This window comes from Streptomyces sp. NPDC036764, assembly GCF_055609385.1.
In genome coordinates this window covers 125,842-168,343 of record NZ_JBVJPT010000018.1, presented here as the reverse complement: position 1 = coordinate 168,343, position 42,502 = coordinate 125,842, and the positions used below count along the sequence as shown (strand labels likewise).

Sequence of the window (42,502 nt, the reverse complement as noted above, 5' to 3'; positions counted from 1 at the left end):
GCGGGGAACTGCGCGACCGGCCACGACGGGCCAGCAGCCGGTGTACGCGGTCGACGCACCCGCGTATGGCGCTCCCGGGCGCCTCGTGGCGCAGGCTGCCTGTAACCCCCTAGGGGCGCGGGGAACTGCGCGACCGGCCACGACGGGCCAGCAGCCGGTGTACGCGGTCGACGCACCCGCGTATGGCGCTCCCGGGCGCCTCGTGGCGCAGGTCGCCTGTAACCCTCTTGGGGCGCGGGGAACTGCGCGACCGGCCACGACGGGCCCGCAGCCGCCGTACGCGGGTGTGCACCCCCGTGGTGCGGCTCCGTGTCGGTCTTGCCCGGGGCGGGGCGGGGTCAGCCGTCTGTGACTTCGGTTGAGGGGGGCTCGTTGCTGCCGGGTCTGGTGCGGACCTCGTCCGTGCACTCGTAGCGGCGTGGGGGCTCGGGCGTGGGGCCGCCCAGGATTACCGAGCCGTCGCCCTCGGCGGCCGAGGAGTCCGAGAAGGTGCAGACGATCTGGGCCAGGGCGTACGACGTGAGGTCGTTGGGGGGTGCGCTCAGGCGCAGGGTCTCGTCGGGGTCGTTGGGGCGTGGGCCGGTGACTCCCATGGCGCCTCGGACGTCCGTGGTGTAGCCGGCCTCCTTCTCGGTGGCCGACGGGGTCGCCTCGAGCTCGTCCAGGAGGCCCTGGGCGACCAGGACACGGCGTGCGGAGTCCGCCGTGCCGTCGGGTACGCGTACCGTCCGGTCCACCGCGACCAGTTGTGAGCCGCACAGCAGGAACACCTGGACCGGCAGGCCCCGCTCGGCCTGCGTCGAGATGTTCGGTTCGGACAGTGAGCAGTGCACGCGGGAGGGGGCGGGACCGAAGTCGGTCGGGATCTCCGTGGGGCGTATGCCGCAGCCGGTGAGGACGGTGGCGGACAGGGCGAGGGTCAGGACGCGGCGTGTGTTCATCGCGCGTCTCCCTTGTTCGCTTCGTCCTTGCCGTCGGTGCCGGTCGCCTCCGAGCTGTCCCGTGGGAGGCGCAGGGTGAAGACCGCGCCGCCCTCGGGGGAGTTGGCGGCCGTGATCTCGCCGCCGTGGATGTGGGCGTTCTCCAGGGCGATGGAGAGGCCGAGGCCGCTGCCCTCGGAGCGGGGGCGGGAGGCGCTGGCCTTGTAGAAGCGGTCGAAGACGTGGGGCAGGACGTCCTCGGGGATGCCGGGGCCGTGGTCCCGTACGGCGATCACGACCGAGTCGTCCTCCACGCGGACGGTGACGCGGACCGGCGAGCCGCCGTGCTTGAGGGCGTTGCCGATCAGGTTGGCCAGGATGACGTCCAGGCGGCGCGGGTCCAGGCGGGCCATGTTGCCGCGCTCGGCGTCCAGGTCGACGGCGTCCAGCCAGGCGCGGGCGTCGATGCAGGCCGTGATCTGGTCGGCGAGGTCGACGTCGTCGAGGACCAGGCGGGCCGTACCCGCGTCGAAGCGGGTGACCTCCATGAGGTTCTCGACCAGGTCGTTCAGGCGGCGGGTTTCGCTGACCACCAGGCGGACGGCCGGCTCGATCATGGGGTCCATGGAGCCGGACTCCATTTCCAGCTCCTCCTCCAGGACCTCGGTGACGGCGGTGATCGCGGTCAGCGGGGTGCGCAGTTCGTGGGACATGTCGGCCACGAAGCGGCGGGAGGACTCGTCGCGGGCGGCCATGTCGGCGACCCGCTTCTCCAGCGCGGCGGCGGCGTTGTTGAACGTCCTGGAGAGATCGGCGAGTTCGTCCGTGCCCGAGACGCGCAGGCGGGTGTCCAGCTTGCCCTCGCCGAGGCGGCGGGCGGCGACGCCGAGCCGCTGGACCGGCTTCAGTACGGTCGTGGCGGCGGCCTGCGCGAGCAGCGCGGAGCCGATCAGGGCGAGGCCGGTGGCGATGCCGAGGGACCAGGCGAGGGAGTTGAGGTCCTTCGCCTCCGGCTCCAGGGACTTCAGCATGTAGCCGGTGGGACCGCCGCCGTTGATCCTGGTGCCGGCGATCAGGAACGGGGTGTCGTCCTCGACTATGAGCTGCCAGTACAGGTGGTACTCCGACTTGGCGGAGGAGTTGGTCTGCTGCTTCTCGTTCACCGCCGTGCGCAGGGACTTCGGTACGTCCGCGAGGGTGAAGCCGTCCAGGCCGCCGGAGCTGCCGTAGGCGGGAGCGCCGGCGGCGTCCTGGGCGACGAGGAGCACGCTGAAACGCTGGCTGCTGTTGGCCATCTGACCGGCGGTGTGCTGGAGTTCGTCCTGCGTGGCCTGCTCGGGCAGCAGGCCCGCGCGGTTCTGCATCTCCTGCTCGAAGTCGCGCAGCACCGCGTCCCGCGTGCGGGTCAGCACCGCCTCGCGGTTGAGCCAGTACGCGATCCCGGACGCGGACACCGCGGCCGTGAGGGCGACGAGGCCGAAGACGACGACCAGGCGCAGACGCAGGCTGGTGAAACGCAGCCTCGACCACACTCCCTTGCGAGCCGCGACCCAGCCGCGGACCCCCCCTTGCGCTTGTGTCACTGAGGCGCGTCCAGGCGGTAGCCGACACCGCGGACGGTACGGATGAGGGTGGGGGAGGACGGGACGTCCTCGACCTTGGCGCGCAGGCGCTGGACGCAGGCGTCGACGAGGCGGGAGTCGCCCAGGTAGTCGTGCTCCCAGACGAGGCGGAGGAGCTGCTGGCGGGACAGGGCCTGGCCCGGGCGGCGGCTCAGTTCGAGCAGCAGGCGCAGCTCGGTGGGGGTGAGCTGGAGATCCTCGCCGTTCTTGGTGACGGTCATGGCGGCGCGGTCGATGACCAGGCTGCCGTAGGTCGCCGCGTCGTTCGACTCGCGCTCCCCGCGCCGCAGCACGGCCCGGATGCGGGCGTCGAGGACCCGCCCCTGCACGGGTTTGACGATGTAGTCGTCCGCGCCGGACTCCAGTCCGACCACGATGTCGATGTCGTCGTTGCGCGCGGTCAGCAGGATGATCGGCAGTTGGTCCGTGCGCCGGATACGACGGCACACCTCGAAGCCGTCGATGCCGGGCAGCATCACGTCCAGCACGATCAGGTCCGGCCGCTGTTCACGCAGCAGTTTGAGACCGTCCTCGCCGGTGGCAGCAGTGGCCACACGGTGTCCCTGGCGAGTCAGTGAGAGCTCCAGGGCCGTACGGATGGCGTCGTCGTCCTCGATCAGCAACAGGGAAGGCACGGGGCACATTCTGGCCCATGCGGGGGTGGTCTTTCGACACCTGTACGAGCAGTAGGGATACGTGCGCGTAGCGCTGTCGGCTGTGTCCGCGCTGTGCCGGTGCCGGGAGGGGGCTTGGCGCAGGCCCCTGTGACAGCTCTGTGACAGTCGGCGGACACGGCCATGAAGGTGCCCGGGCAAGCTTCTCGGCACAGGCAAGACAGCGGGACGCAACACAGCAAGCCGCACGAAGCAGAACACCGGAAGTCCACGACGGGGGGCGCGAGATGAACACGCTGCACGGCACCAGCACCAGCGCAGTGATCACGCGTCTGCACGACGTGAACGGGGGCCGGGGTTCGGACAAGTCCGGTGCCGTGAGCGGGCGGGGGTGCGCTCGCGGCACCGGGCGTCAGCACACCGCGTACATGACGGTGGTTGACGGTTTCACGGGGGAACCGCACGGGGGAAGCGCGTACAGGGAGGACTCGGGGGAGCGGCGTCGCTCGCTGTCGGAGGCGGAGTTCACCGCCTACGTCCAGGAGCGCCGCGCCTCCCTGTACGCAACCGCCTACCACCTGACCGGTGACCGATTCGAGGCCGAGGACCTGCTCCAGAGCGCGCTGTTCTCGACGTACAAGGCCTGGGACCGGATCAGCGACAAGGCCGCCGTCGGGGGTTACCTGCGGCGGACCATGACCAACCTGCACATCAGCGCGTGGCGCCGCCGCAAGCTGAACGAGTACCCGACCGAGGAGCTGCCGGAGACGCCCGGCGACACGGACGCGATGCGCGGCACCGAACTGCGCGCGGTCCTGTGGCAGGCGCTGGCCCGGCTGCCCGAACTCCAGCGGACGATGCTGGTCCTTCGTTACTACGAGGGCCGCACCGACCCGGAGATCGCGGACATCCTCGACATCAGTGTCGGCACGGTGAAGTCGAGCATCTGGCGGTCGCTGCGCCGGCTGCGCGAGGACGAGGTCCTCAGCTTCGGCCGTGACGAGGAGGACGCCTTCGGGGAGCTTGTCGCCTGAAGGTCCGGGGGACCGCGGGGGAGCGGTAACAAGTGGGGGGACCCACGGAGGCCGGGGGGCCGACGTGGGGCCTGACGGGGGAAACACCGAGGGGGGAAGTACGGGGGAACGGGGGGTGCTCCGCCACGGGGGACGTGGGCGGAGCACAACGAGAGCGGGGCTGGAGGGCCGGGGGGTCCGTCCAGTCCCGCTTCCGTGTGTGCTCAGCGGGCCTTGACCAGGGTCGCCTCGGCGGGCGTGTCGCCCACGGCGATCGCGACGGCCGGGTCCATCCCCTCGACCGCGTAGGCGGTGACCCTGTCCTCGGGGACGGCGCCTTCGGGGTCGTTCGGGGTGTCGTCGCACTCCGGGACCGTGGCGGTGCCCAGTTTCTTCCCGACGGTGAAGTCGGCGTCCCCGGTGCCCAGATAGGAACGGTCGGCGTACGTCACCACATACGCGCAGGAGGCTTCGGCCGCGCCGCCCGGCTCCGCGCCGCCTCCCTCCGCGCAGCCGGCGGCCGCCAGGACGAGCAGGGCGGCCGGGAGCACACGCCGGACGGTTCGCGGTGCACTGGTCATCGGCTTCCTTCCCACGGGGACACAGGAGCGTTCTTCACGGTCCTACGACGGCGTGGGTGCCGACTTCGTTCAGGCTGCCGGGGTGGCCGCCGGGCAGCGGCCCGCGGCGGCCGCGGTGAGCCGGCCCAGGGCCTCGTCGCGGTCGCAGGCGTATGCGCCCAGGGACGTCTGGTGGGCGATGATCGAGCGCTCCAGGCGCATCAGGCGCCAGCCGCGGCGCAGCAGGAACGGCACCGACTTGCGGCCCTCCTTCAGGTCGCGCAGGAAGCGGCGGCGGAAGGTGCGCATCGGGCCCCGGCTCAGGCACAGCGCGTCGGCCAGGACGCCGAGTTCACGGCAGCGGCTCACGATCTCGGCCGCGAAGATGCCCTCGGCGATGAACAGCGGGGTGCGCCCGATGTCGACGGTCTCCGCGCCGGTGCGGGCACTGAGCGAGATGTCGTAGAGCGGCACGTCCGTGCGGCCCGTGCGGCACAGCTCGGTGATCGCCGCGACGGCCGTGTCGGCGTCCCAGGAGTCGGGGTGGTCCCAGTCGATGTCGGAGCTCCCCGGGACCTGGGGCAAGGTCGGGTCGTCGCCCTCTTTGTAGAAGTCGTCGAGCCGCAGGACCGGAAGGCCGGAGCGGGCGGCGAGAAGGGACTTGCCGGAACCGGAAGGGCCGCAGAGCAGCACGACTCGCGTCGGTATGGGCGAAGGGGAACTCACGGGACACCAGTGTGAGGCATCGATGGGCTGCTGAACGACCCGGCGGACCACGTTTGATGCGCGGATCACACCTCGACTGCATGTGGCGTTCACCTGGTCACCCCGTGTCCGCGCGCGGCGAAGAGCCGCGCCTCCCCGGGACGGCGGGGAAGCGCGGCTCTCCGGTCTCGGTGCCGGCCGGGCCTCAGTACGACGAGCCGGACGCGCCCAGCGAACCCGTCGGGTGCCAGACCGTCTTCGTCTCCAGGAACGCCGTCATACGGTCGATGCCGGGCGTGACGGCGTGATCCACAGGCTGTGGACGCAGGACGCGCTTGAGGTTGTCCGCCGCCGCGATCTCCAGCTCCTTCGCCAGGTCCTCGTCGGCACCGGCCAGGTCGATCGCGTTGACGTCCTGGTGGGCGGCGAGCGGCGTGGCGATCTCCGCCGTACGGCCGGACAGGACGTTGACGACACCGCCCGGCAGGTCGGACGTGGCCAGGACCTCGCCGAGCGAGAGAGCGGGCAGCGGGGACTTCTCCGACGCCACCACGATCGCCGTGTTGCCCGTCGCGATCACCGGGGCGAGCACGGACACCAGACCCAGGAACGACGACTCCTGCGGCGCCACGATCGCGACCACACCGGTCGGCTCGGGCGAGGACAGGTTGAAGAACGGGCCCGCGACCGGGTTTCCGCCGCCCACGACCTGGGCGATCTTGTCCGTCCAGCCCGCGTACCAGACCCAGCGGTCGATCGCCGCGTCGACCTGCGCGGCCGCCTTCGACTTCGACAGACCCTCGGCGTCGGCGACCTCGCGGACGTACTGCTCGCGCCGGCCCTCCAGCATCTCGGCGATGCGGTAGAGGATCTGACCGCGGTTGTACGCCGTCGCGCCGGACCAGCCGCCGAACGCCTTGCGCGCGGCGACCACGGCGTCACGGGCGTCCTTGCGGGACGACAGCGGTACGTTCGCCAGCCAGTTGCCCTTGGAGTCCGTCACCTCGTACACCCGGCCGCTCTCGGAACGCGGGAACTTCCCGCCGACGTACAGCTTGTAGGTCTTGAAGACGCTCAGACGCTGCTGCTCGGACTTGTCAGACATCGAGGTACGCCTCCAGGCCGTGGCGGCCGCCCTCGCGGCCGAAGCCCGACTCCTTGTAGCCGCCGAACGGCGAGGTCGGGTCGAACTTGTTGAACGTGTTGGACCAGACGACACCGGCCCGGAGCTTGTTCGCCACGGCGAGGATCCGCGAGCCCTTCTCGGTCCAGATGCCCGCCGACAGGCCGTACGGCGAGTTGTTGGCCTTGGCGACGGCCTCGTCCGGCGTACGGAACGTCAGGACCGACAGCACCGGGCCGAAGATCTCGTCGCGGGCGATCCGGTGCGCCTGGGTGACGTTGGTGAACAGCGTCGGGGCGAACCAGTAGCCGCTCTCCGGGATGTCACAGGCCGGCGACCAGCGCTCGGCTCCCTCCGCCTCGCCCAGCTCGACGAGCGAGGTGATGCGGGAGAGCTGCTCCTCGGAGTTGATCGCGCCGATGTCGGTGTTCTTGTCCAGCGGGTCGCCGAGGCGGAGCGTGGACAGGCGGCGCTTGAGGGAGTCCAGCAGCTCGTCCTGGATCGACTCCTGCACCAGCAGCCGGCTGCCGGCGCAGCAGACCTGGCCCTGGTTGAAGAAGATCCCGTTGACGATGCCCTCGACGGCCTGGTCGATAGGGGCGTCGTCGAAGACGATGTTGGCGCCCTTGCCGCCGAGCTCGAGGGTGACCTTCTTGCGGGTGCCGGCGACCGTGCGGGCGATCTCCTTGCCGACGGCCGTGGAGCCGGTGAAGGCGACCTTGTTCACGTCCGGGTGCGCTACGACCGCGGCGCCCGCGTCGCCGTATCCGGGAAGGATGTTGACGACGCCCTTGGGCAGGCCCGCCTGGCGGCAGATGTCCGCGAAGAAGAGCGCGGAGAGGGGGGTCGTCTCGGCGGGCTTGAGCACCACCGTGTTGCCGGTCGCGAGGGCCGGGGCGATCTTCCACGCCAGCATCAGCAGCGGGAAGTTCCAGGGGATGACCTGGCCGGCCACGCCCAGCGGCCGCGGGTTCGCGCCGAAGCCCGCGTGGTCGAGCTTGTCGGCCCAGCCCGCGTAGTAGAAGAAGTGCGCGGCGACCAGGGGAAGGTCCGCGTCGCGGGTCTCCTTGATCGGCTTGCCGTTGTCCAGGGTTTCCAGGACCGCGAGCTCACGGGCCCGCTCCTGGACGATCCGGGCGATGCGGAAGAGGTACTTCGCGCGCTCGGAGCCCGGCAGCGCCGACCACTTCTCGAAGGCCTTGCGGGCGGCCTTCACGGCACGGTCCACGTCCGCCTCGCCGGCCTGGGCGATCTCGGACAGGACCTCCTCGGAGGACGGCGAGACGGTCTTGAAGACCTTGCCGTCGGCCGCCTCCACGAACTCGCCGTCGATGAACAGGCCGTACGACGGCGCGATGTCGACGATCGCGCGGGACTCGGGGGCCGGTGCGTATTCGAATACCGAAGCCATGATGATCAGTCCACCGTCACGTAGTCGGGGCCGGAGTAGCGGCCGGTGGCCAGCTTCTGGCGCTGCATGAGCAGGTCGTTCAGCAGCGAGGAGGCGCCGAAGCGGAACCAGTGGTTGTCCAGCCAGTCCTCGCCGGCGGTCTCGTTGACCAGAACGAGAAACTTGATCGCGTCCTTGGAGGTACGGATACCGCCGGCCGGCTTCACGCCGACCTGGATGCCGGTCTGGGCGCGGAAGTCCCGCACCGCTTCCAGCATAAGGAGGGTGTTCGCGGGAGTGGCGTTCACGGCGACCTTGCCCGTGGACGTCTTGATGAAGTCGGCGCCTGCGATCATGCCGAGCCAGCTCGCGCGCCGGATGTTGTCGTACGTCGAGAGCTCGCCGGTCTCGAAGATGACCTTGAGGCGGGCGCTGGTCCCGCAGGCCTCCTTCACGGCGGTGATCTCGTCGTACACCTTCATGTACTTCCCGGCGAGGAACGCGCCCCGGTCGATGACCATGTCGATCTCGTCGGCGCCCGCGGCGACGGCGTCACGCACGTCGGCGAGCTTCACCTCGAGGGCGGCGCGGCCCGCCGGGAAGGCGGTGGCGACGGAGGCGACCTTCACGGTCGAACCGGCGACGGCCTCCTTGGCGGTGGCCACCATGTCGGGGTAGACGCAGACGGCGGCGGTCGGCGGTGTCGTACGGTCGGTGGGGTCCGGGTGGACCGCCTTGGCGCCGAGCGCCCGGACCTTGCCCGGGGTGTCCGCGCCTTCCAGCGTCGTCAGGTCGACCATCGAGATGGCGAGGTCGATGGCGTACGCCTTGGCGGTCGTCTTGATGGAACGGGTACCGAGGGACGCGGCCCGCCCCTCCAGGCCGACCGCGTCGACACCCGGCAGCCCGTGGAGGAAGCGGCGCAGCGTGCTGTCGGACGCGGCGACGTCCGTGAGTGCGTGAGCTGCGGCAGATGCATTGGTGGGCATGGTCACCAGACGAGCATATCTACGCGCGTAGCGGCTGTACACCCCGAGGGGACGGATCTGTGGGGGACGATCCGTGGGGGATGGATCTGTGGGGGATGGATCTGTCCGACGCGGGGGAGCCGACCCACCCAGGGGCGTGAGGAACCGCGCGATCAGCCACCCGCGGCCCGCACCCGCGAACGAGGTCGCCCCCACGGTGATCGGGCGATCGAACACTCCCCGCACGCGTGAGGCAGAATCGGCCCCATGACGACCCCCGAACACCCGTCTCCCTCCCCGGACCCCACGTCGAAGGACCGGGTGTACCGCTCACCCATGGGCATCGTCGGCGGAGTCGCCCTGCTGGTCATCGTGCTCTGGCTCGGCATCGACGCCCTGCTGCGCGGCGAGGGACGCACCCAGTGGATGGCCCTCGCGGCGATCATCCTCCTCGTGCCGCTGGTGACGGCGTTCACCCTGCGGCCGGCCGTCCACGCCAACGAGGACCGGCTGCGCATCCGCAACCCGCTGCGCGTGATCGTGCTGCCCTGGGGGCAGGTCGCCGCGCTGCGCTCCAGCTACTCGAACGAGGTCGTCACCAAGTCCGGCACCAAGTTCCAGCTCTGGGCGGTCCCGGTCTCGCTGCGGGCCCGCAAGAAGGCCGCGCGGCGTTCGGCCCGCGCGGCCTCGGGGCGCGGTGACCGCGGCGGCCGGATGGGCGGCAGCGCGGGATTCGGCGGGCTCGGGCTCGGCGCGCCGCGCGGGGACGTCGACTCGGACGGTCCGATGCGGGCCGAGACCGACAAGGTCATGGACGACCTGCGGGAACTGCTGGAGCACGGCGAGCATGCGGAGTCCGCGCAGGGTGAGGTGACCGTGCGCTGGGCCTACGAGGTGGCCGGACCGGTCGTCGCGGGCGCCGTGCTGCTGGTGATCCTGCTGGCGATCGGCTGAGCGAGGCGCGCGCCTTCGCATTGGCTGGGCGGGGGGTTGCGCATGCGCTTGCTGGGGCGGCGCTGGGCATGGGCCCGCTGGGGCGGGTGTCGAGTACGCGCCCGCTGGGTCGGTGTTGAGCACGCACTCGCTGGGTCGGTGTTGAGCGTGCGCCTGCTGGGGCAATGCTGAGCACGGGCCTGCTGGGGCAGTGCTGAGCATGCGCCCGCTGGGCCGGTGCTCAGCCGTAGCCCTGTCCAGTTCACAGCCTCATGCGTCATGATCGGCTCCACCTCGGCCACGACGGCCGTCACTCCCATCCGATACGGAGCCGAGGACCGCAACCACCTGTGTGGTCCGAGTGTCTGGGAAGCGATGAGTACGAACATCCGGCAGCCCCTGCCGCTGCCCGCCTCCGCCCTGCCCGACGGCTGCCTTCCCTGGGACGGTGAACAGGCCCGGCGCTGGATCGGTGCCCTGCCGCCGCGCTGGCTCCCGGTGCGCGTGCGCAACTCCGTCGTCGCGGCCGTCGTCCTCGTGGCCGGTGCGCTCGCCGGCGGGCTGGCGCTGTTCGCCGGGCTGCCGGGGTGGGCGGCCGCGTGTCTCGCCCTCCAGGTCGTCTGGGCCGTGGTGCGCCCCGAGGCCGTACGGGTGTCGGCGCCCGTCCTCCTCGGGGTCGTGCTGCTGCGCTGGTCCACCCTGCCGTGGGCGGTCGGCGTGACCGTCGCGGCCGCCCTCGCGGTGTGCTGGGCGGCCGCCATGCCGCGGCTCGCCGCGAGGAGTCGGCAGCGGGAGGCGGCCGGGGATGCCGCCGGGGGCGTGACCGCGGTCCTGCCGGACGGCGGTGCCCCGCTCCGGCGCGGGTCGTTCCTCGCCTGGGTCGCGGTCGTCCCGCTCGTGCTCGGCGTCGTGCTGGTCGCCACCGCCGGGGACTGGGGGCTCGCCGAGGACCGGGAGACCGCCCCGGCCGTCGGCTGGTTCGTCGTCGGACTCGGCGTGACCGTGCTGCTGTCCGCCGCCCTGGGCCGGTGGCGTGCCGCCGCGCTGCGGCGGGCGCCCGTGCCCGTGCTGCGGGTGCTGATGCGGGAGAACGCCGACCTGGACACCGAGGTGTACGCCGCCGACGACCTGACGGCACTGCGGCCGCTGTTCGTCGTCGCCACGTCGGAGATCGACGACGAGGACGACGAAGGCGCCGAAGGCGCGGACGACGAGGATGACGAGGACGACGATGACGGCGACGCCGACGACCAGGAGATCCAGGAGATCCTGAACCGGATCGACGTCGGTGAGCCCGGCCCGCTGCGGGAAGCCGTTCTCTACGGCCTGCCCTACGACGGTGCCGAGATCCTGCTGGTCAGCGCCCCCGAGGAGGCGGATGCGGCCGAAGCGGATGCCGAAGCGGATGCCCAGCCGCTTGGCGAGGCGCAGGCCGTGGCCCTCGTGCAGGTCGTTGCGGGCCGGCAGGCCGCACAGGTCGTCCCCGTCGTGGAGCGCTCCACCGGGCCCGTGCGGCCGCTCTCCGAGGGGGCCGTACGGCGTCGGCTCGCTGGGGAGAAGCGTGCGGTGACGGACGAGGAGCGGCGGCGGGCCGCCGTCGAGGACGTCGCCGGGCGGCTGCGCGGGCAGGGGGCCGTGGAGGTGCGGCGGTGGCGGGCCGGGTGGCCCGACTGGCTGTCGGCGGCGCTGGCGGCCGTATGGACAGGGATCCTCTTCGTGGACGAGAGCGGGCTGTGGCGGTACGTCCTCGGCGGGCTGCTGGGAGTGGCCGGGGCCCTGCTCGTGCCGCGTCAGCTCGCCTGGCGTGTCACGGCCGACCGTGAGGGGCTGTGGTTCAACGGGCTGCGCGGGCACCGGCGGATCGCCTGGGACGAGTTGCGGATCGTCCAGTGCAAGGGGCCCGAGCTGAAGATCGACAGTCGTCGGAGCGCCTTCGGCGACTGGTCGGTGGACACGCTGCGCTGGCGGTGGCTGGAGCGGAAGGCCGGTCTCGTCCACCCCTACGACCGAGTGGCCCGCGAGATCACGGCGATGTGGCGGGACCCCGCCGTACGGCCGACCGGCCTGGCCGACGAGCGGCGCCGCGGACGCGCGCTGTGGCCGCTCGCGGTGCTCGTCGCGCTGGGGTGGACGGCACTGCTCCTCTGGGCCTGAACCGCTGTGTGTGGCGCCGCCGCCGGCTGTGCGGGGCTTCGCCGCCGGCTGTGCCGGGCTCCGCCGCTCCGGCCTGACCGCTGTGCGTGGCGGTGCCCCCAAGGCGGGCCCGGGCGGGGCGTGGAGTGCGGGTCAACCGGGGGGAAAACGTCCGAAAGGGTGCCTCCGTGTGGGGGCACCCTTTCGGGAACGATCAGGGAGTCGGCGTACGGCTCAGATGCCGGCCGCCGTTGAGAGGTCCCGCTTGATCGTCGCCAGCAGGCCCGCCGCCTCGGTGCGGGCGGCCGGGAGGTCGGCGTGCTTCGCCACCGGGACGACTACCTCCAGGTAGCACTTCAGCTTGGGCTCGGTGCCGCTGGGGCGGACGATGACGCGGGCGCCTTCGAGGGTGTAGCGCAGACCGTCGGTGGGCGGGAGCGTCTCGGTGCCCTGGGTGAGGTCCTCGGCCCGGGTGATGGCCAGGCCGGCCAGCTCCGTCGGCGGCTGCTCGCGCAGTCGGCGCATGGCGTCCGCGATGACCGACAGGTCCTGCACACGGACCGAGAGCTGGTCCGTGGCGTGCAGGCCGTGCTCCACGGCGAGGTCGTCCAGGAGGTCGAGCAGTGTGCGGCCCTCGGACTTGAGGACGGAGGCGAGCTCGGTGATCAGCAGGGCGGCCGTGATGCCGTCCTTGTCGCGTACCCCCTCGGGGTCGACGCAGTAGCCGAGGGCCTCCTCGTAGCCGTAGCGCAGGCCGTCGACCCGGGCGATCCACTTGAAGCCGGTGAGGGTCTCCTCGTACGGCAGTCCCGCCTTCTCGGCGATCCGGCCGAGCAGGGAGGAGGAGACGATCGACTCGGCGAACGTGCCGCGCGCTCCGCGGTTGACCAGGTGTGCGGCGAGCAGGGCGCCCACCTCGTCGCCGCGCAGCATGCGCCACTCGTCGTTCTCCTTGACGGCCACGGCGCAGCGGTCGGCGTCGGGGTCGTTGGCGATGACGAGGTCCGGGGCCGTCTCGCGGGCCTTCGCGAAGGCCAGGTCCATCGCGCCGGGCTCTTCCGGGTTGGGGAAGGCGACGGTGGGGAAGTCCGGGTCGGGGTCGGCCTGCTCGGCGACGAGGGCGGGGGCGGGGAAGCCGGCGCGCTCGAAGGCGGCGAGGAGGACGTCCTTTCCTACGCCGTGCATGGCCGTGTAGACCGTGCGGGCGGTGCGGGGGGAGTCGGCAGCGAGGACCTCGTCCGTGCGGGCGAGGTAGGCGTCGAGGACGGTGTCGCCGAGGGTTTCCCAGCCGGACTCGGGGCGGGGGACGTCGTGCAGGGACCGTACGGCGTCGATCTCGGCGGCGATGTCCGCGTCGGCGGGCGGGACGATCTGGGAGCCGTCGCCGAGGTAGACCTTGTAGCCGTTGTCGCGGGGCGGGTTGTGGCTGGCGGTGACCTCTACGCCGGCGGCGGCGCCGAGGTGCCTTATCGCGTACGCGAGGACCGGGGTGGGGAGGGGGCGCGGGAGTACGGCTGCGCGCAGGCCCGCGCCGGTCATGACGGCGGCCGTGTCGCGGGCGAAGTCCTCCGACTTGTGGCGGGCGTCGTAGCCGATGACGACCAGGCCGTCGGTGTGGCCCTGCTTCTTGAGGTACGCGGCGAGACCGGCGGCGGCGCGGATGACGACCGTGCGGTTCATACGCATGGGGCCGGCGCCGAGTTCGCCGCGCAGGCCCGCGGTGCCGAATTGGAGGGTGCCGCTGAAGCGGGCGGCGAGCTCGGTGACGTCCGCCGCGTCGATGAGCTTCGCGAGCTCGTCGCGGGTCTCCGGGTCGGGGTCCTCGGCGAGCCATGCCTTGGCCCGGGCGATGAGGTCGTCGTGCACGTCGGGTCAGCCTCTCGTTGTCGGTGAGGGTGCGGCGGTGTGGGGGTGCGTGTTGATGCCTGCGGCGCCTGTGCGGGGTCGGTGGGGGTGTGCGTAGCGCCTGCGGCGCGTTGTGGGTCGGGGCCGGGGTGGGGGGTGTCCGTCCTCGGTCCGGCGGCTCTGTGTCTTGGGTGGTGCGGGGGCATCGGACGCCGGCCGCTGCGGGCGGACACCCCCCACCCCGTCCCCTTCCCGCCGTGGGCGGCCGCGCGTCCGTCCATCGGACCCGTCGCCTTGCGGCCGTGGGCGGCCGCGTGTCCGTCCATCTTGCGGGGCGGACACCCCCGACTCCGGCCCCTTGCGGTCGTGCGCGGGTGCGTGTCCGTCCATCGGGCCCCGTCGCGGCTGTGCGTCCGTACAGCTTGTGGGGCGGACACACCCCAGTCCATGCCCTTCCGGCCGTGGGCGGGTGCGTGTCCGTCCGGCTTTCGGCGGGGGCGACTGCAACCCCCTAGGGGCGCGGGGAACTGCGCGACCAGCCGCTACGGACCCGCAGGCGCCCTGCGGCCGGACGTGGCAACCCCGATGGCGGGCGGCGCTCAGAGTCGGCCGAGTACCTGCGCGAGCAGGGAACCCATCTGCGTCGCCGAGTCGCGGCCCGCCTGGAGAACCTCCTCGTGGTTGAGGGGCTCGCCCGTCATGCCCGCGGCGAGGTTGGTGACCAGGGAGATGCCCAGCACCTCCGCGCCCGCCTCACGCGCGGCGATGGCCTCCAGGACCGTCGACATGCCCACCAGGTCCGCACCGATCACGCGGGCCATGCGGATCTCGGCCGGCGTCTCGTAGTGCGGGCCGGGGAACTGGGCGTAGACACCCTCCTCCAGCGTGGCGTCGATCTCCTTGCAGAGGGCGCGCAGGCGGGGGGAGTAGAGGTCGGTGAGGTCGACGAAGTTGGCGCCGATGATGGGCGACGTGGCCGTCAGGTTGATGTGGTCGCTGATCAGGACCGGCTGGCCGGGGCGCATGCCCTCGCGCAGGCCGCCGCAGCCGTTGGTGAGGACGACCGTCTTGCAGCCGGCCGCCACGGCGGTGCGGACGCCGTGCGCCACGGCGGCCACCCCACGGCCCTCGTAGTAGTGGGTGCGGCCGAGGAACACCAGGGCGCGCTTGTTGCCGATCCGGTAGGAGCGGACCTTGCCGCCGTGCCCTTCCACCGCCGGCGGGGGGAACCCGGGCAGCTCGGTGACCTGGAACTCGGCCTCGGGTGCGCCGAGGGCGTCCACGGCCGGAGCCCAGCCGGAGCCCATCACGAGGGCGACGTCGTGGGTCTCGGCGCCGGTGAGTTCGCGCAGGCGCGCGGCGGCGGCGTCGGCGGCGGCGTGGGGGTCGCCCTGGATGTCGTCCGGAAGAAGAGATGCGTTCACGCGACTGAGGGTAGCCGGTTTGGGCCTACGCGCGTAGATGACAGAGCTCACGGGATGGCGATCGTTGTCTTGTCGTTTCCAACGAAACCTGTGAACGCGGGGACTGGAGGGATGGGTGAGGCCGGTGAGCTTCAGCAGGGGCGTTTGCGCAGCTCCATCACGTAGTCGTGGGGCGCCCCGGCCGACTCCGCGGCGTCCGCGATCTCGCCCAGGTAGCGGGCCGACGGCAGCCCGCCCTCGTAGGCGTTCAGGACGTACGCCCAGGCCATCTCCTCGCCCTCCAGCGTGTGCACCCGGACCCTGAGACGGCGGTATATCCCGAGCCCCACGCCCTCCCAGCGGTCCAGGGACTCCTCGTCCATCGGCGCGATGTCGTAAAGCGCGACGAAGACCTGCTCCACGGGATCCTCGACGAGCGTGGCCAGCGCGCCCTCCCAGCCGAGCTGCTCGCCCCCGAACGTCATCCGCCAGCCGTTCAGCCAGCCGGTGGCACGCAGCGGCGAGTGCGGGGCGCGGCGGGTCATCAGCCGCGCGTCGAGATTGCCGGCGTACGCGGCATAGAGCGACATGGGGAGAGGGTACGGCAGGTGCGTCGTGTGCCCCTCCCGTAACGGTGGTGTCTCGGGCGGGGCCCCAGGCGGTACCACGGTGAGGCGTGCGGGACAATGGGGTACGTGACTCGGATCGTGATCATCGGTGGCGGACCCGGCGGATACGAAGCGGCGCTGGTCGCCGCTCAACTCGGCGCGGAGGTGACCGTCGTCGACTGCGACGGTCTGGGCGGGGCGTCGGTGCTCACCGACTGCGTGCCGTCGAAGACTCTGATCGCCACGGCCGAGGTGATGACCACCTTCGACTCCTCCTACGAGGAGCTGGGGATCATCGTCGCCGACGACACGCCGCACATCGACACGCCCGCCCGCGTGGTGGGCGTCGATCTGGGCAAGGTCAACCGGCGTGTGAAGCGGCTCGCGCTCGCCCAGTCGCACGACATCACCGCCTCTGTCACGCGTGCCGGCGCCCGTGTCATGCGCGGCCGCGGGCGACTTGAGGGCATGCAGGGCCTCGACGGGTCCCGCAAGGTCGTGGTCCGCGCCGCCGACGGCACCGAGGAGACCCTCACCGCCGACGCCGTCCTGATCGCCACCGGCGGTCACCCGCGCGAGCTGCCCGACGCCCAGCCCGACGGCGAGCGCATCCTGAACTGGACCCAGGTCTACGACCTCAACGAGCTGCCCGAGGAGCTCATCGTGGTCGGGTCGGGTGTCACCGGCGCCGAGTTCGCCGGTGCCTACCAGGCGCTCGGGTCGCGGGTCACTCTCGTGTCGTCCCGGGACCGTGTGCTGCCGGGCGAGGACCCGGACGCCGCCGCCGTCCTGGAGGACGTCTTCCGGCGTCGTGGCATGAACGTCATGGCGCGCTCGCGTGCCGCCGCCGCCAAGCGGGTCGGCGACCGGGTCGAGGTCACCCTCGCCGACGGGCGCGTCATCAGCGGCAGCCACTGCCTCATGGCCGTCGGCGCCATCCCGAACAGCGAGGGCATGGGCCTGGAGGAGGCCGGCGTCAAGCTGCGCGAGTCCGGGCACATCTGGACCGACAAGGTGTCCAGGACGACCGCGCCGGGTGTGTACGCCGCCGGTGACGTGACCGGTGTGTTCGCGCTTGCGTCCGTCGCCGCCATGCAGGGACGTATCGCCATGTACCACTTCCTGGGCGACGCGGTGGCCCCGCTGAACCTGAAGACCGTGTCGTCGAATGTGTTCACCGACCCCGAGATCGCCACCGTCGGCTACTCCCAGGCGGACGTGGACGCGGGCAAGATCGACGCCCGGGTCGTCAAGCTGCCGCTGCTGCGCAACCCGCGCGCGAAGATGCAGGGCATCCGGGACGGCTTCGTCAAGATCTTCTGCCGGCCCGGCACGGGCATCGTGGTCGGCGGTGTGGTCGTCTCCCCGCGCGCCTCGGAACTGATCCACCCGATCTCGATCGCGGTCGACAACAATCTGACGGTCGAACAGATCGCGAACGCCTTCACCGTGTACCCCTCCCTTTCGGGCTCGATCGCCGAGGTCGCACGGCAGCTCCACACGCGCAAGTCCGGCGGCGAACTCTGACGGCCGAAACCGACTCCCCGCTGGTCACAGCGAGTTGTCGAGCATGCGTACGGCATAGGCGGCGCGACTAGGCCCTATACCACTTCTCGCCCCTGCGTGCGAACAACTTCTGTTATTCGGCGCAAACTGCTGAAACCAGACGGTCGTTGGGGTTACTGTCAGTTTCGTGTTCGCTGCAGAACGTCGCCAATTGATCCTCGAAATGGTGCGAGCGAACGGGGCCGTGTCGCTCCGTGAGCTCGCCCGCGTCGTCCAGACCTCCGAAGTGACCGTACGGCGGGACGTGCGCGCACTGGAGGCAGAAGGACTCCTCGACCGCCGGCACGGCGGTGCGGTATTGCCGGGCGGGTTCACGCGGGAGTCCGGCTTTCCGCAGAAGTCTCATCTCGCGACCGCCGAGAAGACGGCCATCGCCGACCTCGCCGCGAATTTCGTGGAAGAGGGCGAGGCGATCGTCGTCGGGGCGGGGACCACCACACAGGAGCTGGCCCGCCGGCTCGCACGGGTGCCCGGACTGACCGTCGTCACCAACTCCCTCCTGGTGGCGCAGGCGTTGGCCCATGCCAACCGGGTCGAGGTCGTCATGACCGGCGGCACCCTCCGCGGCTCCAACTACGCCCTCGTCGGCAGCGGCGCCGAGCAGTCCCTGCAAGGGCTGCGGGTGTCGCGCGCCTTCCTCTCCGGCAGTGGTCTGACCGCCGAACGCGGGCTGTCCACGTCCAACATGCTCTCGGCGTCCGTCGACCGGGCGCTCGTCCAGGCGGCCGCGGAGGTCGTCGTCCTCGCCGATCACACCAAGCTCGGCACGGACACGATGTTCCAGACCGTGCCCACGGACCTCATCACGCGGCTCGTCACCGACGAACCGCCCGCCCATGACGACCGCGCACACACCGAGTTGCAGGCCCTTGCCGATCAGGGGGTGCAGATCGCCGTGGCCGGGGCGAGCGGGGCGTCGGGGGGTGACGAGGTCCCGGCGCGGCGGCGAGCTCTGCCGGGACCGCGGCGGGGGCAGGTGCCGGCCGCCGGTTCGGGACTGAGGACCGCCCCGGTGCTAGGGGAGCAGGGGGCCGAGCGGGAGCGGGCGCGCGTTGCGGATCTGCGGCGGCGCTAGGGCCGCCTGTTCGCCGTAGGGCCTCGTGTCGACGCGCGGGTGCGGCTGCGTTGTGGCTGGTCGCGCAGTTCCCCGCGCCCCTGGGCCGGCCCGCTCAAGGGTGCTTCAGGCCGCGCAGCGTCAGGTGTAGCAACCTGTCCGCCAGTTCAGGGTCATCCGGTGTCTCCTCCGCCGCCAGCGCGATCGCGTGGGTCAGTTGGAGCAGGTCGCCGATCGACGCGTCCGGCCTGACGGCACCCGACTCCTGAGCCCGCGCCAGCAGCGCGCCGCCCGCCTCCCGGATGGGGCCGCTGCACCGGGCCAGAGCAGATGAGTCGCCGTCGGAGACGGACATCAGGGCGTGGGCCAGGCCGCGGTACTCGCCCGCGTGCCTGACCATCTCGCGCAGCCATGTCACCAGTGCCGTGCACGGCTCCGGAGAGCGCAGGAGTTCCCGGGAACGGGCCAGCAGATCTCCGGCCGCGTCCTCGAAGACGGCGCTCAACAGGGCGTCGCGGTTGGGGAAATGACGGTAGAGGGTGCCGATGCCCACGCCGGCCCTACGCGCCACGTCCTCCAGGGACGCGTCCGTGCCGTGCTGGGCGAAGGCGGAGCGGGCCTCGGTGAGCAGGCGCTCGTGATTGCGGCGGGCGTCGGCGCGCATCGCGCGTGGTGGTGCCGCGCTGCCGCTCCCCGCGGTCTCGCTCGGCGTCGCGCCAAACATCGCTCTCACCTGCCCTCTCGCTCGCCCGGTGTGCCTCCAGAATGCCACCGAGCATAAAACGAGGCGCCCGGTGGACTGTCTGCTCCAGTCCACCGGGCGCCTCGACTGCCGTATGCGTCAGTCCTTGATCTCGCAGATCGCGGCGCCGGAGGTGAGGGAGGCGCCGACCTCGGCGGACAGGCCCTTGATGGTGCCGGACTTGTGCGCGTTGAGCGGCTGTTCCATCTTCATGGCCTCCAGGACGACGACCAGGTCGCCTTCCTGGACCTCCTGGCCTTCCTCGACGGCGACCTTGACGATGGTGCCCTGCATCGGGGAGGCGAGGGTGTCGCCGGAGGCGACGGGGCCGGACTTCTTCGCGGCGCGGCGCTTGGGCTTGGCGCCGGCGGCGAGGCCGGTGCGGGCCAGGGTCATGCCGAGGGAGGCCGGCAGGGAGACCTCCAGGCGCTTGCCGCCGACCTCGACCACGACGGTCTCACGGCCGGTGTCCTCTTCCGCGTCGGTGTCGGCGGGGGCGGCGAAGGGCTTGATCTCGTTGACGAACTCGGTCTCGATCCACCGGGTGTGGACCGTGAACGGGTCGGCGGAGCCGGTCAGTTCCGGTGCGAATGCCGGGTCCTTGACGACCGCGCGGTGGAAGGGGATGGCGGTGGCCATGCCCTCGACCTGGAACTCTTCCAGGGCGCGGGACGCGCGCTGGAGTGCCTGTTCGCGGGTGGCGCCGGTGACGATCAGCTTCGCCAGCAGCGAGTCCCACGCCGGGCCGATCACACTGCCCGATTCCACGCCCGCGTCCAGGCGGACACCCGGACCGGACGGTGGGGCGAAGGCGGTGACGGTGCCGGGGGCGGGCAGGAAGTTGCGGCCCGGGTCCTCGCCGTTGATACGGAACTCGAAGGAGTGCCCGCGCAGCTCCGGGTCGTCGTAGCCCAGGGCCTCGCCGTCGGCGATGCGGAACATCTCGCGGACCAGGTCGATGCCGGCGACTTCCTCGGTGACCGGGTGCTCGACCTGCAGACGGGTGTTGACCTCCAGGAAGGAGATCGTGCCGTCCGCGCCGACGAGGAACTCCACCGTGCCGGCGCCGACGTAGCCGGCCTCCTTCAGGATCGCCTTCGAGGAGGAGTACAGCTCCGCGACCTGCGCGTCGGACAGGAACGGTGCCGGGGCCTCCTCCACCAGCTTCTGGTGGCGGCGCTGCAGCGAGCAGTCCCGGGTGGAGACCACCACGACGTTGCCGTGGGTGTCGGCCAGGCACTGCGTCTCCACGTGGCGGGGCTTGTCGAGGTAGCGCTCGACGAAGCACTCGCCCCGGCCGAACGCGGCGACGGCTTCGCGCACCGCGGACTCATACAGCTCCGGCACCTCTTCGAGGGTGCGGGCGACCTTCAGGCCGCGGCCGCCGCCGCCGAACGCGGCCTTGATCGCGATCGGCAGGCCGTGGGTCTGGGCGAACGCGACGACTTCTTCCGCCCCGGAGACGGGGTCGGGGGTGCCGGCGACCAGCGGGGCGCCGGCGCGCTGGGCGATGTGCCGGGCGGCGACCTTGTCGCCGAGGTCGCGGATGGCCTGCGGGGGCGGGCCGATCCAGATCAGGCCCGCGTCCAGGACGGCCTGGGCGAAGTCGGCGTTCTCCGACAGGAAGCCGTAGCCGGGGTGGATCGCGTCCGCGCCGGACTCGCGTGCGGCCGTCAGGACCTTGTCGATGTCCAGGTAACTGGTGGCCGGGGTGTCACCGCCCAGAGCGAACGCCTCATCCGCGGCGCGGACATGCAGAGCGTCGCGGTCCGGATCCGCGTAGACGGCCACGCTCGCGATCCCGGCATCCCGGCAGGCCCGGGCCACGCGGACAGCGATTTCGCCACGGTTGGCGATGAGCACCTTGCGCACGATTGAGGCTCCCTCCTTGAAACAAGCCGAGTTTAGGGACTGCCGACACGACACTTCGACCCGTCCCCAGTGGTGAGCTTGCCCACACGGAGCGTGATTCCAGGCTCGCCCGACCTGCGAAATCCCTTGTCGCGCCACGGTACGCAGGTCTCTCCCGGAAAACCCTAGCTCTCCCCTGTGGTCAAGGTCTCTGTCATCACGTGCTGCGGGCCACTCGGTTTCTTTGTGGAATCCCTACGAATGGCCCAATGCATCTTTGCCATCTCCCGAACCCTTGTCCCGGGGTTTACCCGTTAGTAGCGTTCGCGATGTCTCGAACGTACTTGGGGTAACCGAACGGCTCGGAAGTGGGTGGGGACCGGTGGTCCGCAGGCCGGTGGCGTGGTTGGTGGCGGTCGTGCTCTTCGTCGAGGCGCTCGGGATCGCCGGGTTGAACTGGTTCCTCGGCGTCGTCGTCGACCGGCAGGACATGTCCCTGGCCGGTCTGGATCCTGACGTGATGTCGCTGTCCTCGAAGATCGGCGGACTCGTCTTCGGCGGCTACTTCGCGCTGTGCGGACTGGTCGCCCTGCTCGTGGCGCTGCGCGACCGCGCCCCGGCCGGCCTCGGACGCATCCTGCTGATCAGCGCGGCCGTGGTGCACGGTCTGCTGGGCGCGTTCGCCTGGGGCCTGGTGGGCTGGACGGCGTTCCTGTTCATGATGGTCGTCCTCGGCCTGATAGTGCTGCTGCTCATGACCTACGACGGCCAGAGCGCGCCGGAGGAGCCCGCCGACGCGGCTCCCGACGGAGGCAAGGGCGGCTCCCCGGCCGAGGGCTCCCCGATCAGTCCTCCGCCGGCGCCCACAACTCCGTGATGCCGATGCCCAGTTGGGCCAGCAGCCGGCGCACCAGCGGCAGGCTGATGCCGATCACATTGCCGTGGTCGCCGTCGATGCCGTCGATGAACGGGGCCGAGCGGCCGTCCAGGGTGAACGCCCCGGCGACGTAGAGGGGTTCGCCTGAGGCGACGTACGCGGCGATCTCCTCGTCGGTCGGCTCGCCGAAGCGGACGACCGTGGAGGCGGTGGCGGAGGTGTACCGGCCGCTGACCGTGTCGTAGACGCAGTGGCCGGTCTGGAGCGTGCCCGCCCGCCCGCGCATCGACTTCCAGCGGGCCGTCGCCTCCTCGGCGTCGGCCGGCTTGCCCAGGGCCTGGCCGTCCAGGTCGAGGACCGAGTCGCAGCCGATCACGATCGCGCCCTTGACCTCGGGACGTGCCGCGACGACCGAGGCCTTCGCCTCGGCCAGGGCCAGCGCGAGCTCGGCGGGGGTGGGCGCGCTGACGGCGTCCTCGTCGACGCCGCTCACGATGACCTCGGGGGTCAGCCCTGCCTGGCGGAGCAGGTTGAGGCGGGCGGGGGACTGGGAGGCGAGGATGAGCCGGCGGCGGGGCTGATCAGTCATGCCGTCAGCGTATCGGCGGGCCCGGCAGGACTCACCTCAGCCCGAGCACGATCATCGTGAGCACCATGGCCAGCGCCATGAGAACGCCCAGCCGCCGCAACATCTCCTGCATGTCACGCAGTTCCTTGGGCGGCTCGTTCTCGGGGTCGGACCACAGCATGCCTTCCATCGTCGGTCGGGGATCAGGGGCGGCGCCTGAGTACGCATACTCAACTTCTCTCCAAACGGTGCTACGGTTTCATTAACTAAAGGGACTTCAGTGCCGTTTGCCGTTCCGTTTGGAGGGTGTGTCATGTTCACCGCTTCCTGGACCGCGTCACCTCAGCGACCCAGTGAGGGCTTCACGCCCAACTGGTCCCGCGAGGGCTTCTGGCGCCAGTCGCTGCGGCAGGTCGTCCGGCTTTCGGCGGGGGGCGGCCGGGTGCGGGTGCGGCTCTCCAACGCGTACGGCGAATCGCCGGTCCGGGTCGCCGGCGCGAGCGTCGGGCATGCGGGAGAAGGGGCGGCCGTACGGCCGGGGTCGTTGACGCGGCTCACCTTCGGGGGTGCCGCAGGGGCCGCGATACCGGCGCGCGGGGAGGTCGTCAGCGACGCCGTACCACTCGCCGTCACCGCCGGGGAGTCGGTCACCGTCACGCTCTACTTCGAGGCCGCCACCGGGCCCGCGACCTTCCACGCCCAGGCCTTCACGGCCGGCCACCGGGGCGAGGGCGACCTGTCCCAGGCGGGCGGCGGTGAGGGCTTCGACGCCGTGAGCGAGTCCTGGTACTTCCTGTCGGCGGTGGAGACCGACGCCGGCCGCTCGGACGCCGTCGCGCTCTTCGGCGACTCGATCACGGACGGGTTCGGCTCCACGGTGGGCGCGGACCGGCGCTGGTCGGACGCGCTCGCCGAGCGCACGGGGCGGCCCGTTCTCAACGCGGGCATCGGCGGGAACCTGCTGCTCAACGACTCGGCCTGGTACGGCGACGGGGGCGTGAGCCGGTTGCGCCGGGATGTCCTCGAACTGCCCGGAGTGGACACGCTGGTCGTCCTGCTCGGGCTGAACGACATCGGCTTCAGCGAGACGGACGAGCAGCCGACGTACAAACCGGCACCGGTGGTGGAGGCGGAGGAGCTGATCGCCGGGCACCGGGAGCTGCTACGGCAGGGCAGGGCGGCCGGGCTGCGGGTGATCGGCGGCACGCTGCTGCCGTTCGGGGGCTCGGACCACTGGGGCGAGCACGCGGCCAAGGTGAGCCACGCGCTCAACGAGTGGATCCGGTGCTCGGGGGAGTACGACGCGGTGGTGGACCTGAACCGGGCGCTGGCCGATCCGGTGGATCCGGATCGGCTGCGGCCGGCTTATGACTTCGGCGATCACCTGCACCCCAATGACACGGGGTACGCGGTGATGGCGCAGGAGACCGCGCGCCGTTTGTGACTGCCGGTTCGATGCGGCCGGTCACGCCCGCGCGGCGGAGCCGCACATCGATGCAGCCCCGCGCGGGGCGCTTCGGCTAGCCCGGCCAGTAGGTGCGGGCCCACGTCGTCGGGCCCGGCTGCGGCAGCCGTTGCGACGCGATGCGGGCCGGGTCCGCCCAGGAGTCGCGGGGGGTCGGCGCGCCGGGCGGGAGGGCTGCCTCCGCCGCGGCGCGGGCGCGGACCACCGCCAGTGCGGCGGCCAGCTCCTCCGCTGTCGGGTTGCCCCGTAGGACCTTGATGTTCATGGCGGCTCCCAGCGGGCCTAGAGGGGGATGTTGCCGTGCTTCTTCGGAGGCAGGGATTCCCGCTTCGTACGTAGCTGACGCAGGCCGCGGACTACATGGCGGCGGGTCTCGGACGGCATGACCACCGCGTCGATGTAGCCGCGCTCGGCCGCGACGTAGGGGTTGAGGAGGGCGTCCTCGTACTCCCGGATCAGCCGCGCGCGCACCGCCTCCAGGTCCTCACCGTTCGCCTCCGCCTCGGCGATGGTCCGCCGGTGCAGGATGTTGACCGCGCCCTGGGCTCCCATGACGGCGATCTGGGCGGTCGGCCAGGCGAGGTTGATGTCGGCGCCCAGGTGCTTGGAGCCCATGACGTCGTAGGCGCCGCCGAAGGCCTTGCGCGTGATGATCGTGATGAGCGGGACCGTGGCCTCGGCGTAGGCGTAGATCAGCTTGGCGCCGCGGCGGATGATGCCGGTGTGCTCCTGGTCGACACCCGGCAGGAAGCCGGGGACGTCGACGAAGGTGAGGACCGGGACGTTGAAGGCGTCGCAGGTGCGCACGAAGCGCGCGGCCTTCTCGGACGCGTCGATGTCGAGACACCCGGCGAACTGCATCGGCTGGTTGGCGACGATGCCGACGGGGCGGCCCTCGACCCGGCCGAAGCCGGTGATGATGTTCGGCGCGAACAGCGCCTGCGTCTCGAAGAATTCGGCGTCGTCCAGGACGTGTTCGATCACCGTGTGCATGTCGTACGGCTGGTTCGCGCTGTCCGGCACGATCGTGTCCAGCTCGCGGTCCTCGTCGGTGAGGGAGAGGTCCGCCTCCTCCTCGAACACCGGGGGCTCGGAGAGGTTGTTGGACGGCAGGTACGACAGCAGTTGCTTGACGTACTCGATGGCGTCCTTCTCGTCCCCGGCCATGTGATGCGCCACACCGGAGGTCGAGTTGTGGGTGCGGGCGCCGCCCAGCTCCTCGAAGCCGACGTCCTCGCCGGTGACCGTCTTGATGACGTCCGGGCCGGTGATGAACATGTGCGAGGTCTGGTCGACCATGACCGTGAAGTCGGTGATGGCCGGGGAGTAGACCGCGCCGCCCGCACACGGGCCGACGACCAGCGAGATCTGCGGGATGACCCCGGAGGCGTGGGTGTTGCGGCGGAAGATCTCGCCGTAGGCGCCGAGGGAGGCGACGCCCTCCTGGATCCGGGCGCCGCCGGAGTCGTTGATGCCGATGACCGGGCAGCCGGTCTTCAGCGCGAAGTCCATCACCTTGACGATCTTCTGGCCGTAGACCTCGCCCAGCGCACCGCCGAAGACGGTGAAGTCCTGCGAGAAGACGGCCACCGGACGGCCGTCGACGGTGCCGTACCCGGTGACGACACCGTCGCCGTACGGGCGGTTCTTCTCCAGGCCGAAGTTGGTGGAGCGGTGCCGGGCGAACTCGTCGAGCTCGACGAAGGAGCCCTCGTCGAGGAGGAGCTCGATGCGCTCACGGGCCGTCAACTTGCCTTTGGCGTGCTGCTTTTCGACGGCGCGTGCGGAGCCGGCGTGCGTCGCTTCCTCGATACGGCGCTGGAGATCCGCGAGCTTGCCCGCGGTGGTGTGGATGTCGATCCCAGGGGTCCCTTGGATCTCGTGACGCTCTTCCGGCTCGGACATCGGGATGTGGCTCCCTGCCTGCTCAAAAGGGGGGACGGTTACTCATCCGTAGAGTAGTGGGGTGCCTACCAATCGGCAGTGCGGCGTTTACCACACCTAGGGTGGCTTGCATGACGCCGCGAGATGCATCAGACGACAGCCGTTGGTCCGATCTGGACCGGCCACCGCTCAACGCCGCCGCGCTGCGGCGCGGGCTCGTGCGGGAGGGCGGCCTGTGGCGCCGGGTGGAGGTGGTGGAGCGCACCGGCTCCACCAACACCGACCTCGTGGACCTGGCGACCGCGGGCAAGGCCGAGGAGGGCACCGTCCTGGCCGCCGAGGAGCAGACGGCCGGCCGGGGACGCCTGGACCGCAACTGGACGGCACCGCCCCGCTCCGGGCTGTTCTTCTCCGTGCTGCTGAACCCGGCCGAGGTCCCGGTGACCCGCTGGGGCTGGCTGCCGCTGCTCACCGGAGTCGCCGTCGCGACGGGGCTGTCCCGGGCGGCGGGCGTCGACACGGCACTCAAGTGGCCGAACGACGTGCTGGTGACCGTCGGCGGCGAGGAACGCAAGACCGGCGGCATCCTCGCCGAGCGGGCCGGGGAGGCCGGCGTGGTCATCGGCGTCGGCATCAACGTCACCCTGCGCGCGGACGAGCTCCCGGTGCCCCAGGCCGCCTCGCTGGCGCTGGCCGGAGCGGTGAGCACGGACCGGGATCCGCTGCTGCGGGGGGTGCTGCGGTCGCTGGAGGAGTGGTACGGGCGCTGGCGGGCCGCGGTGGGGGACCCGGTGGTCAGCGGGCTCCAGGAGACGTACGCGGCCGGGTGCGCGACGCTGGGGAAAGTGGTGCGGGCCGAGCTGCCCGGCGATCGGTCGATCACCGGGGAAGCGGTCGCCATCGACGGCGACGGTCGGCTCGTGCTGGCGACGGAGGAGGGCGTGCAGGAGCCGGTGGGGGCGGGAGACATCGTGCATCTGCGTCCGGCGTGAGGTGGGCGTGGCCGGCGCCCGCGTCGGGCACCTCACCAGCGGTACTACGGCATTGTCGGCTTTCTCTTACGGAGTGAGCTGGCGCACACCTGCCGTAAAGTGAAGGCCGGTCGATGACCGACCGCAGCAGATCGGAAGGGCAGCTAGGCGTGACCGTCGACGACACGGGCTCCGGCACGGGCGCGGACGGCCGGGTGGACCCTCCCCCAGTCTCTACTCCGCTCGACCGGGAGGACCCCCAACCCGCCGACCCCGGCGGGGATCCGCTCGCCCTGCGTCTGGAGCAGCTCATCCTCGGCGCGGAGCGGCGCTACACCCCGTTTCAGGCGGCCCGCAGCGCAGGCGTCTCCATGGAGCTGGCGTCCCGCTTCTGGCGGGCCATGGGCTTCGCCGACATCGGGCAGGCCAAGGCGCTGACCGAGGCCGACGTACTGGCGCTCAGGCGCCTGGCCGGTCTCGTCGAGGCGGGGCTGCTGAGCGAGGCCATGGCCGTGCAGGTGGCGCGGTCCACCGGGCAGACCACGGCCCGGCTGGCGGAGTGGCAGATCGACTCGTTCCTGGAGGGCCTGACCGAGCCCCCGGAACCGGGGATGACGCGCACCGAGGTGACGTACCCGATCATCGAGCTGCTCCTGCCCGAGCTGGAGGAGTTCCTCGTCTACGTCTGGCGCCGCCAGCTCGCCGCCTCGGCCGGCCGGGTCATCCAGGCCGCCGACGACGAGGAGATGGTCGACCGGCGCCTCGCCGTGGGCTTCGCCGACCTGGTCGGCTTCACGCGGCTGACCCGTCGGATGGAGGAGGAGGAACTCGGCGAGCTCGTCGAAGCCTTCGAGACCACGGCGGCCGACCTTGTCGCCGCGCGCGGGGGGCGACTGGTCAAGACGCTCGGCGACGAGGTGCTGTACGCGGCCGACGATGCCGCGATCGCCGCGGAGATCGCGCTGCGCCTCATCGAGACCATGGCGGGCGACGAGACGATGCCCGAGCTGCGCGTCGGCATCGCCTTCGGCACGGTGACCACCCGGATGGGCGATGTGTTCGGTACGACCGTGAACCTCGCCTCCCGGCTGACGTCGATAGCCCCGCGTGACGCCGTCCTCGTCGACAGCGCGTTCGCGGAGGAGCTCATCCGAACGGGTGAGGCGCCTGCGTCCGAGGCGGATGCGGCGGAGGCCGCGGCCACCGCCGAGAAGGAGGGCGAGGAGCCGCCGGTGTACCGCTTCGCACTCCAGCCGATGTGGCAGCGGCCGGTCCGGGGGCTGGGCGTCGTGGAGCCTTGGCTTTTGACGCGGAGGGCTTCCGCGGACGGGGAGTGAGAGCGCCGTTGGGGTGGGGGTTGTCGGTCGGCTGCAGGTTCGTCGTGGCTTGTCGCGCCCACGCGGCGGAGCCGCATATCGAAACAGCCCCGCGCCCCTGGGGGCGTTGTAGTGCGCGGGCTTGTTGAGCTTTCGGGGGCGGAGCCGCATGTCGAAACAGCCCCGCGCCCCTGAGGGCGTTGCAGTTCGGGCGTATCAGTCGGCGGCGGGGAGCGGGTCCACGCACAGGCCGATGATCGGAATGCAGACGGAGTTGTCGTCGGGCTGGGCGGGCGGGGGGCTTGTCGGTGGTCGGCCGGGCGTCTCGGGTGCGGGTGAGGTCGGGCGGGGGGCCCGGGGAGTTGTCGTTGGTGCTTCGGGGGTCGGCGTGCCCGGCTGGGTGCCGGGCGTTGTGGGGGTCGGGGCGCCACCCGGGCCGCGCGGTGCGGTCGTGGTGGTCGGGGCCGGGGTCGGTACGACGATCGAGTCCGCCGTCGGTGCCGTGCCGTGGCCGCCCATGGCCGAGGTCGCCGACGGGGTTGCCTTCGGGGTGGCCGTCGGGAGGGTGGCGGCGGCGTTCGTCGAACGGTCCGGTTCCGCGTCCGTACCGGGGGCCGGGGCGGGGTCGGACTCCGTCGCGCCCAGGCCGGTGACGCCGGAGTCGGGCGTCATGCGTACGAGGCTCAGGGCGCCGGCGGCCAGGGCCAGGCCACCGGCCGCGAGGAGGACCTTGCGGGGACGGGGACGGCGGTGCCGGCCGCGGGGGCCGAAGAGACGGGCGGCGGCGAGCGGCGGGGCTTCCGTAGCGGTCTCCTGCGCGTGCGGCGGGGCCTCTGTGGCGGTCTCCTGCGCGTGCGGCGGGGCCTCTGTGGCGGTCTCCTGCGCGTGCGGCGGGGCCTCCGTGGCGGTCCCCTGCGCTTGCCGTCGCGTCTCTGCAGTGGTGCCGGTCGCTTGCCGTCGCGTCTCTGCAGGCGACGCGGTCGCTTGACCTCGCGTCCTCGCGGGCGTCCCCGTCGCTTCCCGGCGGGTCTCCGTGCCCGCTTCCGTGGCCGTTTCCGCTGCCGCTTTCGCGGCCCGGCTCTTCTCCCGTGTTCTTGGACCTCGCGCCGTCACGCTCATCACGACCCTCCCATGCGCTCGCGCCCCCAATGCGCCGTGGTGTCGCGCACGTTATGCGGGGCCATGGGCGGTCGGGTGGGGGTTGGGTGGGATGTCACTCGAACGGGGTGTCGGACCTGGACACGGGAACCGCTCGTGGTGGCCCTTTCCCCGGCGGGGTCCGGCTGCGATGATCGGGGCGAGTGTTGTTAACCCGCGTTAACCGGAGGGCGTCATGACTGAGGAGCGGTTCGGGGAGTTCGTGCTGGTGCGGCGGCACGGCGACGGAGGTGCCGGGCATGTCGCCGAGCTCGCCCTCGACCGGCCCAAGGCCATGAACGCCGTCTCCACGGAGATGGCCCGCTCGATCGCCACGGCGTGCGCCGCGCTGGGCGCCGACCGTGACGTACGGGTGGTGGTGCTGACCTCGACGCACGAGCGGGCGTTCTGCGTCGGGGCGGACCTGAAGGAGCGGAACTCCTTCAGTGACGCGGATCTGGTCCGCCAGCGGCCGGTGGCGCGAGGGGCGTACACCGGCGTCCTGGAGCTCCCGGTGCCCACCATCGCGGCCGTGCACGGCTTCGCGCTCGGCGGCGGCTTCGAGCTGGCGCTGTCGTGCGATGTGATCGTGGCCGACGGCACGGCCGTGGTGGGGCTGCCCGAGGTCTCCGTCGGGGTGATCCCGGGCGGCGGCGGCACGCAGTTGCTGCCCCGCCGGGTGGGGGCGGCCCGGGCCGCGGAGCTGATCTTCACGGCGCGCCGGGTCGAGGCCGCCGAGGCCCGGGAGCTGGGCCTGGTGGACGTGCTCGTGGAGGACGGGCGCGACCGGGAGGAGGCCCTGGCCCTGGGGTCCCGGATGGCCGCGAACTCGCCGGTGGGCCTGCGGGCCGCCAAGCGGGCCCTGCGCCTCGGGCACGGGCTGGATCTGCGGGCCGGCCTGGACGTCGAGGACGCGGCGTGGCGTGCGACGGCCTTCTCGGGGGACCGGGCGGAGGGCGTGGCGGCCTTCAACGAGAAGCGGAAGCCCGAGTGGCCGGGAGAGTGACGGAGCGGACTTCCCGGTGGTGCGTGGGCTGAATGCCCTGTGACCTCCCCGTTCGCCACGCCAACGTCCCAAATCTGGGCAAAGCTCCCTAACCTGGAGTGATGGGTGAGGACGGACGGCTCACGGCCGTGGTGGCGTTGGCGCAGGGGATGGCGGCGGCGCACACCCCGCGCGAGTCCTGGCGGGCGGCGGCGCTCGGGGCGTGCCGGGCGCTCGCCGGGAGCTTCGCCGCGCTGTCGGTGTGGGAGCGGGAGCTCGGGCGGTTGCGGGTGCTGGCGAACGTGGGGGAACGGGCCCAGGGGGAGGAGGAGTTCCCGGGTGACGAGACCTATCCCGTGCACCAGTTCCCGGAGATCACCGAGTTCCTGCACGAGCGGTGGGTCGCCGGCGGTGAGCCCAACGCCTGGGTCGAGACGGCCGAGGGGCCCGCCACCGCGCACCCCGGGTACTGCCATCAGCGGGTCGCCGCCCTGCGGCGCCGCGGGCGGGGGTGCTGTGTCGTCGCGCCGATCGTGCTGAACGGGCGGGCCTGGGGTGAGCTGTACGTCGCCCGGTCCGCCGGGGCGCCGGTGTTCGACCGCGGGGACGCCGACTTCGCGACCGTGCTCGCCTCTGTCGTGGCCGCCGGGCTGGCGCAGAGCGAGCGGCTGGAGGAGGCGCGGCGACTGGCGTTCACCGACGCGCTGACCGGGCTCGCGAACCGCCGTGCCGTCGATGTGCGGCTGGAGGAGGCGATCGAGCGGCATCGCGGCCAGGGCGTCGTCGTCAGCCTCGTGGTCTGCGACCTCAATGGGCTCAAGAACGTCAACGACACCCGCGGGCACGCCGTCGGGGACCGGTTGCTGGAGCGGTTCGGGTCGGTGCTGTCGCTGTGCGGCGCGATGCTGCCTGGAGCGCTTGCGGCGCGGCTCGGCGGCGACGAGTTCTGTCTGCTGGTCGTAGGGTCGCCGGCCGACGACGTGGTGAAGGCCGCGGACGAACTGTGCCGTCGCGCCGGGGAGTTGGAGCTGGGCGAGGGAGTGGCGTGCGGGGTCGCGTCGACGGAGGACCCCATCGGGCCCGTGCACTCCGCCCGGCGGCTGTTCCGGCTCGCCGATGCCGCGCAGTACCAGGCCAAGGCGGAGCGGTCCGACCGGCCCGTGGTGGCGGGGCGGGAGGGGCCGGACGATCCGGTGGTGCGGCTCGCCGACGCCGAGCCGTCGGAGGAGGGGGCCGTGGAGCGGCGGCGCTTCCGGGGCCGGATGCCGTGACGCCGCCCGCACGCCCGCCGCGATGCGCCCCGGCGCTGTAAGGGGTGTACCGCTCACCCACTAGTGACATCTTCGTCTTCACTGCGTACGCTCCTGAATATGGATATGCACACTGTGGTGGTGGGGACGTCCGGGGTCACCGCGTCCGACGTTCTTGCCGTGGCGCGGGGCGGGGCCCGCGTCGAGCTGTCGGCCGAAGCGGTCGCGGCGCTCACCGCGGCCCGCGGGATCGTGGACGCGCTCGCGGCCAAGCCCGATCCCGTCTACGGCGTCTCCACCGGCTTCGGAGCCCTGGCGACCCGGCACATCAGCCAGGAGCTGCGGGCCCAGTTGCAGCGCAACATCGTCCGCTCGCACGCCGCCGGCATGGGACCGCGCGTGGAGCGGGAGGTCGTACGGGCCCTGATGTTCCTGCGGCTCAAGACCGTCTGTTCGGGACACACGGGCGTGCGGCCCGAGGTCGCGCAGACCATGGCCGATGTCCTCAACGCCGGCATCACGCCCGTCGTCCACGAGTACGGCTCCCTCGGCTGCTCCGGAGACCTCGCGCCCCTCTCGCACTGCGCGCTCACGCTGATGGGAGAAGGGGACGCCGAAGGTCCGGACGGGGTCGTGCGGCCCGCCGGTGAGCTGCTCGCCGAACACGGCATCGCCCCGGTCGAGCTGCGCGAGAAGGAGGGCCTCGCCCTCCTCAACGGCACCGACGGCATGCTCGGCATGCTGATCATGGCCCTCGCCGACCTCGACACGCTCTACAAGTCCGCCGACGTCACCGCCGCCCTCAGCCTCGAAGCGCTGCTCGGCACGGACAAGGTGCTCGCGCCCGAGCTGCACGCCATCCGCCCGCACCCCGGGCAGGGCGCCTCGGCCGCCAACATGCTGGCGGTGCTGGAGGGTTCGGAGCTCACCGGGCACCACCAGGACGACGCGCCGCGCGTGCAGGACGCGTACTCGGTGCGCTGTGCGCCGCAGGTCGCCGGCGCCGGGCGGGACACCATGGCGCACGCGCGGCTCGTCGCCGAGCGCGAGCTCGCCGCCGCCGTCGACAACCCGGTCGTCCTGCCCGACGGACGCGTGGAGTCCAACGGCAACTTCCACGGGGCGCCCGTCGCCTACGTCCTCGACTTCCTCGCCATCGCCGCCGCCGACCTCGCCTCCATCGCCGAGCGCCGTACCGACCGGCTGCTGGACAAGAACCGCAGCCACGGCCTGCCGCCGTTCCTGGCCGACGACGCGGGTGTCGACTCCGGGCTGATGATCGCCCAGTACACGCAGGCCGCGCTGGTCAGCGAGCTGAAGCGGCTGGCCGTGCCCGCCTCCGCGGACTCGATCCCGTCGTCCGCGATGCAGGAGGACCACGTCTCCATGGGCTGGTCCGCGGCGCGCAAGCTGCGCACGGTCGTGGACAACCTCACCCGCGTCCTCGCGATCGAGCTGTACGCCGCCACCCGTGCCATAGAACTGCGCGAGGGGCTCGCCCCGGCCCCGGCCTCGCAGGCGGTCATCGACGCCGCGCGGGCCGCCGGCGTCCGGGGTGCGGGACCGGACCGCTTCCTGGCGCCCGACCTCGCCGCCGCCGACGCGTTCGTGCGGGGCGGGGAACTGGTCACGGCGACCGAGAAGGTCACCGGCCCGCTGCAGTGACCCGGCAAGGGGCCCTGTCGTGTCGACAGGGCCCCGGTACGGCGGTCAGGGCGGGTTACTTCAGCTTCGCGGCCTGCGCCTCGATGACGGCGGCCGGGACGGAGTACGCCTTGTCGGTCATCATCAGGCCGATGTTCATCGTGTAGTACGTGGCGATGGTGCCGCCGTGCCGCACCACCTCGACGTGCGTGGTGCCGACGTCGCCGTCCTCCAGGTCGCTCTTCACGGCGAACGCGACCGACTCGTCACCGCTTGCGGACCCCTTCTCCGCGGTGACCGAGGTGGGCTTCTGGTCCTCGCCCTGCATGACGAACGGGAAGCCCTCGGAGCAGTTCTTCACCGCGTCCGACACGGACTTGAAGGTCTCCTCGGCGCCGTCACCGTCGTACGAGGAGAGCCCGACGACCGTCAGGGTCATGTCCATCGCGTTGCTGAGCGAGTCCTCGATCTCGGCCTCGCTCAGCTCGTCCGCGGGCTTGGAGGCGCCGTCGGTGGGCCGCTTCTTCTCCTGCGTCGCCATCACGGACGCGCCGGCGGCCGCATCCCCCGGCGGCAGGCCGCCCATGGCGTAGGCGAGCGGACTGCACTTGTCGTCGCTGCTCTTGATCTGGTCCCTGGACGGGAGCTGCTTGCCCGACGCGTCCACCTTGTAGCCGTCGACGTCTCCGTCGGCGATGATCGCCTTCTTCAATTCCGCTGCGGTCAGCGCCTTCGCGTCCGAACCGCCGGACTCCCCACCGCAACCCGTGACAAGGGCGAGCGACAGCGCGCTCACGGCAACCGTGGCGGCTACACGCACGCCCGATGATCTCTTCATGGGCGGACTATGAAGCGCAGGTCAAAGGGGCGTCAAGCGAATTTAAAAACCCAGGCGTTCGCGACGGACCGAGTAGGCGATGAAGCCCGCGCCGAGCGTGAGGAAGAGCGTTCCGCCGACGACGTACGGCGTGGTGTCGAAGCTTCCGGTGTCGGCGAGCCGGGTGTCGTCCGCGGTCGTGCCGTCCGTACCCTCGGAGGCGGCCCGCGCCTGCTGGGTGACCTGCGTCGTGGGCGTCGCCGAGGGCTCTGTTCTCGCCGGTTCGTCGCCCGTCGCGTTGGCGGAGGGCACGAACCACAGGGCGCCCAGCAGGGCCCCCGCGGCGGTGGCGGTCAGCAGCGATCGGCGTGCGGTGGACGACGATCGGTGAGCGGCGGACACGGAATATCGATCCCCTTGTGGTGCTGGCGAATTGGCCGTGTGGGGCGATGTTAGTGAAAGTCGCGGGTCACGGGAAAGTCACGGGAGAAATGCGCCGTACTCTCCGGGCATGAGTACTCCAGGAACATCACGTTTTGTGCGGCTTCGCGTGGAACTCGTCCTCGAAGTGGACGACGCGGACGCCGTCACCAAGGCCGCCATGCGGCGCATCGCCGACGACACCACGGTGCCGGTCGACGAACGGGCTCACGCCGAGAGCGCTGTGACGGAAGACACTGCCGAGGCCCTCGCGTATCTGGTTGATCCGTTCGACCTGGTCAGCGAGGTACCCGGGGTCGAGCTCGCGCAGGCCTCCTGGTCGAGCGAGCGCATCGAGTACGACCCGGATTCGCCGGACTGGGACCTCGACGAGGATGATGGCGACGAGGACTTCGACGGCGAAGGGGCCGCGCGGGTCGGCTGAGGCGTGTTGGGGAAATCGTGACCCCGGACGGCAACCGCCGCCCGGGGTTTCGTCGTCTCATGGGGCGCACTGACCGACATCCGCACCATCCGCCCCGGCGAACGTGGTGTGCCCCACACATGCAAGGCATGGGGAACGGGACGAACCGGTCGTAGCGTTGAAGATTCTTACGGGGACTCTCGGGCGTTTTGGGGATTCGGGAAAGTATGGAGAAGCGTGTGATGACGAACAGTAGGCGGCGCAAGGGCCTGACGGTCGCGTCCGCACTGCTCGGCGGTGTCCTGGTGCTCTCGGCCTGCTCCAGTGGCGGTGACGCCTCCGCGAGCGACGACGACACCTCGCAGTCCAAGGTCGACGAGGCGGCAGCCAAGAAGACCTCCGAGGCGCAGATCAAGATCACGCCAGAGGACGGCAGCGACAACGCTTCCATCAACAGCTCCACCGTCACCGTGAGCAAGGGCTCGCTCACCGAGGTGACCATGACGACCGCCGACGGCGCGGCCGTCGAGGGCCAGATATCCGCCGACAAGACGAGCTGGAAGCCCAGCGCCCAGCTCGACCGCTCCACGACCTACAAGGTCGCGGTCACGGCGAAGGACGCCAAGGGCCTGGAGGCCCACGAGAACGCCTCCTTCACCACGGTCTCCCCGAAGAACAGCTTCCTCGGCTACTTCACGCCGGAGGACGGCTCCACGGTCGGCGTGGGCATGCCGGTCTCGATCAACTTCGACAAGTCGATCAGCAACAAGGCGGCCGTCCAGAAGGGCGTCACCGTCACCTCGACCAGCGGCCAGGAAGTCGCCTGCCACTGGTTCAACGACACCCGCATGGACTGCCGGCCCGACGAGTACTGGCAGGAGGGCTCGACCGTCACCCTGAAGCTGGCCCTGGACGGCGTCGAGGGCGCCCAGGGCGTCTACGGCGTCCAGGAGAAGACGGTCACCTTCAAGATCGGCCGCAACCAGGTCTCCTACGTCGACGCCAAGACCAAGCAGATGAAGGTCACGCAGGACGGCAAGACGATCAAGACCATCCCGATCTCCGCCGGCTCCCCGGAGAACAAGACCTACCAGGGCACCATGGTCATGTCCGAGAAGTTCAAGGAGACGCGCATGAACGGCGCGACCGTGGGCTTCACGGACGACGACGGCAAGGGCGAGTACGACATCAAGGACGTGCCGCACGCCATCCGCCTGTCGAACTCCGGCACCTTCATCCACGGCAACTACTGGGGTGCCAAGTCCATCTTCGGCAGCGTGAACACCAGCCACGGCTGCGTGGGCCTGTCCGACACCAAGGGCGCCAACGACAAGGGCACCGCGGGCTACTGGTTCTTCAACAACTCCATCGTCGGTGACGTCGTGGTCGTCCAGAACACCGGCGACAAGACGATCGCGCCGGACAACGGCCTCAACGGCTGGAACATGGACTGGGCGCAGTGGAAGGCCGGTTCGGCCGTCTGACCCGCCCCGACCCGGGCGCGTAGCCGCCCCACAGCTCCCGCACAGACATCCGATGCCGCCCTCAGGGGCGGCATCGGTGTTTTCCGGGGCGGTGCCGCCTTCTCATCCATCTCTTATTTCGGCCTTATCCCTTCATCACGAGCCGTCCCTAGCTTGCGGCCCATGTTCTTCACCTACCTGAGGCGCGAGCTGCGCCGCCGCAGAAAGGCGGCCCTCGTCGTCGCCTCCGGACTCGCGCTGGGCATCGCGCTGGTCATCGTGGTCAACTCCGTGTCCTCCGGGATGAGTCAGGCCCAGGACAAGGTCCTGCAGTCGCTGTACGGCCTGGGCACGGACATGACCGTCACCAAGGCCGCCGAACCGGCGGCGAGCTCCTCCGAGCGCCCGCGCTTCCAGTTCGACGCGCAGGCCGACGGCGACGACGAGGAGCAGTCCACCGACCGCGTCATGGTCCAGGGCTTCCAGACGCTGTCGGCCTCGACCGTCGCCGAGGTCGGCTCGCAGAGCGGCGTCTCCGACGTGGTCGGCGGGCTGAGCCTGCAGGTCATCAAGGTCAGCGGGCAGTTCACGCGCGGCCAGTTCCAGCAGGACCAGAGCAGTGGGGGCCAGCAGGGCGGCCCCGGGCAGGGCGCCGACGGCACCGGGCAGCCGCAGGGCGAAGTACGCGGCGGCGGCGCCGACTTCGACGTCAACAACTACTCCGTCTACGGCGCCGACGTCACCAAGCCGGCGCTCGGCCCGCTGACCTCGTCGAAGATCACCAGCGGCCGTACGTTCAAGTCGACGGAGACCGACGCCGAGGTCGTCGTCGCCGACACCTCGTACGCCAAGGAGAAGAAGCTCAAGGTCGGCTCGACCGTCACCGTCAAGGGCACCAAGTTCAAGGTCATCGGCATCGCCACGCCGGACAGCGGGGACGCGGCCGCCAACCTCTACATCCCGCTGAAGCAGGCGCAGACGCTCGCCGACGCCAAGGACAAGGTCACCACGATCTACGTCAAGGCGACCGACTCCCAGCGGATCGACTCCGTCAAGTCGGCCATCCAGAAGAACATCTCCGGTACGACGGTGACGACCTCCGCGGACCTCGCGGACACGGTGTCCGGCTCCCTGTCCACGGCCTCGTCCCTCGCGACCAGTGTCGGCAAGTGGCTGTCGATCGCGGTGCTCGTGGCCGCGTTCCTGGTCGCCGGCCTGCTCACCTCCTCGGCCGTCTCGCGCCGGGTGCGGGAGTTCGGCACGCTCAAGGCGCTGGGCTGGAAGTCGGGCCGGGTGACCCGGCAGGTGGTCGGCGAGGCGGTCGTCAACGGGCTGCTCGGCGGCGCGCTGGGCATCGCGGTCGGACTGGCCGGCGCGTACGTCGTGACGGCGATCAGCCCGACGCTCCAGGCCCAGTTGGGCGGCGGCACCGGGGGTGGCGGCGGTATGGGCGGCGGTCCCGGTGGCGGCGGCCCCATGCGGCAGACCGCCAGTTCGACGCTGGACGTCGCGCTGACGGCGCCGGTGAGCCTTACGACGGTTGCGCTGGCGGTGGGGCTGGCGGTGGCCGGCGGCCTGATCGCCGGTGCGTTCGGCGGCTGGCGCGCGTCGAGGCTACGGCCGGCGGATGCGCTGAGGCGCGTCGAGTAGCTGACGTCGGCGGGGGCTTGGAGTGGGTGCGCAGCCCGGCGCGACGGGGTGCCGCCCGCGCCCACCCGTGCCGCCCCAGGCGGCACGCATGCCCGCGGCTTGACGGACGCCGTCCGCCGGCCGCCGACGGGACTGCAGCCCCCTCAGGGGCGCGGGGAACTGCGCGACCAGCCCCCATCCACCGGCAGCCGACACACGATTCGCACCACCCCCGAACCTCTCCCAGGAGCCACCCACCATGTACGAACTCAGAAACGTCACCAAGCGCTACACCCGGGGCAAGGAGACCATCGACGCCCTCGACGGCGTCGACCTCACCATCGCCGACGGCGACCGGCTCGTCATCCAGGGCCCGACCGGCGGCGGCAAGTCCACCCTGCTCCAGATGCTCGGCGGCCTCGACCGGCCCACCTCCGGCGAAGTCGTCCTGGACGGCACCGACTTGGCCAAGCTCCCCGAAGCACGGCTCACCAGGGTCCGCAGCGAAAGCATCGGCTTCGTCTTCCAGTCCTTCAACCTCATCCCCACCCTCACCGCACAGGAGAACGTCGAGACGGCCCTCGTCCCCCTCGGCCTGAAGACGAAGGAGCGCCGCGAACGGGCCGCCGAGGCACTGAAGTCCGTCGGCCTCGGCGAACGCCTCACGCATCTGCCGTCCGAGATGTCCGGCGGCCAGCAGCAGCGCGTCGCCATCGCCCGCGCGCTCGTCAAGGAACCGAAGGTGCTGCTGGCCGACGAACCCACCGGAAATCTCGACGAGTCGATGCGCGACGAGATCATGGACGTACTCGAACGCATGTGGAAGGAACTGGGATTGACCTTCATCATGGTCACCCACGACTCGGCGATCGCCAAAAAGGCCCCGCGACTGGCCACCATCCGCAAGGGCCGCATCACTGTCAAGGAGAACGCGGGGGCGTAACCGCGCGACTACGTAACGGAGTTCACGCCGTCGCGTAACAGTCGGCAGGTGCGCTCCTCATCTTCCTCTCATCTATTGAGGAGCCTGATCACCCCTCGGCATACTGCGTATTCCGGGGGGTGACGCGCATGCGTACGGGACCTCCCCCGGCCGGGTGAACGGGGAACTTCACCCGGACCTTCTGCAAGGGGGAAACTTGCGCAGAAAAGTCAATAGAGTATGCGCGGCCTCAGTCGCCTCGGCCGCCGCCATCGCCCTCGCCGCGGGAATGACCAGCCCGGCGTCGGCCGAACCGGAGCAGCGCCCCACCGGCGCCGCCGCCTCGCTCACGTCCCCCCACCGCATCACCCTGATCACGGGTGACCGGGTCTCCGTCGACTCCAAGGGCCGCGTGGTCGGCCTGGAGCGGGCGAAGGGGCGCGAGCACATACCCGTACAGATACGCCAGGCCTACGGGCACACGCTCGTGATCCCGGCCGACGCGGCCCGGCTGGTCGCCGGCGGCAAGCTCGACCAGCGTCTCTTCGACGTCACCGAGCTGAGCAAGTCCGCGACCCGTGCCTCCCAGTCCAAGGGCCTGAAGGTCATCGTCGGCTACCAGGGCGCCGCGGCCGGCGCCAAGGCGGACGTCCGCGACGCGGGCAAGCTGCGCCGGACCCTGAAGTCCCTCAACGCGGACGCGGTGCAGACCCCGCACCAGGACACGCCCGAGCTGTGGGACGCGCTCACCAACGGTGACAAGACGGCCTCCGGCATCGCGCACGTGTGGCTGGACGGCGTCCGCAAGGCCAGCCTCGACAAGTCCGTGCCGCAGATCGGCGCCCCCAAGGCGTGGGCGGCCGGCTACGACGGCAAGGGCGTCAAGATCGCCGTCCTGGACACCGGCGTCGACGCGACCCACCCGGACCTCAAGGACCAGGTGATCGCGGCCAAGAACTTCACGCCGGCCGCCACCGCCGAGGACAAGGTCGGCCACGGCACGCACGTCGCGTCCATCGCGGCCGGCACCGGCGCCAAGTCCGGCGGCAAGTACAAGGGTGTCGCGCCCGGCGCCGACATCCTCAACGGCAAGGTCCTCGACGACACCGGCTCCGGGGACGACTCCGGCATCCTCGCCGGCATGGAGTGGGCCGCCGAGCAGGGCGCCCAGGTCGTCAACCTCAGCCTCGGCGGCATGGACACCCCGGAGATCGACCCGCTGGAGGCGGCGGTCAACAAGCTGTCCGCCGACAAGGGCATCCTGTTCGCCATCGCGGCCGGCAACTCCGGCCCGGAGACGGTCGGTTCGCCCGGCAGCGCCGAGGCCGCGCTCACCGTCGGCGCCGTCGACGACAAGGACGCGCTCGCGCCCTGGTCGAGCACCGGCCCCCGGATCGGCGACGGCGGCATCAAGCCGGACGTGACCGCGCCGGGCGTGGCCATCACGGCAGCGTCCGCCAAGGGCAGCCTCATCGAGCAGGAGGTCGGCGAGAACCCGCCCGGCTACCTGACCATCGAGGGCACGTCCATGGCGACCCCGCATGTCGCGGGCGCCGCTGCGATCCTCAAGCAGCAGCACCCGGACTGGACGTACGCCGAGCTGAAGGGCGCGCTGGCCGGTTCCGCCAAGGGCGGCAAGTACACGCCGTTCCAGCAGGGTTCGGGCCGTATCCAGGTCGACAAGGCCATCAAGCAGACCGTGATCGGCGAGCCGGTGTCGGTGAGCTTCGGCACGCAGCAGTGGCCGCACACCGACGACAAGCCCGTCACCAAGGAGCTGACGTACCGCAACACGGGTACGAAGGAGGTCACGCTCCAGCTTTCCGCGACGGCCACCAACCCCAAGGGCCAGGCGGCTCCCGCGGGCTTCTTCAAGCTCGCGGCGACGAAGGTGACGGTCCCGGCGGGCGGCAAGGCCTCGGTCGGCTTCACGGTCAACACCAAGCTGGGCGGCACGCTCGACGGCGCGTACTCCGCGTACGTCACCGCGACGGGCGGCGGCCAGAGCGTCCGCACCGGCGCCGCGGTGCAGCGTGAGATCGAGTCCTACGACGTCACCGTCAAGCACATCGGCCGGGACGGAAAGCCGGCCCCCGAGTACAACACGATCTTCGCCGGCTACTCGGGCCTGGCCACGGACCGGGTCTACCAGGTGACGATCGACGAGTCCGGCACCACGAAGATGCGTCTGCCCAAGGGCAACTATGTGCTGGACGCGTGGATCGCCAAGGACTGGACCAACTTCGAGGGCGGCCTCGACTGGGTGGTCCAGCCGAAGCTGGGCATCACCAAGAACACCTCGGTGACGATCGACGCCCGCAAGACCAAGTCGGCCGACATCACGGTGCCGGACCCCTCGGCCAAGCCGCTGGCCGCGCTGATCAGCTACTTCTACGAGCCGGCGATGCTCCCCATCGGGGTCGGCCTGGACTCCTTCGAGAACATCCGTATCGCGGCGCTCGGTCCCGATGTCTCCACCGGCCTGACCCAGACCTGGTACGGGCAGTGGACGAAGGGCGCGAACGCCGAGTACGACGTGGTGACCAGTGCCAAGGTCAAGCACCTCGTCGGCGACAAGGTCCGTCACTTCAAGCAGAGCGAACTCGCCACGGTCAAGGCCAATTTGGGCGCTGCGGCGAGTGGCAAGACCGGCGCGATCAGCCCGTGGGGCGAGTTGCCCGACGACGCCGTCTTCGGCGCGGCCGTCGAGCAGAAGCCGGGAACACGCACCCTGTACCTGTCGACCGGCGAGCAGGTCCGCTGGGGCCTCGACTTCCTGCAGTTCGGGGGAGCCAAGGACCCGGACGGTTTCCCGGTCCCGGAGGCCTACTACACCCTGGGCGACCCGCAGACCTTCAAGGCCGGCCAGAAGTACACGAAGACCTTCAACACCGCGGTCTTCGGTCCGCACCTCAACAAGGAGTTCGGCGTCTTCCGCGACGGCAACGAGCTCTACGGGTACCTGCCGCTGTTCGCCGACGCCAACAAGCACGCGGGTTCGTCCGACTTCACCTCGGTGAAGACGGAGCTGTACCGCAACGGCACGAAGATCGGTTCCAACAAGGACCCGTTCTTCGGTGAGATCTTCACGGTCCCCGCCGCTGACGCCGCGTACAAGCTGACGACGTCCGTGAAGCGGAGCGTCAAGGTGGCGGCGGCTTCGACGCGGATCGACGCGAGCTTCACGTTCCGCTCGAAGAAGTCCTCCGCGGACCACGTATCGCTGCCGGTCTCCACGGTCCGCTTCAATGCGAAGACGGGCCTGGACAGCCGGGTGACGGCGGGCGAGACGGTGAAAATCCCGGTCGCCGTCGAGGGCGCGGCCGCGGGCAGCAACCTCAAGTCGCTGCACGTGTACGTGTCGTACGACTACGGCCAGACCTGGAAGAAGGTCGAGGTCAAGGACGGCAAGATCACCGTGAAGAACCCGGAGAAGGGGAAGGCGATCTCCTTCCACGCCAAGGTCGCCGACAAGAAGGGCAACAAGGCGACGGTCTCGATCTACAACGCCTACTACGGCAAGTGACACGGCGCTGACACACGAGGCCCGGGGGGGGGGGGGGGGGGGGGGGGGGGGGGGGGGGGGGGGGGGGGTGGTGTGGGGGGGGGGGGGGGGGGGGGGGGGGGGGGGGGGGGGGGGGGGGGGGGGGGGGGGGGGGGGGGGGGGGGGGGGGAGTACG

Annotated in this window: 37 protein-coding genes; 17 read left to right on the top strand and 20 right to left on the bottom strand. The window is 71.1% G+C overall.

Translation table 11 applies throughout. The annotated features are described in order from the left end of the window. Window positions 1-338: 338 nt before the first annotated feature. Genes ACZ69Q_RS41040 through afsQ1 form a run of 3 tightly spaced genes read right to left on the bottom strand, consistent with a single transcriptional unit; the run spans window position 339 to window position 3,177 of the window. Complete coding sequence (locus ACZ69Q_RS41040; protein WP_471052854.1) at window positions 339-941, bottom strand: hypothetical protein; 603 nt, start codon at window positions 939-941, stop codon at window positions 339-341. After that, window positions 938-2,503 (bottom strand): ATP-binding protein, encoded by a 1,566-nt coding sequence (locus ACZ69Q_RS41035; protein ID WP_471052851.1) that lies wholly within the window; start codon window positions 2,501-2,503, stop codon window positions 938-940. The genes ACZ69Q_RS41040 and ACZ69Q_RS41035 overlap by 4 nt, the downstream gene beginning before the upstream one ends. After that, window positions 2,500-3,177: a two-component system response regulator AfsQ1 gene (afsQ1, locus tag ACZ69Q_RS41030; RefSeq protein ID WP_190072356.1), complete on the bottom strand. Its 678-nt coding sequence runs from the start codon at window positions 3,175-3,177 to the stop codon at window positions 2,500-2,502. The genes ACZ69Q_RS41035 and afsQ1 overlap by 4 nt, the downstream gene beginning before the upstream one ends. 266 nt (window positions 3,178-3,443) lie before the next feature. Between afsQ1 and ACZ69Q_RS41025 the strand changes: the two genes are divergently transcribed. Beyond that, window positions 3,444-4,190 (top strand): SigE family RNA polymerase sigma factor, encoded by a 747-nt coding sequence (locus tag ACZ69Q_RS41025; protein WP_471052848.1) that lies wholly within the window; start codon window positions 3,444-3,446, stop codon window positions 4,188-4,190. Between the two features lie 203 nt (window positions 4,191-4,393). Here ACZ69Q_RS41025 and ACZ69Q_RS41020 read toward each other — a convergent pair whose 3' ends face one another. The 5 genes from ACZ69Q_RS41020 to deoC all read right to left on the bottom strand — a co-directional run bounded on the left by ACZ69Q_RS41020 (window position 4,394) and on the right by deoC (window position 8,936). Continuing rightward, window positions 4,394-4,750 (bottom strand): DUF6281 family protein, encoded by a 357-nt coding sequence (locus ACZ69Q_RS41020; RefSeq protein WP_471052845.1) that lies wholly within the window; start codon window positions 4,748-4,750, stop codon window positions 4,394-4,396. A 69-nt stretch (window positions 4,751-4,819) separates the two neighbouring features. Continuing rightward, window positions 4,820-5,455, bottom strand: a complete 636-nt coding sequence (locus tag ACZ69Q_RS41015; RefSeq protein WP_471052843.1) for a uridine kinase family protein — start codon at window positions 5,453-5,455, stop codon at window positions 4,820-4,822. Window positions 5,456-5,639: 184 nt separating this feature from the next. Then, window positions 5,640-6,539, bottom strand: a complete 900-nt coding sequence (locus ACZ69Q_RS41010) for an aldehyde dehydrogenase family protein (RefSeq protein WP_471052840.1) — start codon at window positions 6,537-6,539, stop codon at window positions 5,640-5,642. Next, window positions 6,532-7,968: an aldehyde dehydrogenase family protein gene (locus tag ACZ69Q_RS41005; RefSeq protein ID WP_471052837.1), complete on the bottom strand. Its 1,437-nt coding sequence runs from the start codon at window positions 7,966-7,968 to the stop codon at window positions 6,532-6,534. The genes ACZ69Q_RS41010 and ACZ69Q_RS41005 overlap by 8 nt, the downstream gene beginning before the upstream one ends. 5 nt (window positions 7,969-7,973) lie before the next feature. Beyond that, entirely contained in the window at window positions 7,974-8,936 is a 963-nt protein-coding gene (gene deoC, locus ACZ69Q_RS41000; RefSeq protein WP_471052873.1) for a deoxyribose-phosphate aldolase, read from the bottom strand. Between the two features lie 246 nt (window positions 8,937-9,182). Here deoC and ACZ69Q_RS40995 point away from each other — a divergent pair, with 246 nt between their 5' ends. Continuing rightward, window positions 9,183-9,869 (top strand): PH domain-containing protein, encoded by a 687-nt coding sequence (locus ACZ69Q_RS40995; protein WP_471052834.1) that lies wholly within the window; start codon window positions 9,183-9,185, stop codon window positions 9,867-9,869. A gap of 354 nt (window positions 9,870-10,223) precedes the next feature. Further along, the gene (locus ACZ69Q_RS40990; RefSeq protein WP_471052831.1) at window positions 10,224-12,002 is read left to right on the top strand and encodes a hypothetical protein; all 1,779 of its coding nucleotides are present in this window, start codon (window positions 10,224-10,226) and stop codon (window positions 12,000-12,002) included. A 213-nt stretch (window positions 12,003-12,215) separates the two neighbouring features. Here the strand turns inward: ACZ69Q_RS40990 and ACZ69Q_RS40985 are convergent, their stop codons facing one another. From ACZ69Q_RS40985 to ACZ69Q_RS40975, 3 genes are all read right to left on the bottom strand, one after another. After that, entirely contained in the window at window positions 12,216-13,847 is a 1,632-nt protein-coding gene (locus ACZ69Q_RS40985) for a phospho-sugar mutase (protein ID WP_471052827.1), read from the bottom strand. Between the two features lie 578 nt (window positions 13,848-14,425). Then, window positions 14,426-15,250, bottom strand: a complete 825-nt coding sequence (locus ACZ69Q_RS40980) for a purine-nucleoside phosphorylase (RefSeq protein ID WP_471052824.1) — start codon at window positions 15,248-15,250, stop codon at window positions 14,426-14,428. Window positions 15,251-15,381: 131 nt separating this feature from the next. Continuing rightward, a complete protein-coding gene (locus ACZ69Q_RS40975; RefSeq protein ID WP_471052821.1) occupies window positions 15,382-15,819 on the bottom strand; it encodes a gamma-glutamylcyclotransferase family protein in 438 nt (145 codons plus the stop codon). Window positions 15,820-15,915: 96 nt separating this feature from the next. On the opposite strand from ACZ69Q_RS40975, the gene ACZ69Q_RS40970 reads away from it, so the two are divergent. Next, window positions 15,916-17,364 (top strand): NAD(P)H-quinone dehydrogenase, encoded by a 1,449-nt coding sequence (locus ACZ69Q_RS40970; RefSeq protein WP_471052818.1) that lies wholly within the window; start codon window positions 15,916-15,918, stop codon window positions 17,362-17,364. Window positions 17,365-17,530: 166 nt separating this feature from the next. Next, window positions 17,531-18,478 (top strand): DeoR/GlpR family DNA-binding transcription regulator, encoded by a 948-nt coding sequence (locus tag ACZ69Q_RS40965; protein ID WP_471052815.1) that lies wholly within the window; start codon window positions 17,531-17,533, stop codon window positions 18,476-18,478. Window positions 18,479-18,572: 94 nt separating this feature from the next. Here the strand turns inward: ACZ69Q_RS40965 and ACZ69Q_RS40960 are convergent, their stop codons facing one another. Together ACZ69Q_RS40960 and ACZ69Q_RS40955 are read right to left on the bottom strand one after the other, a co-directional pair. Continuing rightward, window positions 18,573-19,121, bottom strand: a complete 549-nt coding sequence (locus ACZ69Q_RS40960) for a TetR/AcrR family transcriptional regulator (RefSeq protein WP_471052871.1) — start codon at window positions 19,119-19,121, stop codon at window positions 18,573-18,575. A 177-nt stretch (window positions 19,122-19,298) separates the two neighbouring features. Further along, window positions 19,299-21,071: an acetyl/propionyl/methylcrotonyl-CoA carboxylase subunit alpha gene (locus ACZ69Q_RS40955; RefSeq protein WP_471052812.1), complete on the bottom strand. Its 1,773-nt coding sequence runs from the start codon at window positions 21,069-21,071 to the stop codon at window positions 19,299-19,301. A gap of 361 nt (window positions 21,072-21,432) precedes the next feature. On the opposite strand from ACZ69Q_RS40955, the gene ACZ69Q_RS40950 reads away from it, so the two are divergent. Further along, window positions 21,433-21,927 (top strand): hypothetical protein, encoded by a 495-nt coding sequence (locus tag ACZ69Q_RS40950; RefSeq protein WP_471052810.1) that lies wholly within the window; start codon window positions 21,433-21,435, stop codon window positions 21,925-21,927. On the opposite strand, the gene ACZ69Q_RS40945 is transcribed toward ACZ69Q_RS40950, so the two are convergent. Continuing rightward, entirely contained in the window at window positions 21,896-22,516 is a 621-nt protein-coding gene (locus ACZ69Q_RS40945) for a Maf family protein (protein ID WP_471052806.1), read from the bottom strand. The genes ACZ69Q_RS40950 and ACZ69Q_RS40945 overlap by 32 nt on opposite strands. 31 nt (window positions 22,517-22,547) lie before the next feature. Further along, entirely contained in the window at window positions 22,548-22,676 is a 129-nt protein-coding gene (mmpB, locus tag ACZ69Q_RS40940; protein ID WP_093747104.1) for a morphogenic membrane protein MmpB, read from the bottom strand. A gap of 132 nt (window positions 22,677-22,808) precedes the next feature. Here mmpB and ACZ69Q_RS40935 point away from each other — a divergent pair, with 132 nt between their 5' ends. After that, a complete protein-coding gene (locus ACZ69Q_RS40935) occupies window positions 22,809-23,939 on the top strand; it encodes an SGNH/GDSL hydrolase family protein (protein WP_471052804.1) in 1,131 nt (376 codons plus the stop codon). Between the two features lie 76 nt (window positions 23,940-24,015). On the opposite strand, the gene ACZ69Q_RS40930 is transcribed toward ACZ69Q_RS40935, so the two are convergent. Together ACZ69Q_RS40930 and ACZ69Q_RS40925 are read right to left on the bottom strand one after the other, a co-directional pair. Next, entirely contained in the window at window positions 24,016-24,225 is a 210-nt protein-coding gene (locus ACZ69Q_RS40930; protein ID WP_471052801.1) for an acyl-CoA carboxylase epsilon subunit, read from the bottom strand. A gap of 17 nt (window positions 24,226-24,242) precedes the next feature. Further along, a complete protein-coding gene (locus ACZ69Q_RS40925) occupies window positions 24,243-25,865 on the bottom strand; it encodes an acyl-CoA carboxylase subunit beta (RefSeq protein ID WP_471052798.1) in 1,623 nt (540 codons plus the stop codon). Window positions 25,866-25,975: 110 nt separating this feature from the next. Here ACZ69Q_RS40925 and ACZ69Q_RS40920 point away from each other — a divergent pair, with 110 nt between their 5' ends. Continuing rightward, a complete protein-coding gene (locus tag ACZ69Q_RS40920; RefSeq protein ID WP_471052795.1) occupies window positions 25,976-26,836 on the top strand; it encodes a biotin--[acetyl-CoA-carboxylase] ligase in 861 nt (286 codons plus the stop codon). Between the two features lie 149 nt (window positions 26,837-26,985). Further along, window positions 26,986-28,152 carry an adenylate/guanylate cyclase domain-containing protein gene (locus ACZ69Q_RS40915; RefSeq protein ID WP_471052793.1) on the top strand — a complete coding sequence of 389 codons (1,167 nt, stop codon included), beginning with the start codon at window positions 26,986-26,988 and terminating at the stop codon, window positions 28,150-28,152. A gap of 195 nt (window positions 28,153-28,347) precedes the next feature. Here ACZ69Q_RS40915 and ACZ69Q_RS40910 read toward each other — a convergent pair whose 3' ends face one another. Continuing rightward, window positions 28,348-28,803 carry a hypothetical protein gene (locus ACZ69Q_RS40910; protein WP_471052790.1) on the bottom strand — a complete coding sequence of 152 codons (456 nt, stop codon included), beginning with the start codon at window positions 28,801-28,803 and terminating at the stop codon, window positions 28,348-28,350. 661 nt (window positions 28,804-29,464) lie between these two features. Here ACZ69Q_RS40910 and ACZ69Q_RS40905 point away from each other — a divergent pair. From ACZ69Q_RS40905 to hutH, 3 genes are all read left to right on the top strand, one after another. Continuing rightward, window positions 29,465-30,274, top strand: coding sequence for an enoyl-CoA hydratase/isomerase family protein (locus tag ACZ69Q_RS40905; RefSeq protein WP_471052787.1), 810 nt, complete (start codon window positions 29,465-29,467; stop codon window positions 30,272-30,274). 101 nt (window positions 30,275-30,375) lie between these two features. Continuing rightward, complete coding sequence (locus ACZ69Q_RS40900) at window positions 30,376-31,524, top strand: GGDEF domain-containing protein (RefSeq protein ID WP_471052785.1); 1,149 nt, start codon at window positions 30,376-30,378, stop codon at window positions 31,522-31,524. Between the two features lie 105 nt (window positions 31,525-31,629). Then, window positions 31,630-33,168, top strand: coding sequence for a histidine ammonia-lyase (gene hutH, locus ACZ69Q_RS40895; RefSeq protein ID WP_471052870.1), 1,539 nt, complete (start codon window positions 31,630-31,632; stop codon window positions 33,166-33,168). 55 nt (window positions 33,169-33,223) lie between these two features. Here hutH and ACZ69Q_RS40890 read toward each other — a convergent pair whose 3' ends face one another. Then, entirely contained in the window at window positions 33,224-33,985 is a 762-nt protein-coding gene (locus ACZ69Q_RS40890) for a hypothetical protein (RefSeq protein ID WP_471052783.1), read from the bottom strand. 42 nt (window positions 33,986-34,027) lie between these two features. Continuing rightward, window positions 34,028-34,324 (bottom strand): hypothetical protein, encoded by a 297-nt coding sequence (locus ACZ69Q_RS40885; RefSeq protein WP_471052867.1) that lies wholly within the window; start codon window positions 34,322-34,324, stop codon window positions 34,028-34,030. Window positions 34,325-34,514: 190 nt separating this feature from the next. Between ACZ69Q_RS40885 and ACZ69Q_RS40880 the strand changes: the two genes are divergently transcribed. The 5 genes from ACZ69Q_RS40880 (at window position 34,515) to ACZ69Q_RS40860 (ending at window position 42,348) form a co-directional block, all read left to right on the top strand. Then, a complete protein-coding gene (locus ACZ69Q_RS40880; protein WP_471052780.1) occupies window positions 34,515-34,829 on the top strand; it encodes a hypothetical protein in 315 nt (104 codons plus the stop codon). 206 nt (window positions 34,830-35,035) lie between these two features. Beyond that, window positions 35,036-36,292 (top strand): L,D-transpeptidase, encoded by a 1,257-nt coding sequence (locus ACZ69Q_RS40875; protein WP_471052777.1) that lies wholly within the window; start codon window positions 35,036-35,038, stop codon window positions 36,290-36,292. 162 nt (window positions 36,293-36,454) lie between these two features. Further along, window positions 36,455-37,921 (top strand): ABC transporter permease, encoded by a 1,467-nt coding sequence (locus tag ACZ69Q_RS40870; protein ID WP_471052774.1) that lies wholly within the window; start codon window positions 36,455-36,457, stop codon window positions 37,919-37,921. Between the two features lie 238 nt (window positions 37,922-38,159). After that, window positions 38,160-38,843, top strand: coding sequence for an ABC transporter ATP-binding protein (locus ACZ69Q_RS40865; RefSeq protein ID WP_471052772.1), 684 nt, complete (start codon window positions 38,160-38,162; stop codon window positions 38,841-38,843). A gap of 268 nt (window positions 38,844-39,111) precedes the next feature. After that, on the top strand, window positions 39,112-42,348 hold the full coding sequence (locus ACZ69Q_RS40860; RefSeq protein ID WP_471052770.1) for a S8 family serine peptidase: 3,237 nt from the start codon (window positions 39,112-39,114) through the stop codon (window positions 42,346-42,348). The last annotated feature ends 154 nt before the right edge of the window (window positions 42,349-42,502 follow it).

What these genes read in the sequence shown, in the direction of transcription:
- ACZ69Q_RS41040 (WP_471052854.1), bottom strand. Translation starts at nt 941, where the DNA reads ATGAACACACGCCGCGTCCTGACCCTCGCCCTGTCCGCCACCGTCCTC.
- ACZ69Q_RS41025 (WP_471052848.1), top strand. Translation starts at nt 3,444, where the DNA reads ATGAACACGCTGCACGGCACCAGCACCAGCGCAGTGATCACGCGTCTG.
- ACZ69Q_RS41020 (WP_471052845.1), bottom strand. Translation starts at nt 4,750, where the DNA reads ATGACCAGTGCACCGCGAACCGTCCGGCGTGTGCTCCCGGCCGCCCTG.
- ACZ69Q_RS41010 (WP_471052840.1), bottom strand. Translation starts at nt 6,539, where the DNA reads ATGTCTGACAAGTCCGAGCAGCAGCGTCTGAGCGTCTTCAAGACCTAC.
- ACZ69Q_RS41005 (WP_471052837.1), bottom strand. Translation starts at nt 7,968, where the DNA reads ATGGCTTCGGTATTCGAATACGCACCGGCCCCCGAGTCCCGCGCGATC.
- deoC (WP_471052873.1), bottom strand. Translation starts at nt 8,936, where the DNA reads ATGCCCACCAATGCATCTGCCGCAGCTCACGCACTCACGGACGTCGCC.
- ACZ69Q_RS40995 (WP_471052834.1), top strand. Translation starts at nt 9,183, where the DNA reads ATGACGACCCCCGAACACCCGTCTCCCTCCCCGGACCCCACGTCGAAG.
- ACZ69Q_RS40990 (WP_471052831.1), top strand. Translation starts at nt 10,224, where the DNA reads ATGAGTACGAACATCCGGCAGCCCCTGCCGCTGCCCGCCTCCGCCCTG.
- ACZ69Q_RS40975 (WP_471052821.1), bottom strand. Translation starts at nt 15,819, where the DNA reads ATGTCGCTCTATGCCGCGTACGCCGGCAATCTCGACGCGCGGCTGATG.
- ACZ69Q_RS40970 (WP_471052818.1), top strand. Translation starts at nt 15,916, where the DNA reads ATGGGGTACGTGACTCGGATCGTGATCATCGGTGGCGGACCCGGCGGA.
- ACZ69Q_RS40960 (WP_471052871.1), bottom strand. Translation starts at nt 19,121, where the DNA reads ATGCGCGCCGACGCCCGCCGCAATCACGAGCGCCTGCTCACCGAGGCC.
- ACZ69Q_RS40945 (WP_471052806.1), bottom strand. Translation starts at nt 22,516, where the DNA reads ATGACTGATCAGCCCCGCCGCCGGCTCATCCTCGCCTCCCAGTCCCCC.
- mmpB (WP_093747104.1), bottom strand. Translation starts at nt 22,676, where the DNA reads ATGCTGTGGTCCGACCCCGAGAACGAGCCGCCCAAGGAACTGCGTGAC.
- ACZ69Q_RS40935 (WP_471052804.1), top strand. Translation starts at nt 22,809, where the DNA reads ATGTTCACCGCTTCCTGGACCGCGTCACCTCAGCGACCCAGTGAGGGC.
- ACZ69Q_RS40930 (WP_471052801.1), bottom strand. Translation starts at nt 24,225, where the DNA reads ATGAACATCAAGGTCCTACGGGGCAACCCGACAGCGGAGGAGCTGGCC.
- ACZ69Q_RS40925 (WP_471052798.1), bottom strand. Translation starts at nt 25,865, where the DNA reads ATGTCCGAGCCGGAAGAGCGTCACGAGATCCAAGGGACCCCTGGGATC.
- ACZ69Q_RS40920 (WP_471052795.1), top strand. Translation starts at nt 25,976, where the DNA reads ATGACGCCGCGAGATGCATCAGACGACAGCCGTTGGTCCGATCTGGAC.
- ACZ69Q_RS40910 (WP_471052790.1), bottom strand. Translation starts at nt 28,803, where the DNA reads ATGACGCCCGACTCCGGCGTCACCGGCCTGGGCGCGACGGAGTCCGAC.
- ACZ69Q_RS40905 (WP_471052787.1), top strand. Translation starts at nt 29,465, where the DNA reads ATGACTGAGGAGCGGTTCGGGGAGTTCGTGCTGGTGCGGCGGCACGGC.
- ACZ69Q_RS40900 (WP_471052785.1), top strand. Translation starts at nt 30,376, where the DNA reads ATGGGTGAGGACGGACGGCTCACGGCCGTGGTGGCGTTGGCGCAGGGG.
- hutH (WP_471052870.1), top strand. Translation starts at nt 31,630, where the DNA reads ATGCACACTGTGGTGGTGGGGACGTCCGGGGTCACCGCGTCCGACGTT.
- ACZ69Q_RS40890 (WP_471052783.1), bottom strand. Translation starts at nt 33,985, where the DNA reads ATGAAGAGATCATCGGGCGTGCGTGTAGCCGCCACGGTTGCCGTGAGC.
- ACZ69Q_RS40875 (WP_471052777.1), top strand. Translation starts at nt 35,036, where the DNA reads ATGGAGAAGCGTGTGATGACGAACAGTAGGCGGCGCAAGGGCCTGACG.
- ACZ69Q_RS40870 (WP_471052774.1), top strand. Translation starts at nt 36,455, where the DNA reads ATGTTCTTCACCTACCTGAGGCGCGAGCTGCGCCGCCGCAGAAAGGCG.
- ACZ69Q_RS40865 (WP_471052772.1), top strand. Translation starts at nt 38,160, where the DNA reads ATGTACGAACTCAGAAACGTCACCAAGCGCTACACCCGGGGCAAGGAG.
- ACZ69Q_RS40860 (WP_471052770.1), top strand. Translation starts at nt 39,112, where the DNA reads ATGACCAGCCCGGCGTCGGCCGAACCGGAGCAGCGCCCCACCGGCGCC.